Source organism: Erwinia sp. Eh17-17 (assembly GCF_039675725.1).
Lineage (GTDB): Bacteria > Pseudomonadota > Gammaproteobacteria > Enterobacterales > Enterobacteriaceae > Erwinia.
This window is the reverse complement of the sequence record NZ_JBDFQT010000002.1, coordinates 283021-340691: the sequence shown is the minus strand read 5'-3', so window position 1 is coordinate 340691 and position 57671 is coordinate 283021. Positions and strand designations below refer to the sequence as shown.

The following is a 57671-nucleotide window of genomic DNA, read 5'->3' as shown; positions in this document are numbered from 1 at the left end:
CGTAAAAAACATGGAAAATGGTTCCTTTTGTCCGAAAAAACATCACCCAGCCACCTGATGACGACTGAAAGCTTCATTATTTGCCAGTGTATGCCAAAATACCCCGCATCTTTCAAGCCGCAGACCTCCTGGCCCACTTTTTTCACTTCGTTGACCGACGTGAATGAGCGTTGTTATGAAGTTTTACCAGGGCTCGAAACAGCCGGGTGCCCCCCGAAGAATCACGTCCTGAATTCCGGAGCCGTAGTATGCAGGATCGCAACTTTGATGATATCGCAGAAAAATTTTCACAAAACATTTACGGTACCACCAAAGGGCGCATCCGGCAGGCGATCCTCTGGCAGGATCTTGACGCGCTGTTAGCCTCGTTCCCGGAAGGGCCGCTGTCGGTGCTGGATGCGGGCGGGGGAGAAGGGCAAACCGGATGTGGCATTGCCGCACGCGGTCATCAGGTGCTGCTTTGCGATGTTTCTGCAGAGATGCTGTCGCGCGCCCGCCGCCTTGCCGATGAGAAAGGTGTGAGCGGCAACATGCAATTTGAACAAATTAGCGCGCAGCAGGTCGGTCAACATTTGGATAAACCGGTGGATCTGGTATTGTTTCACGCGGTGCTGGAATGGGTCGCGGAACCTGAACAGGTCCTGGCGGCGCTGTATGATGCGTTGAAGCCCGGTGGTGTCCTGTCGCTGATGTTCTACAACCTGAATGGCCTGCTGATGCAGACGATGGTACTGGGTAACTTTGGTTATCTGCAGGCCGGGCTGGCCAAGCGAAAAAAGAAAACATTGTCCCCGGACTATCCGCGCGATCCACAACAGGTCTACAGCTGGCTGCAGGCGTGTGGTTTTACCATTGAAAATAAAACCGGCATTCGGGTTTTTCACGACTATCTGCGTGACAAAGCTAAACAGAGCGACAGATTTGATGAGGTTCTGGCCCTGGAGAAGCAGTACTGCCGCCAGGAGCCGTTTTTAAGTTTAGGGCGTTACATCCACGTCACAGCGCGGAAACCCATTCAGAAGGACGTACTATGAGTGATTTTTCCCAGACTGTACCGGAACTGGTGGCCTGGGCGCGAAAAAATGATTTTTCCGTCTCGTTGCCAACCGAACGTCTGGCTTTTTTACTGGCAGTCGCCACCCTCAACGGTGAGCGCATGGATGGCGAAATGAGTGAAGGCGAACTGATCGACGCCTTCCGCCACGTCAGTGAAGGGTTCGAGCAGACCAGCGAAACCGTAGTGGTGCGTGCCAATAATGCCATTAATGATATGGTGCGTCAGCGCCTGCTTAATCGCTTTACCAGCGAACACGCCGTCGGCAATGCCATCTACCGTCTGACGCCACTCGGCATCGGTATTACTGATTATTATATTCGTCAGCGTGAATTCTCCACGCTGCGTCTCTCTTTACAGCTGTCGATCGTCGCCGGTGAGTTAAAACGTGCAGCGGATGCTGCCGAAGAAGATGGCGATGAGTTTCACTGGCACCGTAACGTGTTTGCTCCGTTAAAATACTCGGTAGCCGAAATTTTCGACAGTATTGATATCACCCAGCGCACCATGGATGAGCAGCAGCAGGCGGTGAAAGATGATATTGCCCAACTGCTGAATAAAGACTGGCGCGCCGCCATTTCCAGCTGCGAACTGTTGCTCAATGAAACCTCCGGCACGCTGCGTGAACTGCAGGATACGCTGGAGGCCGCCGGGGATAAACTCCAGGCCAATCTGCTGCGCATTCAGGATGCCACCATGAACAGCCCGGATCTGGGGTTTGTCGACAAACTGGTGTACGACCTGCAAAACAAACTCGATCGCATTATCAGCTGGGGTCAGCAGACGATAGACCTGTGGATCGGCTACGACCGTCACGTGCATAAATTCATCCGTACCGCGATTGATATGGATAAAAACCGCGTCTTTGCGCAACGTTTACGTCAGTCGGTGCAAAATTACTTCGATCAGCCGTGGGCACTGACCTACGCCAATGCTGACCGTCTGTACGACATGCGTGATGAAGAGCTGACGTTGCGGAGTGAAGAGGTCACCGGTGAGCTGCCATCAGAACTGGAATACGAAGAGTTTAATGCTATCCGCGAACAGCTGGCGGCGATGATTGAAGAGGCGCTTGCCAGCTATAAAACACAACAAAAACCGCTGGATCTCGGCGCAGTCATACGCGATTACCTGACGCAGTACCCCCGTGTACGTCACTTTGACGTCGCGCGTATTGTCGTCGACCAGGCCGTACGCTTAGGCGTGGCCGAAGCAGACTTCTCTGGTCTTGCCGCAAAATGGCAGGCTATTAATGATTACGGAGCCAAGGTGCAGGCACATGTCATCGACAAATATTGAACAAGTGATGCCGGTTAAGCTGGCGATTGCTCTGGCCAACCCGATTTTCCCGGCGCTGGATAGCCAGTTACGAGCAGGGCGCCATATTGGCATTGAAGAGCTGGACCAGCACGCCTTTCTGATGGATTACCAGGAGTTCCTGGAAGAATTTTATGCCCGTTACAACGTTGAACTGATCCGTGCGCCTGAAGGCTTTTTCTACCTTCGTCCGCGCTCCACGACGCTGATTCCGCGTTCAGTGCTGTCCGAGCTGGACATGATGGTAGGGAAAATTCTGTGTTACCTCTATCTCAGCCCGGAACGTCTGGCCAATGAAGGGATCTTCACTCAGCAGGAACTGCACGACGAACTGATGTCGCTGGCCGATGAAAGCAAGCTGCTGAAGCTGGTTAACCAGCGTTCTACCGGTTCTGACCTTGACCGTCAGAAGCTCCAGGAGAAGATGCGCGCGTCATTAAATCGCCTGCGTCGCCTGGGGATGGTGTGGTTCATGGGCAATGACAGCAGTAAATTCCGTATCACGGAATCCGTCTTCCGCTTTGGTGCCGATGTGCGCAGCGGTGATGATGCCCGTGAAGCGCAGCTGCGTATGATCCGTGACGGTGAAGCGATGCAACTCGACGGTGGCCTGGCGCTGCATGACGATAGCGAAGACACTGAGAATGAAGCGGAAAACAATGCGCCGGACAGTGCAGAGGAAGAATAAATGATTGAACGTGGAAAGTTTCGCTCGCTGACGCTGATTAACTGGAACGGCTTTTTTGCCCGCACCTTCGATCTTGACGAGCTGGTCACCACCCTGTCTGGGGGAAACGGTGCCGGTAAATCGACGACGATGGCGGCGTTTGTCACCGCGCTAATTCCCGATTTAACGCTGCTGCATTTCCGTAACACGACCGAAGCCGGGGCGACGTCCGGCTCTCGCGACAAAGGCCTGCACGGTAAATTGCGTCCGGGTGTCTGCTACGCCGTCCTTGATGTGGTGAACTCGCTGCATCAGCGGGTGCTGGTCGGGGTGCGTTTGCAGCAGGTGGCTGGCCGTGACCGTAAAGTGGATATCAAGCCTTTCAGTATTCACGGGCTGCCGACGGCGATTAACCCGACCGAAATTCTTACCGAGACCGTTAACGAGCGCCAGGCGCGCGTGGTGCCGATCAGTGAACTGAAAGAACGCTTTGAAAGTATGGAGAGCGTACAGTTCAAGCAGTACAACTCCATCACCGACTATCATTCGGTGATGTTTGACCTCGGTATTGTCGCGCGACGTTTACGCTCAGCGGCTGACCGCAGCAAGTATTACCGTCTGATTGAAGCCTCACTGTACGGCGGGATCTCCAGCGCGATTACCCGCTCCCTGCGTGACTATCTGTTGCCGGAAAACAGCGGCGTACGCAAGGCGTTCCAGGATATGGAAGCGGCCCTGCGTGAAAACCGCATGACGCTGGAAGCGATACGCGTGACGCAGTCCGACCGTGACCTGTTCAAACACCTGATCTCCGAGGCCACCAGCTACGTGGCGGCGGATTACATGCGTCACGCCAATGAGCGCCGCATTCATCTTGACGGTGCCATGCAGGTCCGTAACGATCTGTTTACCAGCCGTAAGCAGCTTGCCGCCGAGCAGTACCGCCATATCGAGATGGCACGTGAACTGGGTGAGCATAATGCCGCTGAGAGCGATCTGGAAACCGACTATCAGGGTGCCAGCGATCATCTTAATCTGGTACAGACCGCACTGCGTCAGCAGGAAAAAATTGACCGCTACGATGCCGACCTCGAAGAACTGACCTTCCGTCTGGAAGAGCAGAATGAGGTGGTGGCCGAAGCGCGTGAGGTGCAGGAAGAGAACGAAGCCCGCAGCGAAAATGCCGAGCTGGAAGTGGATGAGCTGAAAAACCAGCTGGCCGACTATCAGCAGGCGCTGGACGTGCAGCAAACCCGTGCGATTCAGTATCAGCAGGCACTGACCGCATTGCAGCGCGCTCAGGATATCTGTCAGCTACGCGATCTCAGCATTGAAAATGCCGATGAGTGGCAGGAGACCTTCCAGGCCAAAGAGCAGGAAGCAACCGACAGACTGCTGATGCTGGAACAGAAAATGAGCGTCGCGCAGGCGGCACACAGCCAGTTTGAGCTGGCGTTTGAGCTGGTCAATAAAATTGCCGGACCGGTCAGCCGCAGTGAGGCCTGGCAGGTAGGGCGTGACCTGTTACGCGATGCCGGCAACCAGCGTTACCACGCAGAGCAGCTGCAACCTCTGCGCAGCCGTCTCAACGAACTGGCTCAGCGCCTGCGTGAACAGCAGGATGCCGAACGTCTGCTCAACGAGTTCTGCAAGCGTCACGGCCAGCAGGTAGAAGCCGACGAGCTTGAATCCTTACAGGCTGAGCTGGAAGCGCAGATTGAGCTGCTGAACGAAAGCGTGGCCGATGCCGGTGAACGTCGTATGACGCTGCGCCAGGAGCTGGAACAGCTGCGCGAACGCATTGCACGTCTGACCAAACAGGCACCGCAGTGGCTGGCAGCGCAGGAGATCCTGTCGCAGCTGAGTGAGCAGACCGGACAGGCGCTGGAAAACAGCCAGCAGGTCACCGAGTTCATGCAGCAGCTGCTGGAGCGTGAGCGTGAAACCACGGTTGAACGTGATGAGATCTCCGCGCGCAAGCGTGAGATTGAAAAACAGATTGAGCGACTCAGTCAGCCTGGCGGGGCCGAAGATGCACGTCTGAACCATCTGGCTGAACGCTTTGGCGGTGTGCTGCTGTCTGAAATTTACGACGATGTCACCATCGACGATGCGCCATACTTCTCTGCCCTGTATGGCCCGGCCCGCCACGCGATTGTGGTGCCTGACCTGTCACTGATCCGCGACCAGCTCGACGGGCTGGATGACTGCCCGGAAGATCTCTACCTCATTGAAGGCGACCCGCAGTCGTTTGATGACAGCGTGTTCAACGTTGAAGAGCTGGAAAAAGCCGTAGTGGTGAAAGCCGGGGATCGCCAGTGGCGTTATTCCCGCTTCCCGAAAGTGCCGCTGTTTGGCCGCGCTGCGCGTGAAAACCAGCTTGAAGTGCTGCGCACCGAGCGTGAAGCCCTGGCAGAGCGCTTCGCCACGCTGTCGTTTGACGTCCAGAAAACCCAGCGTCTGCATCAGTCCTTTAGCCGCTTTATCGGCAGCCACCTGGGGGTGGCCTTTGAGTCCGATCCGGAAGCGGAAATGCGCCTGCTGAATACCCGCCGTAACGAGGTGGAGCGTGCGCTGGCCAACCATGAAAGCGAAAATCAGCAGCAGCGCCAGCAGTTTGAGCAGGCGAAAGAGGGCGTTGCCCAGCTTAACCGCTTAATGCCGCGCGTCAGTCTGTTACTGGATGACACGTTGCAGGATCGTCACGACGAGATTCAGGAAAAACTGGATGAAGCTCAGGAGGCGGCGCGCTTTGTGCAGCAGCACGGTGCACAGCTGACAAAACTGGAGCCAATTCTCTCTGCTCTGCAGAGCGACCCGGAGCAGCACGACCAGCTGAAGCTGGACTACCAGCAGGCACAGCAGCAGCAGCGCGATGCACGTCAGCAGGCGTTTGCTCTGACGGAAGTCGTTCAGCGCCGTGCGCACTTTGGCTACGTGGACTCCGCCGGCATGCTCAACGGCACCAGCGATCTTAACGAGAAGCTGCGTCAGCGTCTTGAACAGGCGGAAGGAGAACGTACCCGTGCCCGCGAGCAGCTGCGTCAGCATCAGACCCAGTTAACGCAGTATTCCCAGGTGCTGGCATCGCTGAAAAGCTCGTACGATGCCAAGCGCGATATGCTGAAAGAGCTGCAGCAGGAGATGCTGGACATCGGCGTACAGGCGGATGCGACCGCTGAGGATCGCGCGAAACAGCGGCGTGATGAGCTCTACAGCGCCCTGAGCAATAACCGCATGCGCCGCAATCAGCTGGAAAAACAGCTGACCTTCTGTGAAGCCGAAATGGATGCGCTGCAGAAAAAGCTGCGCCGTCTGGAGCGCGAGTATCAGGTCGGTCGCGAACAGGTGGTCAGTGCCAAAGCGGGCTGGGTGGCCGTTCTGCGCCTGGTGAAAGACAATGGCGTTGAGCGCCGTCTGCATCGCCGCGAGCTGGCCTATCTGGGCGGGGATGAACTGCGTTCCATGTCGGATAAAGCGCTGGGCGCGCTGCGTCTGGCGGTGGCGGATAACGAACACCTGCGCGATGTGCTGCGCCTGTCGGAAGATCCGAAACGCCCGGAACGAAAAATCCAGTTCTTTATCGCGGTTTATCAGCATCTGCGCGAGCGCATCCGCCAGGATATTATTCGCACCGACGACCCGGTTGAAGCCATCGAACAGATGGAAATTGAGCTGAATCGTCTGACGGAAGAGCTGACGGCTCGTGAACAGATGCTGGCTATCAGCTCACGCAGCGTGTCGAATATCATCCGCAAAACCATCCAGCGTGAACAGAACCGTATTCGCCAGCTCAACCAGGGCCTGCAGGCTGTCAGCTTCGGTCAGGTGAAGAGCGTCCGTCTCAACGTGAACGTGCGTGAAGCGCACTCCACGCTGCTGGATGTGCTGTCTGAACAGCATGAACAGCACCAGGACCTGTTCAAAAGTAATCGCCTGACCTTCTCCGAGGCGCTGGCAAAACTCTATCAGCGTCTGAACCCGCAGATCGATATGGGGCAGCGTACGCCACAGACTATCGGAGAAGAGTTGCTCGATTACCGCAACTATCTTGAGATGGAAGTGGAGGTTAACCGCGGATCGGACGGCTGGCTGCGTGCGGAAAGTGGGGCGCTGTCGACCGGGGAAGCCATTGGTACCGGGATGTCAATTCTGGTGATGGTGGTACAGAGCTGGGAAGAGGAGTCCCGTCGTCTGCGTGGAAAAGATATTTCTCCGTGCCGTCTGCTGTTCCTTGATGAGGCCGCACGTCTGGATGCGAAATCTATCGCCACCCTGTTCGAACTCTGCGACCGTCTGGAGATGCAGCTGATTATCGCCGCACCGGAAAATATCAGTCCGGAAAAAGGAACCACCTATAAACTGGTGCGCAAGGTGTTCAATAATACCGAGCATGTGCACGTTGTCGGCCTGCGCGGCTTTGCCGCTGAACCGACCATCACCGCCAGGGATGTGGAAGCAGAGGCGTAGTCAGCGACAGACTGTATAAAATAATGTGACGCAGTGGTAAAATTCCTGCGTCCGGATTATTCTGCATAGCGGCATTTGCAACGTAAGAGGCAAATGCCGTTTTCTGTTTCTATACTTATAACAATGACTAATTGCTGCTGGCCTTCCGTTCAGCAGACTTAACAGGGAGCAAGGATTTTGCTGCAGAAATCGTTTTCCGCTCAGGCTGCCGCGCTGAGTTGTAGTCTGATGTGCTGGCTGGTCTGTGTTTCCCCGTCTGTTGCAGGTATTCCGCCTGTTAATGCACCGGTAACGCACAGCAGCATCAGTGTGGCACAAAGCCTGTCACAGCTCGGGGCACTGTTGCCGGAGGGCAGGGCGCCTTTTTATCTAAAAAATCTGGCTCCCCTGTACGCCAGCCGCAATATGCAGCCAATGTGGCAGGACCCCCAGGCGGTACAACAATTTCAGCAGCAGCTGGCCGAAGTGGCTATCTCCGGCGTCCAGCCGCAGTTTACGCAGTGGGTTAAACAGCTGACTGACCCGGCTATCACCGGCATGGCACGTGATGTGGTGCTTTCCGACGCCATGCTGGGTTACCTGCAGTTTACTTCCAGCGTGCCGAGCAAGGGGGAAACCTGGCTGTACAGCAGCGTGCCTTATAAGCTGGAAGCCCCTTCAGTGGCAGTGATCAACCAGTGGCAAAATGCACTGGCTCAGGGCAGTCTGAATGGTTTTGTTCTCTCCCTTGCGCCGCAGCATCCGCAATATGTCCGCATGCATCAGGCCCTGAAAACCCTGCTGGCGGAAAATCGCCCGTGGCCGCAGTTAACCGATAAACAGACCCTGCGTCCGGGGCAGATCAGCAATGACGTCCCGGCGCTGCGCGATATTCTGCAACGTACGGGGATGATGTCAGCGGCCAGCGAGCCGCCGACGCCTGCGGATGAAGTCGTCGGCGCAGTCGATGCACCGCTGGTGCATGACGACGATAACGCCCAGCCTGATGCCGCTGCGCCAGCCACTCCTGACAACAACGCCGTCATCAGCCCTTCAGCTGCCCAGACGGCGAATCTGACTCCTTCCTCTGTGCCGCAGAATGTCGGTAATGTGCAGGGGGAGAGTGTGCCGGTGAACAGCGATAATGTTTACACACCAGACCTGGTGGCCGCACTGAAACGCTTTCAGCTCTGGCAGGGCCTGGAAGCCGACGGTGCCATTGGTACGCGTACCCGTGAATGGCTGAACGTTTCTCCGCAGCGTCGTGCTTCGCTGCTGGCGCTGAATATTCAGCGCCTGCGACTGCTGCCGGATGATATGCATAACGGCATCATGGTGAACATTCCTAACTACTCACTCGCCTACTATGTTAATGGCAATGAGATCCTTTCTTCACGGGTCATTGTCGGCCGACCAGACCGTAAAACGCCGTTAATGCGCAGCGCGCTGAACAATGTGGTGCTGAATCCGCCGTGGAACGTGCCTACCACCCTGGTCCGCAAGGATATTGTGCCAAAGGTGAAGCAGGACCCGATGTATCTGTACAAGCATGGCTACACGCTACTGTCAGGCTGGAGCAGTGATGCGCAGGTCATTGACCCGTCAATGATCGACTGGAGTATGGTCTCTGCCGCTTCATTCCCGTACCGGATTCGTCAGGCTCCAGGGCCGACCAACTCGCTGGGGCGTTACAAGTTTAATATGCCAAGTTCAGATGCGATCTATCTGCACGACACGCCTAACCATGGTCTGTTCCAGAAGGATATCCGCGCGTTAAGCTCTGGCTGCGTGCGCGTTAACCGCGCGTCGGATCTTGCCAGCCTGTTACTTCAGAATGTTGGCTGGGATAATTCACGTATTTCCGGCACATTGAAACAGGGTGAAACACGCTTCGTCTCTATTCGTCAGCGGGTGCCGGTGAACCTTTACTATCTGACGGCCTGGGTCGCAGATGATGGTCAGCCGCAATTTCGTACAGATATTTACAATTATGACAGCACCGCGCGTTCTGGCGCTCAGGCCCTGACTCAGGCTGGTCAGTTATTGCTCTAATGATTGATTAATCAGCATTTACCCGACGGGGCGTTCAGCGCTATAAAACCGGCACAAAGAGGGCTACATCATACTTTGTGCCGGTTTTGCTTTTGCCGGGTTGACGTAGGTTTTCTCGCCCGGTAAGGTCTGGGTCGGTGTACTCAAATACACAGTTCCGACTTCTTAAGCCAGGTAATACAGATTAATGAATAAATTCGACCCTCATCGCCGTAAATGGCTGACGTTAGGTGGTGCTGCGCTTGGTATGGCAATGCTCCCCGGACAGGCTTTCGCTTCGCTTTCTACCTCCCGTCCACGCGTATTGACCCTTAATAACCTCAATACCGGTGAAAACCTTAAAACGGAATTCTTTAATGGTAAAAGCTATGACAAGGATGAGCTGGCGCGACTGAATCATTTTTTCCGTGATTACCGTGCGAATAAAAGCAAAAGCATTGACCCCCACCTGTTTGATCAACTCTTCCGTCTGCAAACTCTGCTCGACAGTCGTAAACCGGTACAGCTGATCTCCGGTTACCGTTCACTCGGAACCAATAATTCGTTGCGTTCGCACACCAGAGGCGTGGCTAAACACAGCTACCATACCCTGGGGCAGGCGATGGATTTCCATATTGAAGGGATTTCGTTAAGCAATGTTCGCAAAGCCGCGCTTTCACTGCGGGCGGGTGGTGTAGGATACTATCCGAGTAGTAACTTTGTGCATATTGATACCGGGCCGGTTCGGCACTGGTAAAACGAAATCCCGGCTCCTTATGGTGTCCGGTAACGGAGTATTATGGATTATCATCTTATCCCGGTCACTGCGTTCGCCCAGAACTGTTCGGTGATCTGGTGTACTGAAACCCGTGAGGCCGCTCTGGTCGATCCGGGAGGCGATGCAGAAAAAATTAAGCGTGAAGTCACTGCGCTGGGCGTGACGCTCACGCAAATTCTGCTGACGCACGGTCACCTTGACCATGTTGGTGCCGCTGCAGAACTCGCCGCGCACTATGCCATTCCTGTTACAGGCCCACATAAAGCAGATAAATTCTGGCTGGAAGGTTTACCGATGCAAAGCCAGATGTTTGGTTTTGATGAGTGCCCGCCGCTGGAGCCTGACCGCTGGCTGGAAGAGGGGGAAACCGTTCAGGTAGGGCAGACGTCTCTGGAAGTGTTGCTGTGTCCGGGGCATACGCCGGGCCATATCGTATTTTTTGACCGTGCCGGCCGCCTGCTGGTGTCAGGGGACGTGATTTTCAACGGTGGCGTGGGGCGCTCTGACTTTCCTCAGGGCAGCCACAGTGACCTGATCGCTTCAATTCACAATGAGCTGCTGCCGCTGGGCGATGACGTGACCTTTATTCCGGGACATGGCCCGATGTCTACGCTGGGTCGCGAACGTATCAGTAATCCGTTCCTGCAGTAGACACAAAAAAGGGTGACCGGCAAAACGGTCACCCTTTTTGCACTTCCCCTTGTTACAGCACCGCGACGATGGCTTCACACAGCGGGGACATGTTGTCCGGGGTCATCCCTGCCACGTTGACTCGCCCGGAGTTCACCGCATAAACGCCAAACTCATCACGCAGACGCACAACCTGATCTTTCGTCAGACCGCTGAATGAGAACATGCCGTTCTGACTGATGATAAAGCTGAAATCACCTTTCGCCCCTTTCTCCTGTAGCGTGTTCACAAACAGCTGACGCATACGCTGAATACGTTCACGCATGCTGGTCAACTCCTGCTCCCACAGCGCGCGCAGATCCTTGTTGCCGAGAATCGTTGCCACCACCGCTGCACCGTGGGCGGGTGGGTTAGAGTAGTTGGCACGAATGGTCGCTTTGACCTGGCTGAATGCGGTATCTACCACGGTGGCATCAGCGGCGACGAGGGTAAAGGCACCCACGCGCTCGTTATACAGGCCGAAGTTCTTCGAGTAAGAGCTGCAGACAATCAGTTCCTGATGGCTGGCGGCGAAAGCGCGCAGGCCTTCAGCATCTTCTTCCAGACCACGAGCGAAGCCCTGATAGGCAAAGTCAAACAGCGGCAGCCAGCCTTTCGCCAGCGACAGCTCAGCCAGCTGTGACCACTGGGCAGCCGTTGGGTCAATGCCGGTCGGGTTGTGGCAGCAGCCGTGGAACAGCACGATGTCACCCGCCTGCGCGGCGTTCAGGCTGCTCAGCAGCCCGTCAAAGTCCAGCGTGTGCCGGGCGGCATCGTAGTAGTCGTATTCACACACTTCCAGACCGGCAGCGGCAAACACATTCTTGTGGTTTGGCCAGCTTGGATTGCTGACCCAGATGCGTTTTGCACTGGTCTGCGTGGCAATAAAGTCGGCGGCGACGCGCAGTGCGCCGGTTCCACCTGGGGTCTGAGCCGTACGCGCACGCTGGCTGCTGATCAGGGTGCTATCCGCCCCGAACAGCAGTTCCTGGGTACAGCGCCCAAAGTCGGCGATGCCGTCGATGCTCAGGTAATTTTTGGTGGTTTCGTTTTCCAGCAGATACTGCTCAGCCTTTTTTACGCTGGTCAGTACCGGCGTTTTGCCGGTTTCATCTTTATACACGCCAATACCGAGGTTGATCTTATTTTGGCGGTCATCAGCGCGGAACAGGTCGGCTAAACCAAGAATAGGGTCGGCGGGTGCAGCTGCAATACGTTCAAACATAGTCGAAGTCCGTTAGCTTAATTTAAAGCGAAGTGAGGACTCAGGTTAACGCCAGAATCGGTAAATTACCAACCGTTTGCGTCAAAAAAACAGCAGAAAGGGATGTGAGAACGGAGAAAAACAAAAACGGGGCCGAAGCCCCGTTTGATGCACTGTTAATCGCGACCTTAGCCGCGACTAAGTGGCAATTAGAACTGGTATACCAGGCCAACACCTACAACGTCGTCGGTGCCCACACCCAGGTTACGGGTAGCATCGTTTTCGTCGATCAGGTTGATTTTATAGTCAACGTAGGTAGACATGTTTTTGTTGAAGTAGTAGTAAGAGCCTACTGACACGTATTTGTACAGATCTACGTCGCCAATGCCTTCAACATCTTTCGCTTTATCCTGCACGTATGCCAGGGATGGACGCAGACCGAAGTCGAACTGGTACTGAGCTACTGCTTCAAATTTCTGCTCTTTGTTTACTGTACCATCAGCAGCTACACCGTTAACAGTGCCAGAGATGTAGGTCGCGTTACGCGTTTCGCCGTACATCGCTGCCAGGTAAACATTGTTGGCATCGTATTTAACTGCAGTAGACCATGTTTCTGCTGATTTTCCACCGTTGGCGAAAGTTGCAGCTTCCTGGTTATTAGTACGGTCAGATTTGGTGTAAGCAGCAGTCACACCCACGCCGATTGGAGAGGTATAAGTTACAGAAGAACCCCAGCCGTCGCCGTTCGCTTGCTTGATACCACGACCGGTTGCGTTGTCTTCGTTTTTACCCTGGTATTGCAGAGCAAAGTCCAGGCCATCAACCAGACCGAAGAAGTTGGTGTTACGGTAAGTTGCCAGACCGTTAGAACGACCAACCATGAAGTTATCAGAGTTACCAGTATCACCACCGAATACTGGCAGAACGTCGGTCCATGCCAGTGGGTCGTAACCTACACCGTAGTTACGGCCGTAGTCGAATGAGCCGAACTCAGCAAATTTCAGACCTGCAAAGCCAACACGAGTTTTAGAACCTGTAGTACCTTCAGATTCAGCAACGTTCGCCTGGATGTTATATTCCCACTGGCCGTAACCGGTCAGCTGGTCGTTAATCTGGGTTTCGCCTTTAAAGCCGAAACGGACATAAGAAGCATCACCGTCATCGCCAGCGCTGTCAGAGAAGGTGTGACGCGCATCAACTTTACCGTACAGGTCCAGTTTGTTGCCATCTTTGTTATAGATTTCTGCTGCGTTAGCGGCACCAGCGGCCAACAGTGCTGGGATCACTACTGCAAGAATGTTGCGCTTCATCATTTTTTTATTACCCTCATTGGAGTTATTTGGACACCTGCCACTGCCGTCAATAATTCTTTACAGAACTACGATGAGAGTTTGGTGTCTTCCTGTGTCTGCACGCATCTTTCCATTCACAGCCTGGTTAATCTACCTCGAAAATGCTACCAATCTCTTATTCTGGTAACAAGAGGAAAATATGTATTACAAAATGTAAAAATTACGGAACTTTGTGAACTAACTCTAAATTTACAAAAATAAAAAAAGGCCAGCGAGGCTGACCTTAGTATATATATGAATTTCTTATATTTAATGCAGAAATCAGAACGTCGCGTTGCGTGGAGTGCGCGGGAAGGCGATAACATCTCTTACATTTTGTACGCCAGTGACATAGGCGATTAATCGTTCGAAACCTAAACCGAAACCTGAGTGAGGCACTGTGCCGTAGCGACGCAGGTCGCGATACCACCAGTAATCCTCTTTATTCAGGCCCATCTCGGCCAGGCGTGCATCGAGCACATCCAGACGCTCTTCACGCTGGGAACCACCAATGATTTCACCAATACCCGGAGCCAGAACATCCATGGCCGCCACAGTTTTACCATCGTCGTTCAGGCGCATATAAAACGCTTTGATGTCTTTCGGGTAGTTCTTGACCACCACCGGCGCTTTAAAGTGTTTCTCTGCCAGGTAGCGCTCGTGCTCGGAAGACAGGTCGATGCCCCAGGACACCGGGTTTTCGAACGTCTGGCCCGAGGCCAGCAGGATTTCAACGGCTTCGGTGTAATCAACCTGGGCGAAATCGGTCGTCACAAAACGCTCCAGGCGCGAGATGGCTTCTTTATCTACGCGCTCGGCGAAGAAGGCCATATCATCCGCGCGCTCTTCCAGCACCGCTTTAAACACGTACTTCAGCATCGCTTCTGCCAGAGCGGCGTTATCTTCCAGGTCGGCAAACGCCACTTCCGGCTCCAGCATCCAGAACTCTGCCAGATGGCGGCTGGTGTGGGAGTTCTCTGCACGGAAGGTCGGGCCGAAGGTATAAATTTTGGAAATTGCGCTGGCGTAGGTTTCGCCGTTCAGCTGACCGGATACGGTGAGGAACGCTTCTTTACCGAAGAAGTCTTCATCATAATTGACTTTGCCTTCCGGCGTGCGCGGCAGGTTTTCCATATCCAGCGTAGAGACGCGGAACATTTCGCCCGCACCTTCGGTATCAGACGCGGTGATCAGCGGGGTAGACACCCAGAAGAAACCCTGCTCATCGAAGAAGCGATGCAGCGCCTGGGCCAGAGTGTGGCGTACGCGGGCAACGGCACCAATCAGGTTAGTCCGCGGACGCAGATGGGCGACTTCGCGCAGGTATTCAATACTGTGGCGCTTGGCCGCCATTGGGTAAGTATCCGGGTCATCCACCCAGCCGACTACGTCCACATGGGTAGCCTGAATCTCAAAGCTCTGGCCTTCACCCGGAGACTCAACGACTTTACCGGTGATCACCACGGAACAGCCGGTGGTCAGGCGCAATACTTCTTCCTGATAATTATTCAGAGAATTATTCACGACAGCCTGGACGGGATTAAAGCAGGAACCGTCGTAAACGGCGATAAAGGAAATACCGGCTTTTGAATCTCTTCGGGTACGCACCCAGCCACGTACGGTGACTTCGCTGTCAACCGCGACCCGGCCGTGCAGTACGTCCGCTACAGGCACAACGCTCATATAAGTCTCTCACTTTTAATCTGAATCGGAATTTGATTCCCCGAGATTGGGGTCAGGCTATGTTACTTGCCAGACGAGGAGAAACAAGTGAAATTCCGGGAACGGTGACAGATTTCTTCGATGGAGCGGGGCATCAGGGGCGGATATGACATCCGCCCCTGAAGGCGGCTTAACTGGCTTTTTTGACCAGCGGCAGGTCAAACGCCTTACGCAGGGCGCGCACAAAGGCTTTGTCCTGGCAGATGGTTTTACCCGGACTGTCTGACAGTTTAGCCACGGGTTTACCGTTACACTCCACCAGCTTGATCACGATGTTCAGCGGCTTCACCTGGGGAATATCGCAGGTCAGGCGGGTACCAATACCGAAAATAACATTAATACGCTGGCCGAAATGGCGATAGAGCTGCACCGCTTTATCCAGATCGAGGTTGTCGGAAAACACCAGCGTTTTACTCATCGGGTCGATACCCAGCTGCTGATAATGGGCAATGGCTTTCTCACCCCACTCCAGCGGGTCTCCGGAGTCGTGACGCAGCCCCTGGTAGGCACTGGCGAACTCCAGGCCGAAGTCACGCAGGAAGGCATCCATGGTAATACAGTCAGTCAGAGCAATGCCCAGCTGATTCGGATATTCATCCAGCCATGACTGCAGCGCCGCGCGCTGGCTGTTCGCCAGGACAGGGCTGATCTGCTGATGCGCCTGGAACCACTCATGGGCCTGGGTTCCTACCGGCATAATGCCCAGCTGACGTGCAATCTCGTAGTTACTGGAACCCACCAGCCACGGAAACTCCTGTTTCAGGGTGCTGACAATTGCCAGATGCACATCGTGTGAGAAACGGCGGCGGGTGCCGAAATCCATCAGGCGAAAACGCGACATATCCAGCCCGCTGGTTAGCTGATTAAACTGGATCAGCTTCTTCTTCAGCTGCCCGACCGCCATTTCCGGCGTCACCTCGGGTGAGCGATGGCGGTGCACCACTTCACTGATTAGCGCCAGCAGCGGGACTTCCCACATGATCACTTCACGCCACGGTCCACTGATGCGGATATCCAGTTTTCCCTGGTGATTGCGCACACGCACCTGAGTCGGGTCGTAGCGGAAGGTCCGTAACCAGTTAAGATAATCAGCGGTGAAAAAAGGCAGACCAGAGAGATAGGTGAACTCGTCTTCTGTCAGTGCCAGTGCGGCCATCATGTCGATTTGTTGCTGTATTTCCTCGACATAAATGCCCAGCATGTCATCTCCACGGCAGCGAAACTCAGCCGCAACCGTGACATCGTTATAACGATGAAACACCGCCTGCTGCATATGGAGCTTGTAGGCATCGGTATCGAGGATCGTAGTCAAAATCGGGGAAGCGTGTCGTGTCATGGTGCGTTTCAGCATCCTCTGGCGAAGAGCGTTATCCCTGGTTCAAATGAAGAAAAAGTCGCAGGAGTATAACCCGAATACGGTTTTATTGAACCCGATCACAGCACAATTAAGACGAAGGGGTCGAGGACAATCTGTGCGTTTGTTAATGAAATGTACCATTTCTCAACAAACACCCTGATTGACAGTGATTCAACGTGGCAACCTGGTGATAACAGGAATAGACTTGAAAAGGTTAACTAATTATCGACGTGAGAAGGACTTATGACGCAACTGCCACAAGCCAAAAATCGCCATGATTATCGTGCGCCTGATTACACCATTACCGATATCGATCTGACCTTTAACCTTGATGCCAGTACCACGCAGGTTACCGCCATCAGCCAGATTAAGCGGCTGGGGGCCAGTGGTGCTGAACTGCGTCTGGACGGCGAAGATTTGACGCTGATCTCGCTGCATGTGAACGACCAGCCGTGGCCACATTACCGGCAGGAGGAGGGGGCGCTGGTGCTGCAACAGCTGCCTGATGCCTTCACGCTAAAAATTGTCAATGATATCCACCCGGACCAGAACACCGCGCTGGACGGTCTGTACAAATCCGGTGAAGCGCTCTGCACCCAGTGTGAAGCAGAAGGCTTCCGCCATATCACCTGGTATCTTGACCGCCCGGACGTGCTGGCACGGTTTACCACCACCATTATTGCTGAACAGACGCTGTACCCTTATCTGCTCTCTAATGGCAACCGCGTTGATGGCGGGCAGATGGAAGATGGGCGCCACTGGATGAAGTGGCACGATCCCTTCCCGAAACCGTGTTATCTGTTTGCCGTCGTCGCCGGTGATTTCGACGTGCTGCGTGACAGCTTTAAAACCCGCTCAGGCCGTGACGTCGCTCTGGAAATCTTTGTTGACCGTGGCAATCTCGACCGCGCTGACTGGGCGATGACATCGCTGAAAAACAGCATGAAGTGGGATGAAGATCGCTTCGGGCTGGAGTATGACCTCGACATCTTTATGATTGTCGCCGTCGACTTCTTCAATATGGGGGCGATGGAGAATAAAGGGCTGAACGTCTTTAACTCCAAATATGTGCTGGCCAAGGCGGAAACCGCGACCGATAAAGATTACCTCGGCATTGAAGCTGTGATCGGTCACGAATATTTCCATAACTGGACCGGTAACCGTGTCACCTGCCGCGACTGGTTCCAGCTCAGCCTTAAAGAGGGGCTGACGGTGTTCCGCGATCAGGAATTCAGCTCCGATCTCGGTTCGCGTGCGGTTAACCGCATCGACAACGTGCGCGTGATGCGCGGTTCGCAGTTCGCCGAAGACGCCAGCCCGATGGCGCACCCGATTCGCCCGGAGCAGGTGATCGAGATGAACAACTTCTACACCCTGACGGTGTACGAGAAGGGTTCAGAGGTGATCCGTATGCTTCACACCCTGCTGGGAGAGGAAAACTTCCAGAAGGGCATACAGCTTTACTTCGAACGTCACGATGGCAGCGCCGCGACCTGTGATGACTTCGTTCAGGCCATGGAGGATGCGTCTAACGTTGATCTGTCGCAGTTCCGTCGCTGGTACAGCCAGTCCGGCACGCCGGTCGTATCAATCCGCGACGACTACAACCCGGAACTGCAGCAGTACACCCTGCATGTTACCCAGATGACGCCGCCAACGGCCGACCAGAAAGAGAAGCTGCCGCTGCATATTCCGTTGGATATTGAACTGTACGACAGCGAAGGCAACGTTATCCCGCTACAGCACGATGGTCACCCGGTGCATCATGTGCTGAACGTCACCGAAGCATTCCAGACCTTTGTGTTTGATAACGTGCATTCCCAGCCGGTGCCTTCTCTGCTGCGTGAATTCTCCGCGCCGGTCAAACTGGACTATAACTGGAGCGATGCGCAGTTAACCTTCCTGATGCGCTACGCGCGCAATGATTTTGCCCGCTGGGATGCGGCGCAAAGTCTGATGGCGAACTACATCAAGATCAACGTGGCCCGCCAGCAGCAGGGGCAGCCGCTGTCACTGCCGTTACACGTTGCGGATGCCTTCCGTGCGGTACTGCTGTCGGAGTCCATCGATCCGGCGCTGATGGCCCTGATCCTGTCGCTGCCGGGTGAGAATGAGATCGCCGAGCTGTTCGATATCATTGATCCGCAGGCCAATGCAACGGTGCGTGAAGCGCTGGTGCGTACGCTGGCGAAGGAACTGGAAGATGAGCTGCTGGCGGTCTACTACGCCAGCCAGACGCCGGAGTACCGCATTGAACACGCGGATATTGGCAAGCGTTCGCTGAAAAATGTCTGCCTGAGCTATCTGGCCTTTACTGACGAAGCCCAGGCCGACAAGCTGGTCAGTGCGCAGTATCATCATGCCAACAACATGACCGATACTGTGGCCGCGCTGTCCGCTGCGATTGCTGCACAGTTGCCGTGTCGTGCAGCGCTGTTTGCCGATTTTGACGTGCGCTGGCACAAAGATGGTCTGGTGATGGATAAGTGGTTTACCCTGCAGGCGACCAGCCCGGCCGCAGACGTGCTGGCTCAGGTCCGTGCGCTGCTCAGTCACCGTTCCTTTACCCTGAGCAACCCGAACCGCATCCGATCGCTGATTGGCGCTTTTGCTGCGGCAAATCCAGCGGCATTCCACGCGCCTGACGGCAGTGGCTACCAGTTCCTGGTGGAAATCCTCAGCGATCTGAACACCCGCAATCCGCAGGTAGCGGCGCGGATGATTGAGCCGCTGATCCGCCTGAAACGCTATGACGCCGGCCGTCAGGCGCTGATGCGTAACGCGCTGGAACAGTTAAAAGGGCTGGATAAACTGTCCAGCGATCTGTTCGAGAAGATTAGCAAAGCGCTGAACGCCTGATAACGGCCGTCAGTGATGACAATAAAAAATGGGCGATTTTTCGCCCATTTTTTTATCCGTGAGCATACTGTTGTCTGTGCTGCACGGGGGAACGCTTCATCACCCGGTCCAGCACTTCCGCTTCCAGCTCTGCCAGCTTCACCGAGCCTTTACGGCGCGGGCGCGGCAGGTCGACCAGCAGGTCCAGCCCGATATTCCCTTCTTCGATCAGCAGTACGCGGTCGGCCATGGCCACGGCTTCGCTGACGTCATGCGTCACCAGCAGCACGGTAAAGTGATGCTGCTGCCACAGCGACGCAATAAGGTCCTGCATCTCGATACGGGTTAAGGCATCCAGCGCACCGAGCGGTTCATCCAGCAGAAGTAGTCCGGGACGGTGAATGAGCGCCCGCGCCAGCGCCACGCGCTGCTTCTGGCCGCCGGACAGGGCGGCCGGCCATTCATGCGCGCGGTCCGCCAGGCCAACCGCGTCGAGGGCAGCCAGTGCCCGATCTTTCCAGGCTTTGCCTTTCAGTCCGAGGCCAACGTTATCGATGACGCTCTTCCACGGCAGCAGGCGGGCATCCTGAAACATCAGACGAATATCCTCCCTGACCTCACTGAGCGGCGCGCTTCCGGCCAGCAGTTCACCGCTGCTGCTTTTCTCCAGCCCGGCCAGCAGGCGCAGCAGGGTACTTTTACCACAGCCGCTGCGCCCGACCACCGCGACAAACTGACCGGAAGGAATATGCAGTTCGATATTATTCAGCACCGTGCGCTGGTGGTACTGCTTGCTGACGCCGTTGATCGACAGCGGCGTACCGGCATTAAGACGCGCCGGAGATGTGCTTAACTCGCTCATGCGTTTTCCCCTTTTAATTGATACGCCGGGTGCCAGCGCAGCCATACGCGTTCGAGCAGCAGTGCGCTGACGTCAGCCAGTTTGCCGAGCAGGGCGTAGAGAATAATTGCCACCACCACCACATCGGTTTGCAGGAACTCCCTGGCGTTCATCGCCAGATAGCCGATGCCTGAATTGGCCGAAATGGTTTCGGCTACGATCAGCGTCAGCCACATCAGGCCCAGCGCAAAGCGCACGCCGACCATAATGGAGGGCAGGGCGCCGGGCAGCACCACCTGTATAAACAGGCTCCAGCCGGAGAGGCCGTAGCTGCGCGCCATCTCCACCAGACCACGGTCAATATTGCGGATACCGTGATAGGTATTCAGGTAGACCGGAAACAGCGTTCCCAACGCCACCAGGAAAATCTTGGCCGATTCATCAATCCCGAACCACAGGATCACCAGTGGGATCAGCGCCAGGTGCGGCACGTTACGTAACATCTGCACTGAGGTATCCAGCAGGCGCTCACCCAGTTTCGACATGCCGGTGATCAGACCCAGTAGCAGGCCAATCGAGCCGCCGATGCTGAAACCTATCGCCGCACGCCAGCTGCTGATCGCCAGGTGTTGCCAGAGCTCACCGCTGGCCGACAGCTTCCAGAAGGTGACAACAACCGATTCGGGCGAGGGCAGAATGCGCGTTGACAGCCAGCCCGCCTGTGAGGCGAGCTGCCACAGGGCGACCAGCAGAACCGGGAGTGCCCACGGCAGCAGTCTGTTACCGATAAGATTCAGCGTTTTACTCATTTCTCACCTCTAACTCTGAGAGACTTTTTGCGGGGCAAAATCATGGGCTACGGCTTCACCATGCGCCTTGATCACCCTTGGCTGCGGTACTTCCGGCACGTTGAGGTCAAGGTGCGGGAACAGCAGCTCGCCCACGCGATACGCCTCTTCCAGGTGCGGATAACCGGAAAGGATAAAGGTTTCGATACCCAGATCGGCATACTCCTGCATGCGGGCGGCCACCGTCGGGCCATCGCCCACTAACGCCGTCCCCGCACCGCCGCGCACCAGACCGACACCGGCCCACAGATTCGGGCTGATCTCTAACTGGTCGCGTTTACCGCCGTGCAGTGCCGCCATGCGCTGCTGGCCTACAGAGTCTGTCTTCGCCAGCGCGGCCTGCGCTTTGGCAATGGTGGCATCATCCAGGTGTGAGATCAGACGGTCGGCGGCCTGCCAGGCCTCTTCGTTGGTTTCGCGCACAATCACATGCAGGCGAATGCCGAAACGAACCTGACGCCCCAGTGCGGCGGCTTTCGCCCTTACCTGCGCAATCTTCTCTTTCACCTGTTCAGGCGGTTCACCCCACGTCAGATAGACATCCACCTGCTCGGCAGCCAGGTCCTGCGCCACCTCCGAAGAGCCGCCAAACCACAGCGGCGGGCGCGGCTGCTGCACCGGCTTAAACATCAGTCGTGCGCCGCGTACGTGAATATGTTTGCCTTCATAATCAACCGTCTCGCCTTCCAGTACGCGCCGCCAGACGCGGGTGAACTCGGCAGATTCGGCATAGCGCTCGCGATGGTCGAGGAATACGCCATCTCCGGCCAGCTCTTCCGCGTCACCGCCGGTGACCAGATTAAACAGGGCGCGGCCGTTAGACAGGCGATCGAGCGTGGCGGCCTGGCGTGCGGCCTGCGTCGGAGAAATAACGCCGGGACGCAGCGCGACCAGGAAGCGCAGACGCTGGGTCACCGGGATCAGCGATGCGGCGACCAGCCAGGCGTCTTCACAGGAACGACCGGTCGGGATCAGCACACCGCCAAATCCCAGACGGTCGGCAGCCTGAGCGATCTGTTGCAGATAGGCGTGATCCACCGGGCGTGCGCCCTCGTCGGTGCCTAAATATTTTCCATCACCGTGAGTGGGAAGAAACCAGAATACGGAAAGGCTCATTGTATAACTCCTCAATCAATGGGGGGTCGGGCCGTGCCAGATGCGGCTGGAAATATCGACTTTCACCGGCATCAGGTGGCTGTTGTAAAACAGGTCAGCCGTTTGCTGCTGCGCATGCGCCGTTTTCTCACTCACCAGGCTGATGGACGTTGGCGGACGGTGATCGAAATAGGTGGCGATCACCTGTTTTGGCAGCCCCATCGCCTGAGCGAGCAGGTCCACGCTCTCTTCACGATGGCTGCGCGTCAGGGCATCGGCCTGGCTGAAGGTATCCAGTACCTGTTGCAGAAACGCGCCGTTTTTCTCAGTGAACGGTCGGGTGGCGAGATAGAACGAACCGGTCAGATTGAGCGTGTCGCCATTCTTCAGTACGCGCACGCCACCCTGCTGCAGCGCGGCAGAGTAATACGGGTCCCAGATTGCCCAGGCATCGACATCACCCTGCTGAAAAGCTGCGCGGGCATCGGCTGGGGTCAGAAATGCAGGCTGGATGTCTTTAAAGCTGAGACCGGCTTCCTGTAATGCACGTAACAGCAGGTTGTGGGAGCTGGAGCCCTTCTGGAAGGCCACCTTATGGCCTCTGAGGTCGGCCACGGTTTTCAGCGGGCTGTCTTCACGCACCAGAATGACTTCCGCCTCAGGTTTTGGCGGCTCCGAACCGACATACAGCAGATCGGCTCCGGCAGCCTGAGCAAAAATCGGCGGGATATCGCCGGTGCTGCCAAGGTCAATGCTGTTGACGTTTAACGCCTCCAGCATCTGTGGGCCGGCAGGAAACTCAACCCATTTAATGGTGGTGTGAGGAAAGCGTTTCTCCAGCAGCTGGTGGGATTTCGCCAGAACCATACTGACCGAACCTTTCTGATAGCCAATGCGCACCTGCGCCGGGGCATCCTGAGACTCTGCTGCTGTCGCCTGACCGGCCAGCAGGCCAGTGACGAACAGCGTGGTGATTAAGCGGGAAAACAATTGCATCATTGATTACCTGTTCAGACGGCGGTTGCCAGAGGTTGGTGGCGGCGGGCCAGTGCGTGCCAGAAGGTGTCGATCGACTCCGCCAGGCGCTCAGCCAGAATCGGAGACAGTTCGGGGGTACGGTCATAGTGGCTGATCTGCGTATCGTCAGCGAAGACACCGTGCAGCACTTCCTGCGCTTTCAGCGCGTTCAGCACCGGCTTCAGGGCATAATCTACCGCCAGCAGATGCGCGACGGTGCCGCCAGTGGCCAGCGGTAGCACCACCTTATGTTCCAGCGCGCGCTCAGGCAGCAGGTCCAGCAGGGTTTTCAACGCCCCGGCAAAAGAGGCCTTATAGACCGGGGTAGCGACAATCAGCCCGTCGGCGGAGGCGAGGTCTTCTTTTAATGCCAGAAGGGCAGGGGAATCGAAGCGGGCATAGAGCAGATCTTCAGGATTGAAATTATGCAGATTCCACGGAATAACCTCGACGCCCCGTTTTTCCAGAGCGTGCTGGCAGATTGTCAGCAGCGCGGTGGAGCGGGAGGGGAAACGGGGGCTTCCCGCCAGAGTAATAACGCGCATATTCTCTCCTTATAACTAAAAGTTATTGATAGGCTGAATTCAAGAACCGATGTGTCATCCTGACAGAGCGCGTTTGGACGCTTAAATGATTTATCCGGCATATTTTTGCCGTTTTGGACATATGGAGCGTCACCGGTGTCCTGCTGAGGTAAAAAAACTGCCCGTTCAGGCCCGCTTTTGCGCCAGGTCATTTCCCTTTAAGCTCTGAAACCCGGATAATACGACCCCGATTTTCCATCGGGACCTCAGGAGTGACCATGTATTACCCTTTCGTTCGTAAGGCGCTGTTTCAGCTCGATCCTGAGCGCGCGCATGACCTGACTTTGCAGCAGTTAAAGCGCCTTTCCGGCACCCCACTGATCGGCCTGATCCGCCAGTCACTTCCGTTTAAGCCAGTCACCTGTATGGGGCTGACCTTCAAGAACCCGCTGGGTCTGGCTGCCGGGCTGGACAAAAATGGTGAATGCATCGATGCGTTCGGGGCGATGGGGTTTGGATCGATTGAAATTGGCACGGTGACGCCGCGTCCACAGCCCGGTAATGATAAGCCGCGTATGTTCCGCATAGTGGCTGCGGAGGGGATCATCAACCGCATGGGCTTCAACAATCTGGGGGTGGATAACCTGGTGGAGAATGTGAAGAAAGCCCACTTCGACGGAATTCTCGGCATTAATATCGGCAAGAATAAAGACACGCCCGTTGAGCTGGGGAAAGAAGATTATTTAACCTGCATGGATAAAATTTATGCCTATGCCGGTTACATCGCCATCAATATCTCTTCGCCGAACACGCCAGGTTTACGATCTTTACAATACGGTGAGGCGCTGGATGATTTGCTGGCAGCGATTAAAATTCGTCAGAACGATCTTCAACAGATCCACCACAAATATGTCCCTGTGGCGGTGAAGATCGCGCCAGATCTTTCTGAAGAAGAATTGATCCAGGTGGCCGACAGTTTAGTGCGTCACAATATCGATGGCGTGATTGCTACCAATACCACGCTCGATCGCGATCTGGTCAAAGGATTAAAACATGCGGAAGAAGCGGGTGGATTAAGTGGCCGTCCGGTGCAGCTGCGCAGTACTGAAATTGTTCGCCGCCTGTCTCAGGAATTACAGGGACGCATCCCGATTATTGGTGTGGGCGGTATTGATTCACTGGTTTCGGCGCGTGAAAAAATCGCGGCAGGAGCCTCGCTGGTGCAAATATATTCCGGTTTTATTTACAAAGGCCCGCCTTTGATAAAAGAAATTGTGAGTCACATCTAGGTTAAATCTTAGTTAAATATGCCAGGGGCTTTATTTTCGCCTCTGGCTCGTTTATATTTTGTTCTGGTCAGACAATATTCAAATTTTACAGAGGGTGCTGAAAGCATAACGTTAGCCTCTGATTTCCGGAAAAAGTTAATTAAATTTCCGGCTACTTGTAACTAAGTATTAATACAGGAACCATCATGAGGATAAAACCAGACGATAACTGGCGTTGGTTTTTCGACGCAGAACATGACCGGATGATGCTCGACCTGGCTGATGGTATGTTGTTCCGTTCGCGTTTTCCGCGCAAAATGTTAACGCCTGACGCCTTTGATGTTTCCGGTTTCTGTGTTGATGATGCCGCGCTGTTCTTCACCTTTGATGAGCGCTGCCGTGATGCACAGCTCAATGTCGATCAGCGTGCAGAACTGGTGCTGAATGCGCTGGTGGCAACCCGTTTTCTGAAGCCGCTGATGCCGAAAAGCTGGCACTTCAACAGTCATCACCAGGCTGACTGGCGTCCGTCTGATGGTGAGCTGGTTAACGTTACCGTGTCAGAAAGCGGGGAAACGGCCGTGTTGCTGGTGGTGGAGTCCGGTGAGAGTGCCGCACTGTGCCTGCTGGCGCAGCCGCAGCTGAATGTGGCAGGGCGCGGTATGGTGCTGGGTGATGCGATAAAAATTATGCATGACCGTCTGAAGCCACAGGCCAGCGCCGAAATTCATGGTTTTGCCCGCGCGGTGTAAGCCACCGCGCTTCAGTCAGCGCAGAACCAGATCGCCCGCCGGAATACAGCTACAGCTCAGTAGCGTACCGTCTTCACGTACCGCCCCTTTTTTCATTTCCGTGACCTCTCCGCTGACCCGCGTCACTTTGCAGCTGCCGCAAATCCCCGAACGGCAGGAATAGGGCACTTTAATTCCCTGAAGCTCCAGCTGTTCCAGTAAAACCTGCTGATTATTGCCGGTAAAATGCTGCCCCTGCCAGTTAATCGCCACTTCACGTTCTGCCACAGTCGCAACATCCAGCGTTTCCGTGACCCGCCCTGCACCGTACTCGCGTGGCGCATGAGTGGTTAACACTCTGAGTTCATCACCTGCCCGCAGTACGCCGCTGTTACGTGCCACCAGGTTAAGACCAAAGTCGACATCACCGGAAGAGTCCTGAGCGCTGCGGAAACCCTGCAACGTGTTGAGCGGTTCTCCGGCCGGGTGTTTGCGCCCGCGTTGGGGGCTGACCGTCGTCAATACGCAGCGGCTACAGGGTTTTGGCACATCGAAAATAATCTCACCAATACTGAAGGACGACCAGCTATCTTCCTCCCATGCGCTGGCACCGCTGACGACCAGATTGGGACGGAACTGCTCCACCCTTACGCCTGCCGGACAGCGCTGCTGCAGGTCACGCAGTGAAGCGTCGTTAATTAGCAGGAACGGATAGCCATCGGCAAAGCCGAGCGGCACCTGATCAAAGTGTTTGACCCGGCGAGTCATCGCTTCGCCTACCCAGCGCAGCTCTACCCTGCGGGGAAAGAACCCGCTCAGCCACTGATTAATGCTCTCCGGTGCGATGAGCGCCGTAAACTGACTGCCCCAGACTTCGGTGGGGGCCGGGGTCTGCTGGAAATCGGCAAAACGCACGGTGGCGCTGCTGCCGTCGGGGGCACTGAGATGCAGTCCGTCGACGATAAGCGCCGGGGTAAACAGCACCATTTCGGGATACTGCCGTGCGGTAATAAACGTGCCATCGGGTTCGGTCAGCATAAAAATACGGTCGAATGCCAGTCCGCTGCTCAGCGCCTGCGCATGGGAAACCTGCATGCCACGCATTGATTTAACGGGATGAACATATAAACGGGACAGACTGATCATGGCATTCTCCTTAGCGCCGTAGTGCTCACCCCGGTTCTTTACAGGGTTTTTGCAGTTATCAGCGCTAACTTTATGACATGCCGCCATGATTAGCTATAATGCGCAGCAATTTCTGATGACGATAAGTGACGCTATGAATTCTCTGTTTGCCAGTACGGCGCGTGGGCTCGAAGAGCTGTTAAAAAGTGAGCTGGAGGCGCTGGGGGCCCAGGGCTGTCAGGTAGTCCAGGGTGGCGTGCATTTCCAGGGCGATGATCGTCTGATGTATCAGAGTCTGATGTGGAGCCGCCTGGCTTCACGTATTTTGCTGCCGTTAACCGAATGTGGCGTTTACAGCGACCTCGACCTCTATCTTGGCGTTCAGGCTATCGACTGGCCGGCCATGTTTGGCAGTGACAAAACGTTTGTGGTGCATTTCAGCGGCCTGAATGAGGTTATCCGCAACAGCCAGTACGGCGCGCTGAAAGTGAAAGACGCTATCGTCGATAGTTTTACCCGTAAAAATCTGCCGCGTCCGAATGTTGACCGTGAAGAGGCCGATATTCGCGTGAACGTCTGGCTGAATAAAGACACGGCGAGCATTGCGCTGGATCTGAGCGGTGACGGCCTGCACCAGCGTGGCTATCGCCAGCAGACCGGGCAGGCGCCGCTTAAAGAGACGCTGGCTGCCGCTATCGTGCTGCGTTCCGGCTGGAAGGTCGGTTCTCCACTGGTCGATCCAATGTGTGGTTCCGGAACCCTGCTGATTGAAGCGGCGATGATCGCCTGCGATCGCGCGCCGGGTTTACAGCGTAAACACTGGGGTTTTACCGGCTGGAGTCAGTTTAATCAGTCGATCTGGAGTGATGTCACGCGTGACGCGCACGAACGCGCGGCGAAGGGCGTGTCCGGGACCACCTCACGTTTCTACGGTTACGATAATGATTCGCGAGTGATTGAGCGCGCACGCGCTAACGCCCGTAATGCCGGGCTGGCTGATCTCATCGCCTTCACGACTCAGGATGTGCTGAAGCTGACTAATCCGCTGGAACAGGGGGTGACCGGAACGGTGCTGAGTAATCCTCCCTACGGTGAACGTCTGGATAGTGAACCTGCGCTGATTGCGCTGCACGGCCAGTTGGGCCGTATCATGAAAACGCACTTTGGCGGCTGGAACCTCTCTCTGTTCAGCGCGTCGCCGGAGCTGTTAAGCTGCCTGCAGCTGCGAGCGGATCGCCAGTTTAAAGCGAAAAACGGCCCGCTGGACTGCGTGCAGAAAAACTACCAGCTGGCCGAAAACCCGACAGGTGCGGCAGCGGGGCAGCTGGCAGAGGACTACGCTAACCGCCTGCGTAAAAATACTAAAAAGCTGGATAAATGGGCGCGTCAGGAAGGGATTGAGTGTTACCGCGTTTACGATGCTGACCTGCCTGACTACAACGTGGCGGTTGACCGCTACGGTGACTGGGTCGTGGTGCAGGAGTATGCGGCACCGAAAACCATTGAGCCCGCCAAAGCGCGTCAGCGTCTGTTTGATGTGATCGCGGCCACCCTGAGCGTGCTGGAACTGCCTGCAAATCGCCTGGTGCTGAAGACACGTGAAAAGCAGAAAGGAAAAAACCAGTATCAGAAACTGGGTGAAAAGGGCGATTTCTTTGAGGTCGGTGAGTTTAACGCCAGATTATGGGTTAATCTGACGGACTATCTGGATACCGGTCTGTTCCTCGATCACCGTGTTGCCCGTAAAATGCTGGGGCAGATGAGTAAAGGGAAAGATTTCCTGAACCTGTTTGCCTACACCGGCAGCGCCAGCGTACATGCCGGACTCGGCGGTGCACGCAGCACCACCACCATTGATATGTCCCGCACCTACCTGGAGTGGGCCGAGCGTAATATGCGTCTCAATGGTCTGTCCGGCCGTCAGCATCGCCTGATGCAGGCCGACTGCCTGAGCTGGCTGCGCGATGCCGATGAACAGTTTGATCTGATCTTTATCGATCCGCCAACGTTCTCCAACTCCAAGCGCATGGAAGAGAGTTTTGATGTGCAGCGCGATCATCTCGATCTGATGAAAGACCTCAAGCGTATTCTGCGCAAAGGCGGCACCGTGATGTTCTCTAACAACAAACGCGGCTTCAAAATGGATCTCGCCGGGCTGGAAGCACTGGGGCTGGCCGCTCAGGAAATCACCGCGAAAACCCAGTCACAGGATTTCGCCCGTAACCGTCAAATTCACAACTGCTGGCTGATTACTCACGCCGGTAAGGAATAAGTTTTTATGTCACTAATCAGTATTCATGGCGCTTACCTCTCATTCAGCGACGCGCCGCTGTTGGATAACACGGAACTGCACATCGAAGAAAACGAGCGCGTCTGTCTGGTAGGCCGTAACGGGGCGGGTAAATCCACCCTGATGAAGATCATTAACCGCGAGCAGCCGCTGGACGACGGGCGCATTATTTATGAGCAGGATCTGGTGGTGGCACGCCTCCAGCAGGATCCTCCGCGTAACGTGCAGGGGTCGGTGTATGACTTCGTCGCAGAAGGCGTGGAAGAGCAGGCTGAGCATCTTAAGGCTTATCACGCTATCTCTCATAAAGTGATGGAAGATCCGAGTGATAAAAACCTGAACGAGATGGCACGTTTACAGGGCATTCTTGACCACCAGAATCTGTGGCAGCTGGAAAGCCGTATTCATGATGTACTGCAACAAATCGGTCTGGATGGCGAAGCGGATCTCTCCTCGCTATCCGGTGGCTGGCTGCGTAAAGCCGCGCTCGGACGTGCGCTGGTCAGCAACCCGAAAGTGCTGATGCTGGATGAGCCAACGAACCACCTGGATATTGAAACCATCGACTGGCTGGAAACGTTCCTGAAAACGTTCCAGGGCAGCATTATCTTCATTTCGCATGACCGTTCGTTTATTCGCAATATGGCAACGCGCATTGTAGATCTTGACCGCGGTAAGCTGGTTTCCTGGCCGGGTGACTACGATCTGTATCTGACCAGTAAAGAAGAAGCGCTGCGCGTGGAAGAGATGCAGAACGCCGAATTTGACCGTAAACTGGCGCAGGAAGAAGTGTGGATCCGTCAGGGCATCAAGGCCCGTCGTACGCGTAACGAAGGGCGCGTGCGTGCGCTGAAAGCGCTGCGTCGCGAGCGTTCTGACCGCCGTGAAGTGATGGGCAAAGCCAACATGCAGGTGGAAGAGGCTTCGCGCTCCGGCAAGATTGTCTTTGAGCTGGAAAACGTCAACTATTCAGTAGGCGGCAGACAGCTGGTGCGAGATTTCTCGCGCCAGGTGCAGCGCGGTGACAAAATCGCCCTGATCGGCTCGAACGGCTGTGGCAAAACGACCATGCTGAAGCTGATGCTTGACCAGCTTAAGGCGGACAGCGGCCGCGTGCATATCGGGACCAAACTGGAAGTGGCGTACTTTGACCAGCACCGCGCCGATCTGGATCCGGACCGCACGGTCATGGACAACCTGGCTGAAGGTAAGCAGGAAGTCATGGTCAACGGTAAGCCGCGCCACGTGCTGGGCTACCTGCAGGAATTCCTGTTCCACCCCAAACGTGCCATGACCCCGGTACGCGCGCTGTCCGGTGGGGAGCGAAACCGCCTGCTGCTGGCACGCCTGTTCCTTAAACCGAGCAATCTGTTAATCCTCGATGAACCGACCAACGACCTCGACGTGGAAACGCTGGAGCTGTTAGAAGAGCTGGTGGATGGCTATCAGGGAACGGTACTGCTGGTGAGCCACGATCGTCAGTTCGTCGATAATACGGTGACCGAGTGCTGGATCTTTGAAGGTAACGGCGATATCGGTGCCTTTGTTGGCGGCTACCACGATGCGCAGCTGCAGCGCAGCGCATTTAAGCAGAATCGTGCGAATGCAAAAGCCAGCAGTTCGCAACCGCGTCAGGAAAGCGCTAAAAGTGAAGTTGTGAAAAAATCAGCCGCTAAGCTGAGCTACAATTTGCAACGAGAGTTGGAACAGCTGCCGAAAAAAATGGAGGAGCTGGAAGCCCGTCTGGGAGCCTACCAGGCTCAGGTTGCCGATGCGAATTTCTTCAATCAGCCTCATGAGGTGACCCAGCCAGTGCTGGACGCTCTCGCCGGGGCTGAGCAGGAGCTGGAAGTCGCTTTCGAACGTTGGGAATATCTGGAATCGTTAAGCAACGGCGCCTGATACGACTGTTCTGATATTACTGAGGGTAAGGTATGTGTTCGTCGCACCATGCGCATCAATGGATGCTTTGTCCGCAGTGTGATCTGATGACACAGTTGCCAGATATCCGTCCGGGCAGCAAGGCAAGCTGCCCGCGATGTCATACAACACTACAGTCTAACTGGGTTGAGCCGCAGAAGCGGCCAACTGCCTACGCCATTGCCGCGCTGTTTATGCTGCTACTGGCGAATTTATTTCCTTTCATCAATATGCACGTTGCCGGGCTGAGTAGTGAAATTACCCTGACGAAGATCCCTCAGGTGATGATTTCTGATGACTACAGCAGCCTGGCAACCTTTTTCCTGCTGTTCGTTCAGGGCGTTCCTGCATTCTGTATGCTGGTGATCCTGCTATTGATGAACGATGTTCCTTTGCCCACAGGGCTGAAACGCATTATGGCTCGGGTGCTGTTTCAGCTCAAAGCCTGGGGCATGGCAGAAATCTTTCTGGCGGGCGTTCTGGTCAGTTTTGTGAAGCTGATGGCTTACGGTGATATTGGCATCGGCACCAGTTTTATCCCCTGGTGCCTGTTCTGCATGCTGCAGCTCAGGGCTTTCCAGTGCATCGACCGTCGTGCGCTGTGGCTGCGGATCGCACCCTTGCCGGCCCTGCCTAAGGCACCCCAGCCTGCGGTCAGTGGCCTGCGTCAGGGGCTGCGTTCCTGCGCCTGCTGCACTGCCGTTCTGCCCGGTGATACTCTCGAATGCCCCCGCTGTGGCACGCACGGGCATGCCCGGCGTAAACACAGCCTGCAATGGACGATGGCCTTACTGATTACCTCAATACTGCTCTATATTCCTGCCAACCTGATGCCGATTATGATTACCGAGGCGCTGGGTAACAAAATCACCTCAACGATCATGGCGGGCGTGATTTTGCTCTGGAGCGATGGTTCCTTCCCGGTGGCGCTGGTGATATTTATTGCCAGCATCATGGTGCCAACGCTAAAAATGATGGCCATTGGCTGGCTGTGCTGGCATGCCAAAGCACATGACAGCCAGAGGCAGGACAGTGAAAGGATGCACAAAATTTATGAAGTCGTAGAGTTCGTTGGGCGCTGGTCAATGATTGATGTCTTTGTTATTGCCGTGCTGTCAGCGCTGGTTCGTATGGGCCAACTGATGAATATTTATCCTGCCAACGGGGCACTACTGTTTGCCCTGGTGGTGATCCTGACAATGTTTGCCGCAATGACATTTGATCCCCGTCTCACCTGGGACCGGATAAAAGAAAAGAGCACTGAGGAGCCTGCAAGTGACGGACAATAACCACGGCACAGCCACGGTAGATAAGATCAAACGCTGGTCACCGGTGTGGATTATTCCCATCGTGACCATTTTGATCGGAGCATGGATTTTGTTTTACCACTTCAGCCACCAGGGGCCGGTCGTCACGCTGATCACGACCAACGCGGAGGGAATCGAAGGGGGAAAAACCACCATTAAAAGCCGCAGCGTTGACGTGGGGGTAGTGGAAAGCGCTGTCCTGACGGATGACCTGCATCACGTGGAAATCAAAGCACGGCTTAACTCCGGTATGGAAAAATTGCTGCGCCAGGACAGCGCGTTCTGGGTGGTGAAACCGGCCATTGGCCGTGAAGGGATCACCGGGCTGGGGACGTTACTTTCTGGTGCCTATATCGAGCTGCAGCCGGGCTCTAAAGGTGAAACAGCGGCACAGTATCAGCTGCTGGATGCGCCACCGCTGGCTCCGCTGGATGCGAAAGGCATCCGTATCACACTGGACAGTGAAAAGGCCGGGCAGCTCAATGCTGGCGACCCGGTGCTGTTTCGTGGCTATCGCGTGGGTTCCGTTGAGACCAGCGCCTTTGACGCCGATAAACGCATGATGACTTACCAGCTGTTTATCACCGCACCTTACGATCGGCTGGTCACCAATAATGTTCGCTTCTGGAAGGACAGCGGTATTGCTGTTGATATGTCAGCCTCCGGGATGCGTGTGGAAATGGGATCGCTGACTACGCTGTTTAGCGGTGGGGTCAGCTTTGACGTTCCGGAAGGATGGGAGCGCGGCCAGCAGGCTGAAAACAAAGCTGAATACCGCCTGTTCAACGATCAGCGCAGTATCCAGGATTCGCTCTACAGCGAACACAAAGACTTCCTGCTGTTCTTTAATGATTCTATTCGTGGTCTGCAAAAAGGAGCACCGGTTGAGTTCCGCGGGATTCGTCTCGGAACGGTGGCTGAAGTGCCGTTCATGATGCCGGGCATTGCCCAGAGTCTGAACAATGATTACCGCATTCCGGTGTTAATCCGTATTGAGCCAGATCGTTTCCAGAAACAGCTTGGGAAGGATTTTGATTTCGAGCAGCATCTGAAAGATGGCATCAGTCACGGGCTTCGGGCTTCACTGAAGTCGGCTAACCTGCTGACCGGCTCCCTGTATGTTGACCTCGATTTCTACAACAATGTCAAACCGGCGACCGGGCCGGTGACCTTCGCCAGCTATGAACTGATCCCAACCGTGAGCGGTGGCCTGGCGCAGATCCAGCAGAAACTGATGGACTCACTGGATAAGATTAATAGTCTGCCGCTGAATCCCCTGCTGAACGAAGCAACGGGAACCCTGAAAGAGAGCCAGCGGACACTGCGCGAAATGCAGAAAACGCTCGACAGTCTGAATCAGATTACCTCAAGCCAGTCGATGCAGGAGCTGCCTGCTGATATGCAGAGTACGCTGCGTGAACTCAATCGCAGCATGAAAGGCTTCCAGCCGGGTTCACCTGCTTACAACAAGATGGTGGGCGATATGCAGCGTCTCGACCAGGTGCTGCGCGAGCTGCAGCCGGTGCTGAAAACGCTGAACACCAAAAGTAATGCGCTGGTATTTGAAGCAAAACCCGGCCAGGACCCACAGCCGAAGAGGGCGAAATAATGATGAAATGGATCCCCGTAGCGCTGGCATTAGCGCTCACCGCCTGTAGCGGCAGCTCGCAACCGGCTTATTACCAGTTACCGACGGCAGGAGGCTCGTCGGTTGTCACCAGCCGCACGGTGACGACACCGGTTTGGGTAGAGCGCGTCTCTGTACCGGATTATCTGGCCGGAAACGGCGTGGTGTATCAGAGCAGTGATGTGCAGTTTGTGATTGCTGCACAAAATCAGTGGGCCAGCCCGTTAGATCAGCAGCTACAGCAGACGCTGGTCTCAAATCTCAGTGCGACGCTGCCAGCGGCTCTCATCTCGTCAACCCCTCTTGGGCAGCAGCATGACACGCTGAATGTCACTGTCACCGGTTTCCATGGTCGTTATGACGGCCATGCTGTCATCAGCGGTGAGTGGGTGCTGGAGCATAATGGCAAGCTGCAAAAGCAGGCATTTTTGCTGACACTTCCGCAGGATGAAGACGGTTATGATGGGCTGGTCAGAACGCTGGCTAAAGGATGGCAGCAGATTGCGGGGCAGGTCGCTAATGCGATAATCCGTGAACAATAAGACAATTTAAACTAACGCGCTAAGCCTTTGATTGTTGCAGATGTATATTTCTGCACCTTCAAAGGCTTTTTTTTTAGTAATCAGCCGGATAGTCATCCTTTTTTAGCCATTTTGGTGAGTGACAACTGATTAACCCGGCGCAAAATTATGACAATGGTGTGAAATTTTTGCGTTGATCTTTATTCCCGGTCGCGGTAGAACTTATGAGTGGTTGCACGAAACGTAACCACTGTTTTCTTTCCACCAGATTCCACCAGACTAAATGAGGGAAACGCGGCATGAAGAGACAGAAACGAGATCGCCTTGATCGGGCACAATCACGAGGGTATCACGCAGGCATTACAGGACGCTCAAAAGAGATGTGTCCGTATCAGATGCTGGATGCCCGATCTCACTGGTTGGGAGGTTGGCGACAAGCCATGGAGGACAGGTCGGTTACCGCGTAACGCCTGTTATTGAAAGGGAAAGACCTCCGCCTGATTAAGCGGAGGTCTTCGTTTCTAACGTCTGATCACCGAAAACTCAGAAAGCAGTCGTATCTTTAAACAGACCTACTTTCAGGTCGGTCGCGGTATAAATCACGTGACCATCGACCAGCACTTCGCCATCTGCCACGCCCATCACCAGTTTACGGTTGATAACACGTTTGAAGTGAATACGGTATGACACTTTTTTCGCGCTTGGCAGAACCTGCCCGGTGAATTTCACTTCGCCTACGCCCAGTGCACGGCCTTTACCTTCTGCGCCTAACCAGCCGAGGTAGAAACCAACCAGCTGCCACATTGCATCCAGGCCAAGACAGCCAGGCATAACCGGGTCATTGATAAAGTGACAGCCGAAGAACCACAGGTCTGGATTGATATCCAGTTCAGCTTCAACGAAGCCTTTGCCGTAGTTACCGCCGTCTTCGGTCATCTTAACCACGCGGTCCATCATCAACATATTGCCTGCTGGCAATGGCGGGCCTTCTGCGCCAAATAATTCACCGCGACCGGAGGCAATCAGGTCTTCTTTTGTATAGGATTCGCGTTTATCTACCATATTCTCAATAAGCCTTATTTTAATGAAGAACGGAGTTTAGCTTACACGTGTACGCCGGACAAGTCCGATCAGCCTGGACTGAACCAGTTTAACCAGCGCAGCGGCCAGGGACGATGGCGCGGATCCGGATGCATCATCTGCGCAATACGTTCCTGAATGGAGCGCATCAGACAGGAGCCTGTTTCTTTGTCCCATTCCATGCCGGTTAACAGCGGTAACGCTTCCTCGACGCTGGAGACGGCCCAGAGGTGGAATTTTCCATCCCGGACGGCGTCTACCACGTCCTGCTGCAATGAAAGGTGACGTACATTAGCGGCAGGGATAATCACACCCTGGCTCCCGCTTAGCGTGCGCTGATTGCAGATATTGAAGAAGCCTTCGATTTTTTCATTTAAGCCGCCCACCGGCTGTACACGGCCAAACTGATCGACAGAACCGGTTACGGCTATCTGCTGATTGATCGGCTGCGAAGCCAGCGCACTAATCAAAGCACAAAGTTCTGCCAGCGAGGCGCTGTCGCCGTCCACTTCGGAATAGGACTGTTCAAACACCAGCGAGGCGGAAAAAGGCAGCTGCTGTTCAAGCTCTAACTCAGCGATCAGCCAGGCCTGCATAATCATCATGCCTTTTGCATGAATATTTCCGCCCAGCTCCGCTTTACGCTCAACATCGGTAAATTCGCCGTCACCCACGTGAACCACACAGCTGATACGGGAAGGTTCGCCGAATGCACGAGGATGGCCGGGGAACTCCATTACGGAAAGCGCATTGATCTGGCCAATCATTTCGCCTTCGGTTTCAATCAGGATCTGATCAAGCAGGATCTCATCACGAATACGTTCAGGCAGGAAACCTTCGCGCCACTCGCGGGTGCTCAGCGCGTCCTGCAGATTTTGAGCGGATAGCCGATCGTCTTCACTATAAAGTGCGGCGTCCTGAAGCTGACGGCCAAGCCACTGTGGGTCCAGCGGCAGGGTATCCTGATCGCCGGTGTAGCGGGCAGCTTCACGGATCAGTACCGGCCAGAAATCGGGGGATGGCAAAGGGTAGCCCAGGCTGGTAGAGACATTCTGTACCCACTGCAGCCAGTGCGTGAACTCTTCCTCATCCACCAGTTGGATATTGTCTTCAAACTCGCTGTACAGTGACAGGGCGGCCAGTTCGGGCTCCATATCCTGGAAATCCGCCAGCACATCACGTTCACCAATCAATACCAGGCGAAACGCCATCGGCATAGAAGGGATCGCCAGTGGAAGAGGGCGGGTTTCATCCTGGGAGTACCAGTCAAAACGCTGATTAACCATAATCTGTTTAAGACGCAGCCACAGTAAAGGCTGTGCCATCAGCGCACGAAGGGAAAGAATTAACACGCCACCGTTGGCGCGGTGTACCAGGCCCGGTGACAGAGTGATTCTGGACTGATGGATGCGCACACAGCCAAAAAGCTGCTCTGCCTCAATCCACTCGGCCTGATGTATGCCACCTTCACTGGCGAAATTATCTGCAGCACTGTGTGCCGGACGCCAGTTAACCGCATGTTCGCTGATGTCATACTGACCACCGTAAAGCGTCGGCGATTCTTCATTCTCGTCAGCGATGGTCGCGAGAATATTTTGCAACAAAGCGAGATATTCAGCGCTCTCAGGACTTTTAACCAGCATGAGCGGCACTTTGGCCGGAGTTTGCAGTAACAGGCTCAGGCCATTGAACAGACGAGCCTGCACGGAGGCAAAGCATTCTGTTTCAGCAGCAAGTTCCTGCGAGAGAAGGTGCTGGAAGCGTTCGGTATCGGGCTGTAGGGCGCGCCACTCTAATCGGTTGTTGGTCAAAGTTATCGTATTTTTTCTGAGAGGAATAAAAGCGGCATTATACAATATTTCAGCCTGTTAAGCACAGCAGACATGCACATCCCTACGGCTTGCGTTAACATTGCGACACTTGTCCCTGTTTTGTTTGCAGCCTGAAGAAAAAAAGCTGTTATTCTTAACCTGTTATGTAGTCAGCATGAGATTCCGATGAAATATCAGCAGCTGGAAAATCTTGAAAGCGGATGGAAATGGAAATACCTGGTCAAAAAACACCGGGAAGGTGAACCGATCACGCGTTATATCGAGTTGAGCGCAGCGCAGGCCGCCGTCGATGAACTCTTAGTGATGGAAAACCGGCCAGTTGAGGTATTGAAATGGATTAGTCTGCATATCAATCCGGCGCTGGAAAACCGTATGAAGCAGACCATTCGCGCGCGTCGTAAACGGCACTTTAACGCCGAACATCAGCACACGCGTAAGAAGTCAATCGACCTCGAATATCTGGTATGGCAGCGTCTTGCCGGTCTGGCACTGCGTCGTAACAGTACGCTTTCCGAGACCATCGTGCAGTTAATCGAAGATGCAGAGCGAAAAGAGCAGTACGCCAGCCAGATGTCTTCCCTGAAGCAGGATCTGAAAGCCATACTGGGCAAACCAGAATAAATTGACGCGAAGTGGCCGCCGGTCTGCTCTCTCAGGAAAATATTCAGCCAATAAAAAACCCCGCCGAAGCGGGGTTTTTTTTAACGAGATAACTTAAGCCTGTGGCTGAGTTACAACGTCTTTGATGCCTTTAACTTCGATTTCTACGCGACGGTCTGGCGCCAGGCAGTCGATCAGGGCATTACGGCCTTTCACGCTGTCACAGGTGCTGCCGGTAACTGGGTTAGATTCACCCTGGCCACGTGCAGAAACTTTGTTAGAAGGGATGCCTTTAGAAACGAGGTAGTCTACAACAGACTGAGCACGTTTCTCAGACAGTTTCTGGTTGTACTGGTCTGAACCGATACGGTCAGAGAAGCCCAGAACTACAACAGAACCATCTTTAGGATCCAGATTGCTCAGCTGGGTGTACAGCTGATCCAGAGCCTGCTGACCTTCTGGTTTCAGAGTCGCTTTGTTGAAGTTGAACAGCACGTCTGACTTCAGAGTGAAACGCTTGGTTTCAACAACTGGAGCTGGAGCTGGTGCTGGAGCAACAACTGGCGCTACTGCATCATCCTGACCGAAGCGGTAAGAAACACCGACGCTCAGCATGGAGTTATCAGGACGCGCACCAACGGTGTTTGCGTCGCCGATGTTGTTAACCCACTGGTAGTCCAGACGGGTTGCCCAGTTTTTGGTCACTGCATATTCAACACCAACAGCAGCCAGTGGAGAAACACCGGTGTCGTGGTCGCTGATGCGGTTGCCGTTAGCATTCTGGGTGGAGTCTGCACGCCATACCATGCCGCCCAGACGGGTGTAAACGTCCAGATCGTCCATTACTGGGTAGCTTAATTTAGCTGCCAGCTGAACGCCCTGTGCTTTGAAAGCACCGTTTACGTTGTTGCCTTTGTTAGGCATACGGCCTAACCAGTCGTAACCCAGCTCGAAGCCCAGGTACTGGTTAGCCTGGTAACCACCGAACGCACCAGCACCAAGCTGGCTTTCGTGCGATGGACCATCGTTATCTTGGTAACCGTTACCGTAGTAACCTTTGTCGTGGTACTGAGACCAGCCCAGTTTAGCACCGGTATACCAGGTGTCATCTTTAGGAGCGGCCTGCGCTACGGTAGCGAAGCCAGCCAGTGCCACTGCAATTGCGATAGCTGTCTTTTTCATTTTTGCGCCTCGTTATCATCCAAATAGGCAATGAGCTTTAAGTTAGCTCTTTGGTTTAATCCTTCGCCGGGTAAGAAGCTCGATTATGACTCTTCCAAAAAATGGAGGTTATTGAGCACCCTGGCGAGCTAAAGTCTACAACGTACCAGCAAACTTACAAGTATGATGTGACGATGGTCAGCAAAAAAACAGGGTTTCATACACATTTTTTAACATTTAAGGGTGAATTCTTTGCTCGAAAAGGGGTCTGAGAATGCTGCTAACCCATTGTCCCGCCGCGTCATAACATAATCAGACGGTTAAGTTGCCTCGTGCAGAGAAAAAGCCTGAGATAATTCTTATTTTTACTTAATGATACAAAGAAGGATGAATTCTCAGACGATTAAGTGGTCGTGTTGAGGAATAAACTGAGCTTTCTGAGCGCATAATCAGCCCCAAAGCCTGGCCTGAAGATGCCGCTTCCTGCAAACGCAGACGATCATTTTCTGATACATCTTCTGAAATCCACCCCAGAACCACACTATAATTTCCTGTCTGAAGCGCTTTGATCATTGCCTCAACGGTGGTGATGGCACTCGACCAGGGAGACTGCATAATCTTATCCAGAGGAAGTCCGGATCGTTGCAGCCAGTCGCGGCTGAGTTTTTGTTGCGGAGCGAGCCATAGCTGCCAGCGGGACTGCGTCCCCAGTTGCTGCAGCAAAGGCAACAGCAGCAACTGAGTCATGCCGGGTTGATTCTCACTGTAAACCAGTTCGCTGATCAGGCCATTAGCACAAGCAGGCACCGAAGATGCTGGCTTAGTGACGAGCAGATTACGATGAACAGATTGAGATTTCAGGGAATGTGTACGCATAGTGTCTTCGCTCACAGTTGACTGTATGGATATACAGTATATCTGTGGTGAACAAAGATCAACCTTAATCTTATCGGTTAAAAAGCGTCTGCAGAGACTGCACCAACACCCCGTCTTCCCGCTGGAACTCATTTAACTGGCTGAAGTGGTCATCATCGCCAATCTCCTGATAAAGCACATCAGTATCGACGTGATGCATGCGTGCATACAGATCTTTTGAATGCCTGATTAACTCACTGAGTTCCCCGCCCCCGACGTGGATGTGAGCGGGAACGCCTGCGCGGTGGATGTGGTTCGCCGGACTGAACTGCTCTATCTCCTGCGGACTTAACGATAGCTTGTCATTCAGCCAGCAGAGACTGATGGGTAATAAATCAACCAGAGCACTGATCGGCATTGCGTGAGAAACGACAGGATGCTGGAGATGCATGGCCGTTAAATGCCCCCCGGCGGAATGCCCCCCAAGACAGATTTTGCCTGGGACCAGGTTAAATTCCGCAGCATGCAGCTGCAGAAAATCGAGCAGTAAACCGATTTCCTGCACGATACGGGTCATCGAGGCTTCGGGCGCCAAGGTATATTCCGCAAGGATCACATTTATCCCGGCATCCAGAATGCCGCTGGCAATAAAAGCAAAATCCTCCTTCTTACAGTTTTGCCAGTACCCGCCGTGGATAAAAATAAAAGTTGGGCTGTTTTCACTGCCTGAAGGGAAATAGTCAAATTTAGTCGCTGGCATCGTATGATAAGCAAGATCCTGCAACACTTTGCGTTTCGCATAAACAGCTTTGCTTTTTGTCTGAAAATCCTGCATTACGGCAGGAAAGTCAGCCACAGCCTGGGTGTTATTGTATGCCGCGTCTAACTGGACACGGTTCATTCCGCGGTAAATGACGTTCATGTTTATCCTTATTTTTTTAATCTCAGTCAGGATAGGGTGTTGTCTTAACGCGCCTTAGGCAAATGATGGTATCAGTATCGTCTGTGGCGCAAAACACATCGGAATGTAGCTGTCTGAGAAGTGTCAGTCGGTGACATGATGCTTTTTATGAAAAGGATCATCTCTCCGCTCATCTGGCATTTCCGCCGTATCTGCAATTGTGCCATGAGGATTAAGATTACGATGATGTAATGTAGAGGCTAACGGATTGGCAGGTTGACTTCCTTGTGCTAATGCCACCGCCGAAATTAACAGAAAGAAAACGGCCACCAGGGTTTCACTTATTTTCATTTTTACACTCTATGCAGTCAGGGTTTCAGGTAAGGCTACTCTGGTCTTTTTATTGTCATGAACTGTCATGCAAATATAAATGTTTTTAGTGACTTGTGTGAAATCACATCGGGCTTCATGTGGCAAAACTTTATCGCAGCAGAGCGTTAAATTGTGGAATGAAATATCACAATATTTTTATTAATATTTAGCATTTCATCAAAAAAAATAAAAATAGCAGAGAGCAACAAAGTTTATGACTAGTGGAACTAATAACATGAATCAATGATGAAGACTCAGTTATTAAAAATGTAAAACTCCGGTTGTCCCGGCTGGACTTAACATGTCTTAGCCGGCTACCCCTGAGAAAGGCCAGCCGGTTCCGTTGGTGTTGTATTTTTGATTTTTTAATATAAATCAATTTTTGTTGTTCCCGACAGCAGTCGATTTATCGTAACGTCTCGCAAAAAAATAATGTAAAGCTGTTTTACGTGATTTATTCATTGTGCTTGTAATACGAATTGCCTATTTTATTTTTCTTTAGTCAGCATGGCTAAGTTGCACACGTCGCGTAAAACAGGGAGTCGTTATATGAATAAATCAAAGAGAATGATTGAAGAAGCCAAACAGCGTTTAATTCCACTGGGTGAGGTAAAGTCGCGTACACAGTTCGGTGGCTATTGCCTGGCAGTGGAAAAAACGGTATTCGCCGTCGTGGCGGAAGGTGAGTTGTACCTTCGGGCCTGCGAGCAGGTACAGCCCTATATTGCTGAACGTAAAATGAAGCCGCTGAGTATGAAAAAACGTGGCATACCGGTCGAGCTTAACTATTTCCAGGTGGATGGGGCTCTGTGGTCAGACGGTGAGCAACTGCTGGCTCTGTCACAACTTTGCCTGCAGGGAGCAAGGCGACAGCAGCAGGAGCGAAAGAAAAACCGACGCCTGAAAGATCTGCCAAATTTAGGGATACGAATGGAAACGCTACTGCGGCAGGTCGGGATTAACACTGTCGAGATGCTGATTCAGAAAGGGGCCAAACGCAGCTGGCTGCTGTTGCATGACTGTAATGAGAATCTGGGGTTAAGCGTATTGTTTGCCTTGCAGGGGGCGATTGACGGGCGGCATTACGCCGCTCTGCCGTCAGAGGTGAAAGAAGACCTGCGGATCTGGTTCCAGTACAACGCGCTGCGCGATCGAAAAAAGCGCAGCGATCGCGACTAGCCGCGTAAGGAAATTTGTTTTTTCAGAAGAGTAATTTCCGGCAAAAGAGCCACCAATAAACCCACCTGTTGCAGTACCAGTGGCTCTTTTGTGTCTGCATCTGCATCATAATTTTGAATACGCACGGCAAGGCTGTCCATCATGCGCTGCGCTTTGGCTTCATCAACAATTTCAATATGCAGCACGTCGTCAACATAGCAGACGGCATCATCGAGGAGTTGCAGCATCGCATCATTGTCTAATTTCTCCCGATGCGCGCCCAGAGCTGAAACATAGCTGAGGAACGAATGATTAAGACATAAAAGCCTGAAGGCCGCGTCGCGCAGTGCCTGGTCCGACTTATTTTCTACGGAAAGACTGGATACCACCGAGGCCAGTTCAGCATCACCGTTGTGAGCATCACGACGGGCAATACGATAATCGAGGCGGTTATCTTTTCCCTGGTGATACTGCACCAGAATGGCGTCCAGATAGCGACAGTTGGCATTGAGCGTCCGCTCTGCCACGGCAGAAAGCCGACGAAAACGCCAGTCAGGCCAGATAAACACGACGGCCAGCCAGGCAATACCACAGCCAATCAGCGTATCAATAATCCGCGGTAGCGCGACTTCGAACCCTTCGCCCAGCAGGTTAAAGCAGAGCAGCACCAGCAGCGTGATAAACATCGTGGCATGAGCATACTGGACGTTACGAAAGGCAAAGAACAGAACGCCGGTGACGACCATCAGTATTAACTGCCCTTCGATGGAAGGAACCAGCCACAGCAGCGGTAGCCCGAGAATAATACCGGCCAGCGTACCAATAATGCGCAGTGCAAGCCGCCGACGCGTAGCGCTGTAGTTCGGCTGACAGACAAACAGGCTGGTCAGTAAGATCCAGTAGCCGTGTTGCAGGCCGGTAACCTGAATAAAGGCATAGCCCGTACACAGCAACAGCGACATCCTGACCGCATGACGAAACAGCGGGGACTCCGGGCTGAGGTGGCGACTGAGACGCAGGCGAATATCGCTCCACCCCGTTAACCCTTCACTGGATAGCGTCTGGTCGTGCTGGGATTCTCTCTCAGCCAGCACCTGCTCAGACTCGATAGTCGCCAGCTGCGCATCAATAGCTTTCAGATTGTTCAGCAGATAAGTCATCGCCTTTATTTCAGCGCTGTCAGGCTGCTCGGTTTCAATGCGGTGCAGGGCGGCGTGCAGATTAGCAAAGGCACGTTCAAAACGGGCGTCGTGTTGATAGGACTCGCGCAGCAATATGGCGCGCGACAGCCGCTGGCAGGCCTGTGCCTGGAGCGACAGCAGGCGCTGAAAGCGGAACAAAATATCGCTTGAACCCCAGGCTTTACGCAGCGCGTGATACTGAACGTGTGACGAACTGGCCCGTTCATGGATATCCTGGGCAACAAAATAGTAGTGCAGGGTGCGTTGTGTTCCGCGCTGGCCACGGTCGCCGCGCAGGCGCGTCTGTATCGAGGCTTTAGCCTGGTTGAGCAACGTTACCAGTTGGCTGTTGGCCATCGCCACATCGATTAGCGTTTGATGGTCATCGCCTTCGATATCGGGGTCGAACAGATTAGCCTTAGCGTCCAGGTAGCGTGCCAGCTGCGCGAAGCAGCGGGAGAGGCTCTCCTGCAGCGGGCGTATAGGGAATAGCAGGTGACCTGCCAGCGTCAGCAGGTTGTACCAGACGGCACCCAGCAACAGCAGCGCTGGCTGCAGATACCACTGCGGAAATAAATTAATTCCCAGCATGGTATAGATAGCGATCAGCAGTGCCCCGAAAGCGATAGTGGCATAGCGAGGCCCCAGCGCGCCCAGCAGGATAAAACCCCAGCTGGAGATTGCCAGCCCGGCAACAAACAGCCAGGGGTGAGGGAACAGTAGCTCAACGGAGACCGAGGCAATACAGAAACAGACCAGCGTGATGAGCAGGTTACGAAGACGTCCGGCCAGTCGGTCATCCAGGTCAGCCAGCGCGGCTGCCACCACACCCAGCGTCAGCGGTATCGTCCAGGTGATCTGGTGCAGCCACCAGGGGACGGCAGCCGTGCCAGCCAACGCCAGGGTAATGCGAATATTGTACAGCCAGGCACTGTTGAAGGCGTAACGACGCAGACTGCCGATCATTCTTTTACTCATAATGGTGAATCAGCGAAAGCGTGCGCGCGCGTTGGCTTCGCGAGCCGCCTGCGCCACTTCAACGGAAACCACACGGCGGCCTACCGGCCAGAGCGCAATCGCAGCAATTTTAAAGTTAGCAATCCCGACGGGGATGCCAATCACGGTAATGCACTGCGTAATGCCAGCCATGATATGCATCACGCACAGCCACCAGCCAAACAGCACCAGCCAGAAAATATTGAGCAATGTACCGCCAGAATTAAGCAGCACACTTTTACCTGCGGGATTCAGCTCATCAACGTGAATGGCCTCGTTACCGTAGGGGAACAGCGACAGTCTGGTGATCTCCCAGCAGGATCGGGTCAGCGGCAGCGTGAAGATAAAGACAATACTCAGCACAGTCGCGACCAGCCATGAAAACGTGGTCAGGAATCCACCCAGCACAAAATTAAGAATATTTAATACGGTGCGCATAAACGCGTTTTCCTTCGGCAGATAACGGTGATTAACCGACAATTCCTTGATTGTAACGTGTTTTAGCGCTGGAGCGGTACACGACAGCCAGTTAAACTGTCTGATGATGAAAATAACCGCAGCCAGGGTCACCGTAAATGGAACTGAAAGCCACATCGCTGGGTAAACATCTGGCACAACATCCTTACAACCGGGTACGGTTACTCACTGCGGGTGTCGAGGTCAGCGGTGAAAAGCACGAGTATCTGATCCCCTTCAATCAGCTGCTGGCGATCAGGTGTAAGCGCGGCCTGGTGTGGGGAGAGCTGGAGTTTTCACTGCCCGACGAAAAAGTCGTGCGTCTGCACGGGACAGAGTGGGGCGAAACGCAGCGCTTCTTCCATTACCTCAGCCAGGAGTGGGAGCGCTGGAGTACGGAAATGAGTGAGGTCGCTTCCAGCGTGCTGGTGGCTCAGCAGCAGCAGATCCGAGACGCCGAACAGCAGGATAAATGGTTAAAGCGCAGTGATATCGCCGTCTGGCAGCAGGCAATCCGCAAAGCCTTTGCTGCCATACCGCTTCCGGTGGCACGGCTGGCTGAGTTCGACAACTGCCGTGACCCTTACCTGTTTTGTCTGCAGTGGTTGAACAACAGTGACGATCGCCGCGTAAAACGCAACAACGAATGGACATCGCGCATGCTTGAACAGCATGCGGCGTTCTTCAACCAGGTGGAAACTTCGCCGCTGAATACCTCACAGGCACGATCGGTGGTGAATGGTGAAGATGCAGTGCTGGTCCTGGCCGGAGCGGGCAGTGGTAAAACCTCGGTGCTGGTGGCGCGAGCAGGATGGCTGATGATGCGCAGGCAGGCCAGCGCCAGTCAGATCCTGCTGCTGGCCTTTGGCCGCAAGGCTGCCGAAGAGATGAACGATCGCATCCGGCAACGTCTGCATACCGACGAGATTCAGGCGCGTACTTTCCACTCGCTTGCTCTGCACATTATTCAGCAGGGGAGCAATAAAGCCCCGACTATCAGTAAACTGGAAACCGACAGCGACGCCCGTCAGGCCCTGTTGATTGCAGTCTGGCGGCAGCAGTGTAATGAGAAAAAAGCGCAGGCGAACGGCTGGCGGCAATGGCTGACAGATGAGCTTGCGTGGGAACTTGATGAGGGCAGCTTCTGGCAGGACGATCGCCTGGCGCGACGGCTGGCCAGCCGCCTTGAGCGCTGGCTGGGGCTGATGCGTATGCATGGTGGCGCGCAGGCAGCGATGATCGAAAGCGCCCCTGATGAGGTCCGCGACCTGTTTGGCAAACGGGTAAAACTGATGGCGCCGTTGATGAAAGCCTGGAAGAGCGCGCTGAAGGAAGAGGGCGCTGTCGATTTTGCCGGGCTGATTCACCAGGCGGTTAATATCCTTGATAAAGGACGTTTTATCAGCCCGTGGAAGCATATCCTGGTGGATGAATTCCAGGATATCTCACCGCAGCGCGCGGCGTTGTTATCCGCGCTTCGCCGTCAGAATACGCAAACCACACTGTTCGCAGTCGGGGATGACTGGCAGGCGATCTACCGGTTTAGCGGTGCAGAAATGTCCTTAACCACTGCTTTCCATCACCATTTTGGTGAGGGCGATCGCTGCGTGCTGGATACCACCTATCGTTTCAATCAGCGCATTGGCGAAATTGCTAATACCTTTGTGCAGAGTAACCCCCATCAGCTTAAAAAACCGCTGAACAGCCTGATTAAAGGAAATAAAAAAGCGATATCGCTCCTGCCGGAAGAGCAGTTAGAGCCGCTGATGAATAAGCTGAGCGGCTATGCAGGCAGCGGTGAGCGCATTCTGGTGCTGGCACGTTATCACCATCTGCGCCCGGAGCTGCTGGATAAAGCCGCGACGCGCTGGCCCAACCTCAGTATCGATTTTATGACCATCCACGCCAGCAAAGGTCAGCAGGCGGATTATGTCATTTTACTGGGGCTGGCAGAGGGTAAAGAGGGCTTCCCGGCAGCGGCCAGAGAGTCGGTGATGGAGGAGGCGCTGCTACCGGCTCCTGAAGACTTCCCCGATGCCGAAGAGCGCAGGCTGGCCTATGTTGCGATCACGCGCGCGAAGCAGCAGGTATGGCTGCTGTACGATCGCGAAAATCCTTCCGTGTTTGTTGACGAGTTCCGCCGTCAGGGCGTGCCGGTATTACGCAAACCCTGACAGCGGTGGCCTGAAATTATTTCAGACGCTGTTGCAGGTAACGCTCATAATCGGGGATCTGGATCTCGACCTGTTGGGCAAACAGCGGTGACTGGATAATAAAATCTGCGGTTGCGCGGTTAGTGGCCACCGGAATATTCCACACGGTCGCCAGCCGCAGCAGCGCTTTAACATCAGGATCGTGCGGCACCGCGTTCAGCGGGTCCCAGAAGAAGATCAGCACATCAATCCTGCCTTCCGATATCAGCGCACCTACCTGCTGATCTCCGCCCATCGGTCCGCTCAGCATAGCCGTAACCGGCAGGCCGGTCGCGCGCTGCACCAGATTACCGGTGGTGCCGGTGGCGTAGAGCGTGTGGTGCTGTAACTGTTCTTTGTGGATGTCCACCCACTGCATCAGTGCATTTTTGCAGTGGTCGTGCGCCACCAGCGCAATATGTTTCTGCGGTTGTATCGTACGGGTTGTCTGATCCATTCAGTATCCTGGTCGGGTAGGGTGGGCAAAATGAACAAGCAAACAGAGGGTTGAGTGTAGCGCCGGGTATCCGCTGATATCAACTGGTATGCAGGGCATTCATTAACATCACAAAGCGCTGGCGGGTAGCAGAGTCAACCTGCAGATACCACAGGCGCAGCATACGTTCTGCCGGGTGCTGGGTGGCCGTGACATCCGCCGCAGGGGTTGCAGCCTGTGTCGTCCGACGCAGAGGTTGCGCAAAGCGCGCCACCGAGGCGACTTTATTATCACGGTTATAGCGCACCATCGCCTGTTCAAGATCTTCCTGCGGCTGAGGATGCAGGGTGTCACGTCGGCTGACGACTTCAACGCCGTGCTCGTCCAGCAGCGAAAACTGCGGGTTCTTATCGAAGTGTTTGCCGTCGCGCAATGTCTGTAAGGCCGGTAGCTGAATGACGACCGACTGAGTGCGGCTGGTGAACGTGACAATCAGCGGTTCTGAGACCCAGTTGACAGACGTTTGCGTATTGCGGCTGACGGTGCGTTCTACGCGAAACAGCAGCTGATGCTCGCCGCGTTCCAGCTCAAGGCCATCGGCACCTTTCAGCAGAGACCCTGAAATTTTATGCCCATCCAGTACCAGCAGGTCAATGTCGGGAGAAAGCTTGAGCGTCGTTGCCTGCAAAGTCGTGGCAATGAGCATCGCTATCAATCCGGTGATGACCATACGCAGCTTCATTATTTCTCCAGCAAGGTAAAGGATAGAAAGGGTATGAATGTATCAAAGTCTTTCAGTATGGCAGCATATTAACATTTAAAAATACTTAATCGTGCTATATATCGATAATCGCACAGGCAGCAATTTTCTTCTGCTGTACAGACACTGCTTAACGGCAACAGAGCCAGTAAGGCCAAGGAGGTAACAATGAGTGATCAAACCATCGCGAATGTACTGACTACCACAAAAAGCATTGCCCTGGTCGGGGCCAGCGATAACCCGGCGCGCCCCAGCTATGGCGTGATGGCCTATTTGCTGTCACAGGGCTATCAGGTGACGCCTGTCAGTCCGAAACTGGCAGGGAAAACGCTACAGGGACAAACGGTTTATGCCCGGCTGGGTGACATCCCGCACAGTATCGATATGGTGGATGTTTTTCGCAACGCGGAGGCTGCATGGGAGGTGGCGCAGGAAGCGATCGCCATCGGTGCGAAATCGCTGTGGCTACAGATTGGCGTTATCAACGAGCAGGCTGCCGTGCTGGCCGCAGAAGCCGGACTGCAGGTAGTGATGGACCGCTGCCCGAAAATCGAAATCCCGCGTCTGGGTCTGGAAACCTGAAAAAAAACCCCGCGAGAGCGGGGTTTTCTTAATGTCTCAGGCGCGGTGCCTGAAGCTGCCGCTGAATCGACGCGGCCAGTTCATCCAGCGAAGGCTGTTCAGGATGCTCGCCGGGTAATTCCCATGCGATCTGAGCCTCAGCCAGATAGGTCTGTACAGTATGGCCGTCTTCATCTTCCATCACCACGTGATACCACGGCGCAGCGCGCAGCGATTCAGCACCATCAATTTCATCGATAGCCGGTTCGGTTAAAGAGTATTCCGGGTCCACATCCACGATAACGCCAAGAAAACCGAGTAGCTGGTGGCGTACCTGTTGTCCAATACCATATTTGCTGGCAATCATCGTAACCTCCTGAGAAACTTTGCACTTCCCTCTATATGGAGGCAGGTGCGGCGTTTTCAAGTCACAGTACGCGGCAGGCAAACCCTTTCAGATACATTCCTTCCGGGTAGGTGGCGATCACCGGGTGATCGGCCGCCTGACGGAACTGCTCAATAAACTGCACGTCACGCTGCGCATCCAGTGCGGCATCGGCAATAATTTTCTGGAACAGGTCGGTTGCCATCAGGCCAGAGCAGGAGAAGGTCATCAGCATCCCACCCGGATTCAGCAACTGCATCGCCAGCATATTAATGTCTTTATAGCCACGGCAGGCACCCATCAGCTGATTTTTATTCTCAACAAATTTCGGCGGATCCATGACGATCAGATCGAACTTCTCGCCTTCTTCGCGATAGCGACGCAGCAGTTTGAACACGTCGTCGCGCAGGAATGTTGCCTTACTGACATCCAGACCGTTAAGTTCGACGTTCTGACGGGCGACATCCAGCGCGGCCTGTGAGGTATCCACGCTGATCACTTCAGTACAGTTACCCATTAACGCAGAGACGGCAAAGCCCCCGGTATAGGAGAAGCAGTTCAGCACGCGACGGCCTTCCGCATAGCGACGGGTCGCCAGACGGCTGTCACGCTGGTCAAGGTAGTAACCGGTTTTATGTCCGGTCTGAATGTCAACCAGCAGCTTCATACCGTGTTCGGTAATCGGCAGCAGCTCAGGCGGAGTATCACCCAGCACCACGCCCTGGGTCAGTTCCAGACCCTCTTTCTTGCGAACGCTGACATCCGAACGATCGTAGATCGCACAGTCAGGGTAGCAGGCCTGCAACGCGGTAATCAGCGGTGCGCGCTGATACTCAGCACCGGCAGATAACAGCTGCAATACCAGGAAGTTACCGAAGCGGTCAATGGTGATACCCGGCAGTCCGTCAGACTCACCGGCAATCAGCCGATAGCTGTCGAGGTTGTCACGCTGTGCCAGCCAGTCACGCAGCTGTTGTGCGGCATGCAGGCGACGGATGAAGAAGTCGATATCAATCGACTCATCCTGCTGCCAGCTCCAGACGCGGGCGCGGATCTGCGACTCGGGCGACCAGGCGGCGCGCGCCAGCCATTTACCGTGGCTGTCACAGACATCAATCGTTTCGCCGGGCTGGGCTTTACCTTCCATGCGGGCAACAGCCCCGGAAAACACCCACGGATGGCGACGAAGTAAGGACTTTTCACGTCCTTTGGCAAGAATCAATCGAACTGTCATGTTTTGCTATGCTTACATTTAGAGAATCAGGCGATATTGTCCGGTGCGGACTGCGAAAATGCAAACGGTGTTAGTCTCAGGAGGAATAATGGCAATCATCTGTATCCGCGTATGGGTTCACGGTATGGTGCAGGGCGTCGGGTTTCGTTACAACACCCAGCGAGAGGCAAGAGAGTTGGGCGTCAGGGGCTATGCAAAAAATCTGGATGATGGCAGCGTGGAAGTGCTGGCCTGCGGGGAGGCCCGGCACGTTGAGACGCTGCTGGCGTGGTTAAAAGCGGGAGGGCCGCGCAGCGCCAGGGTCGATAAAGTGCTGGCAGAGCCGCACCATCCCACCCATATGCCGCACGGATTTACCACGGTATAACCCTTACAGGCACCTGGCCGGTTTCGGCAGCCCGGCAATTTTCGTCGCCTGTTTGGCCGGGCCTTTCGGAAACAGCCGGAAAAGATACCGGCTGTTTCCTTTCTCTTCACCGTATTTTTGCGCCATTGCTTTCACCAGCATCCGCACGGCGGGTGAGGTGTTGAACTCCAGGTAGAAATCGCGCACAAAATGCACGACTTCCCAGTGAGCCTCACTCAGCTCAATGCCTTCTTCTTCCGCCAGCAGCGGGGCCAGACCTTCGCTCCACGCCGCGGTGGATTTCAGATAGCCCTGCGCGTCGCGCTCAATTTCTATGCCGTCAAACTGCACGCTGTTGCCTCGTTCTGTAAACCGGCGCTCAGTTTAGCAAACTTTTCCATCAGCCAAAAATAAAGCCCCGCAGTGCGGGGCTTTATTCACGTCATCAGTATGCCTTAGTTACTGCGGGACATTCCCAGCAGGCTCAACAGGCTGACGAAGATATTGTAGATAGAGACATACAGGCTGACGGTCGCACGGATGTAGTTGGTTTCACCGCCGTGAATAATGTTACTGGTTTCCCACAGGATCGCTCCGGTAGAGAACAGCACAAACAGCACGCTGATTGCCATGTGCAGGGCAGGGATGTTGAGGAAGATATTCGCCACAACGGCAATCAGCAGCACCACGAAACCGGCCATCATCATGCCGGACAGGAATGACATATCCTTACGCGTGGTCAGCACATAGGCCGAGCAGCAGAAGAACACCAGTGCCGTTCCGCCCAACGCCAGACCAATCACATCACCCATCCCAGCAGACAGGAAGCTGTTCAGGATCGGACCCAGGCAGTAACCCAGGAAACCGGTAAAGGCGAACGCAGCCAGGATACCCGTCGGGCTGTTAGCCAGGCGGTAGGTCAGAAACATCAGACCGTAAAAACCCACCAGCATCAGAATTAACCCAGGTGCCGGCAGGGCAAAAACCGTGCTCAGTGTCGCGGTCAGCGCAGAAAACGCTAAGGTCAGGCCAAGCAGGAAATAGGTATTACGCAGAACTCTGTGTGTACTGAGTAACGAGCTTTCGCGCGTGGAGGAAACAATGCGATCCATAAATCACCTCTTAGGGTCACTAAAATAATAAGCAGTCTGTCAGGCAGAATAGGCAGCGCGGCATTGGGGGGGAAGGCGTTTTACCCTTCTTTACTCGCTAACAGGGTGAATCGCTGAACAGTCTGGCGATATTATCAGCAATCGAATGTTTTCAGGCTCTTTTTTGCGTGTCTGGTGCAAAACCCACTTTACAAGCCGAACAGGGATGTTTATAGTGCGCCCCACTGTGGAAGCGTGGCCGAGTGGCTGAAGGCACCGGTCTTGAAAACCGGCGACGGGAAACCGTTCTAGAGTTCGAATCTCTACGCTTCCACCATCAAATCCAACGGGTCAGCTTATAGCTGGCCCGTTTTGCTATGGGCGTGATAAAACAAATTTCTCTCCTGGTTGCTGCTGTAACTTACCCGTTTCAACGTCTGCTGCTGGTTTTTACAGCAAACAATCACAAATGCTCACAAAATCAACAAAGTAGCCAAAATTAGTGTTGGCAAACTGCAAAACATCTCCTATACTGCGCTCCATCAGTTAGCGAGAGACTTCTCATTAGCTGGTGCGTGTGGAAGCGTGGCCGAGTGGCTGAAGGCACCGGTCTTGAAAACCGGCGACGGGAAACCGTTCTAGAGTTCGAATCTCTACGCTTCCACCATCCATTCTGACCCCGTGCTTGAAAAAGCGCGGGGTTTTTTGTTTTCCGCTGTGGATTCCCGGCTTCCGGGCAACAGTAAACATGTCGGGAATACGCTAACATCCTTCAGTTTTCCCTGGCTTCCTGCTATTTTCGTTGCATGCACGCGATTAGATCATTCTTAAAAACATCTTGTTTCTTTTCAAACTCCTGAAGCCACTAAACCGTCTGGGGCAGAGTCTGCTATATTCTCATTATGACAAGTCTGCATGCCACGGCTCTTTTTACTCTGGAGAGCGGTTGTGGTAAGTGAGTGTTGATGCACTGTTTTCTGCGCTGCATGGGATGCCGGCCAGCACGTTCACCCTTTGAATCAATGGAATACACACATGATCAAAAAGTTTAGCCTCTGTGCGTTAGCCGTTTGCTCCGCACTTTCCACCGTGCCTGTCTGGGCTGCTGACAGCGATTATCAGCTTGAGCAAGTCCTGATGATGAGCCGCCACAACCTTCGTGCGCCGTTAGCCGATAACGGCAGCGTACTGGCGCAGGCCACTAAAAAAGCCTGGCCTAAGTGGGATGTACCGGGCGGGCAGTTGACCACCAAAGGGGGCGTGCTGGAAGTGTACATGGGGCGCTACACCCGTGAATGGCTGGCACAGCAGGGGCTGGTGAAAGACGGTGAGTGCCCAACGCCAGATGACGTTTACGCCTACGCCAACAGCCTGCAACGGACCGTTGCGACGGCGCAGTTCTTTATCACCGGTGCGTTCCCTGGCTGTGATATTGCCGTGTCTCACCAGGATGAAATGGGATCGATGGATCCAGTATTTAACCCAGTGATCACCAACGATAGCGAAGATTTCAATAAGCAGGCGCTGACCGCCATCAACAGCGAAGGCGAAAAGCTGGCGTTGAAACCGGCATTCCAGCGTCTGGAAAAAATTATCGACTACAAAAATTCACCGGCCTGTAGCGGTAAAAAACAGTGCGACCTTTCCAGTACCAATCAGAACAAATTCAGTGCTGACAATGGTAAAGAACCGAATGTCTCCGGCCCGCTGAAAGTCGGAAACTCGCTGGTTGATGCCTTCACCCTGCAATACTATGAAGGTTTCCCAATGGAGCAGGTTGCCTGGGGGCAGATTAAAACGCCTGAGCAGTGGAAAGAGCTGGCCGCCATTAAAAATGGCTATCAGGACACGCTGTTCACTTCACCGGTCGTCGCCCGCGAGGTTGCAGCCCCGCTGGTGGATTATATCCGCAGTATGCTGGTCGACCAGGATAAAGCCACTGCGCCAAAAGTGACGCTGATGGTCGGGCACGACTCGAATATTGCCTCGCTGCTGACGGCACTGGACTTTAAACCTTATGACCTGCCGGGACAAAATGAACAAACGCCTATTGGCGGCATGGTTCAGTTCCAGCGCTGGCATGACAAGAAAAACGATCGTGAGCTGGTTAAGGTCGAGTACGTTTACCAGTCGGTCAGCCAGCTGCGCGATGCGGAGCCACTGTCTCTGGATAATCCACCGAAGCGCGTTACGCTGCAAATGGCGGGCTGCCCGACCGATGCGAATGGGTTCTGTTCATGGGATCAGTTCACCCAGGTACTGAATAAATCACTGCAGGGTACACCGCTCCAGGTCGCTGAACCAACACCCGCGCCAGCGGCAGCAGCAGCTCCGGTAGCTAAACCGGCGGACGAAAAAGCCGTCGTCAATAAGACACTGGCCGACAAAGCGGCAGCCGATCAGGCTGCCGCAGACAAAGCCGCTGAGGCAAAAGCCTCTGCGGAAAAAGCGGCCGCTGATAAGGCTGCTGCCGACAAGGCGGTGAAAGACAAAGCGGCTGCTGATAAAGCGGCGGCGGAACAGGCGGCAAAAGATAAAGCCGCCGCAGAGAAAGCCACGGCCGATAAAGCGGCAGCGGATAAAGCAGCCGCTGAAAAAGCGAAAGCGGATAAGGCTGAAGCGGCAAAACCTGCGGCTAACTGATCGAATGGGGCAGAATTGCCCCGTAAGATATAAAGAAGAGGGGCGACCGGTTAACCGGTCGCCCCTTTTTATTGCCAGTATTCACGGCAGCGGCTGAGCCTTGTTCAGGATCTTCCGCCTTAGTCTTTGCTGACCACCACCAGCTTCTGGTTCACAAACTCTTTGATGCCAAGATCGGAAAGTTCGCGGCCATAGCCTGAGCGTTTGACGCCACCAAACGGCAGTTCTGCCGCCGTATTTGTCGCCGAGTTAATGTAGACCATCCCGGTTTCAATACGTGATGCCAGCGCTTTACCTCGGGCGATGTCGTTGGTAAATACCGAACCCCCCAGGCCGTAGTGCGAATCGTTGGCCAGTTTTACCACTTCATCGTCACTTTTCACAACGTAGACCTGCGCCACCGGGCCGAAAAACTCCTCGAACCAGGCCGGGTTATCGCGCGTGATGCCCGTCAGGATAGTTGGCTGATAGAAACAGCCTTCCCCCGGCACCGGTGCGCCACCCAGCAGCACTTTCGCCCCTTTAGCTTTTGCCTGCTCAACCTGCTTGTGCAGGCTGTCGCGCGCGGTGGCAGAAGAGAGCGGGCCGAGAGTGGTGCTGGCATCCAGCGGATCGCCAATTTTGACTGCGCTGAAGGCTTCCTTCATTTTTTCAATAAAACGATCGGCCACTTTCTCATGCACCAGGAAACGTTTCGCTGCGGTACAAACCTGGCCGCAGTTGCTGAGACGGGCACCGACACCGGCCTTCACGGCTTTGTCGAGGTCGCAGTCATCCAGCACCACAAAGACATCGTTACCGCCCAGTTCGAGGGTGGTCTTTTTCAGATATTTCCCCGCCTGCTGCGCTACCGCACTACCGGCACGTTCCGAACCGGTCAGGGCTGCGCCCTGAACGCGGTCGTCGGCAATCAGCGTGGCGACCTGCTCATTGCTGGCAAAGATATTGGTCCAGGCACCTGCTGGCGCACCGGCTTCCGTCACCAGAGACTCAAACAGTGAGGCACAGTGCGGAACGTTCTGCGCATGTTTTGCCAGCACCGGGTTACCGGCGGCAAGATTAGGGGCCAGCACGCGCATTAACTGGTAGAACGGGAAGTTCCAGGGCTCAACGGCCACCAGTACGCCTATCGGGTGGTTCTCAACCCAGGCGTCACCCAGTTCAGTGGGATAGGGGGTCGGAGCAAGAAAACGCTCAGCGTTTTCAGCATAGTAGCGGGCGATCTGTGCGCACAGCTGCACTTCGCCGCGACTTTGCTCAATCAGTTTACCCATTTCAACGCTGGCGGCTTCTGCCAGCTCATCAACGCGGCCATCAATCAGATCGGCCATTTTCTTCAGCACCTGCACGCGCGGCTGAATCGGGCCTTTTGACCAGTCAGAGTGATACAGTGCGTCCGCCGTGGCCAGCGCCTGTTCAATCTGGCTGTCGCTGTGGTCGGGCCAGGATTTGATCAGCTTATTACTTGCGGGATTAATCGTCTGGTACGGCATTTAGCCTCCTTTGGATAGTGTCAGTAATCAGCCGGGTTCTGGCTGTGTTAATTCAACCCGATGTAAAGCATAGTCGACAGTACGGCAGAGGGGAGAGTTCTCGGACGAGTCTCATTAAGGGGGAACGATGGGAAGAGCAGGGCGGGCAACTTGACCCGCCGTCGCGTTAAACGTTTTTACGTTCAACCACCTTGTTATCCCAGGTCAGGACGTCGGCATCGGTTTTATCAAAGGCACGTATCAGCACTTCATCGCTGCCCTGTTGTGCCCAGATCCCTTCCGCCAGTCGCTCATCATAGTCAGCGACCTCAAAGATGGCTTCCGCGATTTCGGGTGACGTTCCGCGCAGGCTGGCCCACTCGCCAACGTGATGTGCTTTGGATTGTTGTGTTGCCATGATGCTCTCCTGTCGTTTTCATTGTCGGATTAATCAGTATAGAAGACAGGTCGTTAGCTGCCCGTTATCAGATCAATGTTTGTTTAAAAACTCAGCCGGCCCACATTTATTGTCCTGATGAATTAAAAAAAATTAATGGGATAAATCAGCCTGTTTCCCCACGAGGACGGCTGGTAAAGCGGTTGCTGAGGCACATTCCTGCCTGAATACACTATGCTTACTAACGCAGCAGACAACGGCGTCTGTCGCCATTGCTGGCGGTCAGCTCAGGCTGAACTGGCACAATGCAGTATGATGTCTTAACTATTCGGAGGTAAGAAATGGCAGAACATCGTGGTGGGTCTGGAAATTTCGCTGAAGACCGTCAAAGAGCATCAGAAGCAGGACGTAAAGGTGGCCAGGTGAGTGGGGGAAATTTTAAAAATGACCCGAAGCGCGCCTCTCTGGCAGGAGAAAAAGGCGGCCGCAATAGTCGCGGCAGTAAAAATAAAACGGACGACGCTGACTGAGCAGGAATGCCGCCCGCCGTCGGGTTCTCCGGCGGCGAAGAATCAACCCCATTCTCAGCGCTTGACCCCTCGCAGCGAACCCAGCACACTGACGCCAAATTTTTTGCAGAGTACGCTGATGTCCGGTTTTTTATCCCGTTATAAATTTGCAGTGAATCCCCAGGAGGGGGTGCTGATCCTCATTACTATGGTCTGGGGAGGTACTTTCCTGGCAGTGCATCATGCGATGACGGTCAGTGGTCCCTTCTGGTTTATCGGCGTACGCTTTGCCACGGCGGCGCTGCTGCTGGGGGCGGTCTCCTGGCGCGTGCTGCGCGGGGTCACCTGGTATGAAGTGAAAGCAGGCGCGTTGATAGGCCTGGCGATTGGTCTGGGCTATGGGCTGCAAACCTACGGTATGCAGACGATTTCCAGCAGCAAATCGGCATTTATCACCGCGCTTTATGTGCCGCTCGTCCCTCTGTTGCAGTGGCTGTTTCTCGGCCGTTTACCGGGTCTGAT

Annotated in this window: 51 protein-coding genes and 2 tRNA genes (2 of these 53 only partly in view); 26 read left to right on the top strand and 27 right to left on the bottom strand. The window is 54.4% G+C overall.

From position 1 onward, the window contains the following. On the bottom strand, nt 1-12 hold the 5' portion of the coding sequence (gene elyC, locus ABEH87_RS06980) for an envelope biogenesis factor ElyC (RefSeq protein WP_346575166.1). It extends 777 nt beyond the left edge of the window; only the first 12 of its 789 coding nucleotides appear in the window; it begins with the start codon at nt 10-12; the stop codon falls past the left edge of the window. Nucleotides 13-248: 236 nt separating this feature from the next. On the opposite strand from elyC, the gene cmoM reads away from it, so the two are divergent. The 7 genes from cmoM to ABEH87_RS06945 all read left to right on the top strand — a co-directional run bounded on the left by cmoM (nt 249) and on the right by ABEH87_RS06945 (nt 10947). Then, the gene (gene cmoM / locus ABEH87_RS06975) at nt 249-1034 is read left to right on the top strand and encodes a tRNA uridine 5-oxyacetic acid(34) methyltransferase CmoM (protein ID WP_346575164.1); all 786 of its coding nucleotides are present in this window, start codon (nt 249-251) and stop codon (nt 1032-1034) included. Then, nucleotides 1031-2353: a chromosome partition protein MukF gene (gene mukF / locus ABEH87_RS06970; RefSeq protein WP_346575162.1), complete on the top strand. Its 1323-nt coding sequence runs from the start codon at nt 1031-1033 to the stop codon at nt 2351-2353. The genes cmoM and mukF overlap by 4 nt, the downstream gene beginning before the upstream one ends. Continuing rightward, entirely contained in the window at nt 2334-3059 is a 726-nt protein-coding gene (gene mukE / locus ABEH87_RS06965; RefSeq protein WP_346575160.1) for a chromosome partition protein MukE, read from the top strand. The genes mukF and mukE overlap by 20 nt, the downstream gene beginning before the upstream one ends. Next, nucleotides 3060-7508, top strand: coding sequence for a chromosome partition protein MukB (mukB, locus tag ABEH87_RS06960; RefSeq protein WP_346575158.1), 4449 nt, complete (start codon nt 3060-3062; stop codon nt 7506-7508). Between the two features lie 174 nt (nt 7509-7682). Further along, nucleotides 7683-9539: a L,D-transpeptidase gene (ldtD, locus tag ABEH87_RS06955; RefSeq protein WP_346576175.1), complete on the top strand. Its 1857-nt coding sequence runs from the start codon at nt 7683-7685 to the stop codon at nt 9537-9539. Between the two features lie 187 nt (nt 9540-9726). After that, complete coding sequence (locus tag ABEH87_RS06950) at nt 9727-10275, top strand: YcbK family protein (RefSeq protein WP_346575156.1); 549 nt, start codon at nt 9727-9729, stop codon at nt 10273-10275. Nucleotides 10276-10317: 42 nt separating this feature from the next. Beyond that, entirely contained in the window at nt 10318-10947 is a 630-nt protein-coding gene (locus tag ABEH87_RS06945) for an MBL fold metallo-hydrolase (RefSeq protein WP_346575154.1), read from the top strand. A gap of 52 nt (nt 10948-10999) precedes the next feature. Here the strand turns inward: ABEH87_RS06945 and ABEH87_RS06940 are convergent, their stop codons facing one another. The 4 genes from ABEH87_RS06940 to pncB all read right to left on the bottom strand — a co-directional run bounded on the left by ABEH87_RS06940 (nt 11000) and on the right by pncB (nt 16558). Further along, on the bottom strand, nt 11000-12190 hold the full coding sequence (locus ABEH87_RS06940; RefSeq protein ID WP_346575152.1) for an amino acid aminotransferase: 1191 nt from the start codon (nt 12188-12190) through the stop codon (nt 11000-11002). 188 nt (nt 12191-12378) lie between these two features. Next, nucleotides 12379-13482 (bottom strand): porin OmpC, encoded by a 1104-nt coding sequence (gene ompC, locus ABEH87_RS06935; protein ID WP_346575150.1) that lies wholly within the window; start codon nt 13480-13482, stop codon nt 12379-12381. A gap of 300 nt (nt 13483-13782) precedes the next feature. After that, nucleotides 13783-15183, bottom strand: coding sequence for an asparagine--tRNA ligase (gene asnS / locus ABEH87_RS06930; RefSeq protein ID WP_346575148.1), 1401 nt, complete (start codon nt 15181-15183; stop codon nt 13783-13785). A 169-nt stretch (nt 15184-15352) separates the two neighbouring features. Next, complete coding sequence (gene pncB / locus ABEH87_RS06925; protein ID WP_346575146.1) at nt 15353-16558, bottom strand: nicotinate phosphoribosyltransferase; 1206 nt, start codon at nt 16556-16558, stop codon at nt 15353-15355. Nucleotides 16559-16822: 264 nt separating this feature from the next. Between pncB and pepN the strand changes: the two genes are divergently transcribed. After that, complete coding sequence (gene pepN / locus ABEH87_RS06920; RefSeq protein WP_346575144.1) at nt 16823-19438, top strand: aminopeptidase N; 2616 nt, start codon at nt 16823-16825, stop codon at nt 19436-19438. A gap of 52 nt (nt 19439-19490) precedes the next feature. Here pepN and ssuB read toward each other — a convergent pair whose 3' ends face one another. The 5 genes from ssuB to ssuE are packed head-to-tail and all read right to left on the bottom strand — an operon-like array spanning nt 19491 to nt 23763. Beyond that, on the bottom strand, nt 19491-20279 hold the full coding sequence (gene ssuB, locus ABEH87_RS06915; RefSeq protein ID WP_346575142.1) for an aliphatic sulfonates ABC transporter ATP-binding protein: 789 nt from the start codon (nt 20277-20279) through the stop codon (nt 19491-19493). Continuing rightward, entirely contained in the window at nt 20276-21067 is a 792-nt protein-coding gene (gene ssuC, locus ABEH87_RS06910; RefSeq protein ID WP_346575140.1) for an aliphatic sulfonate ABC transporter permease SsuC, read from the bottom strand. Before ssuC ends, ssuB begins: the two co-directional genes overlap by 4 nt. Before the next feature lie 9 nt (nt 21068-21076). After that, nucleotides 21077-22222, bottom strand: a complete 1146-nt coding sequence (gene ssuD, locus ABEH87_RS06905; protein WP_346575138.1) for an FMNH2-dependent alkanesulfonate monooxygenase — start codon at nt 22220-22222, stop codon at nt 21077-21079. Nucleotides 22223-22237: 15 nt separating this feature from the next. Then, nucleotides 22238-23197: a sulfonate ABC transporter substrate-binding protein gene (locus ABEH87_RS06900; RefSeq protein WP_346576173.1), complete on the bottom strand. Its 960-nt coding sequence runs from the start codon at nt 23195-23197 to the stop codon at nt 22238-22240. Between the two features lie 14 nt (nt 23198-23211). After that, the gene (gene ssuE, locus ABEH87_RS06895) at nt 23212-23763 is read right to left on the bottom strand and encodes an NADPH-dependent FMN reductase (RefSeq protein WP_346575137.1); all 552 of its coding nucleotides are present in this window, start codon (nt 23761-23763) and stop codon (nt 23212-23214) included. 257 nt (nt 23764-24020) lie between these two features. On the opposite strand from ssuE, the gene pyrD reads away from it, so the two are divergent. Both pyrD and ABEH87_RS06885 read left to right on the top strand, forming a co-directional pair. Beyond that, on the top strand, nt 24021-25031 hold the full coding sequence (gene pyrD, locus ABEH87_RS06890) for a quinone-dependent dihydroorotate dehydrogenase (RefSeq protein WP_346575136.1): 1011 nt from the start codon (nt 24021-24023) through the stop codon (nt 25029-25031). Between the two features lie 185 nt (nt 25032-25216). After that, nucleotides 25217-25762 carry a cell division protein ZapC gene (locus ABEH87_RS06885; RefSeq protein ID WP_346575135.1) on the top strand — a complete coding sequence of 182 codons (546 nt, stop codon included), beginning with the start codon at nt 25217-25219 and terminating at the stop codon, nt 25760-25762. Nucleotides 25763-25777: 15 nt separating this feature from the next. Here ABEH87_RS06885 and ABEH87_RS06880 read toward each other — a convergent pair whose 3' ends face one another. Next, a complete protein-coding gene (locus ABEH87_RS06880) occupies nt 25778-26887 on the bottom strand; it encodes a YcbX family protein (protein ID WP_346575133.1) in 1110 nt (369 codons plus the stop codon). 133 nt (nt 26888-27020) lie between these two features. Between ABEH87_RS06880 and rlmKL the strand changes: the two genes are divergently transcribed. The 6 genes from rlmKL to rmf all read left to right on the top strand — a co-directional run bounded on the left by rlmKL (nt 27021) and on the right by rmf (nt 34998). Continuing rightward, nucleotides 27021-29138 carry a bifunctional 23S rRNA (guanine(2069)-N(7))-methyltransferase RlmK/23S rRNA (guanine(2445)-N(2))-methyltransferase RlmL gene (gene rlmKL / locus ABEH87_RS06875; RefSeq protein ID WP_346576172.1) on the top strand — a complete coding sequence of 706 codons (2118 nt, stop codon included), beginning with the start codon at nt 27021-27023 and terminating at the stop codon, nt 29136-29138. Between the two features lie 6 nt (nt 29139-29144). After that, complete coding sequence (locus tag ABEH87_RS06870) at nt 29145-31058, top strand: ABC transporter ATP-binding protein (RefSeq protein ID WP_346575131.1); 1914 nt, start codon at nt 29145-29147, stop codon at nt 31056-31058. Nucleotides 31059-31090: 32 nt separating this feature from the next. Continuing rightward, on the top strand, nt 31091-32365 hold the full coding sequence (gene pqiA, locus ABEH87_RS06865; RefSeq protein WP_346575129.1) for a membrane integrity-associated transporter subunit PqiA: 1275 nt from the start codon (nt 31091-31093) through the stop codon (nt 32363-32365). Continuing rightward, on the top strand, nt 32352-33992 hold the full coding sequence (gene pqiB / locus ABEH87_RS06860) for an intermembrane transport protein PqiB (protein WP_346575127.1): 1641 nt from the start codon (nt 32352-32354) through the stop codon (nt 33990-33992). Before pqiA ends, pqiB begins: the two co-directional genes overlap by 14 nt. Further along, on the top strand, nt 33992-34552 hold the full coding sequence (gene pqiC, locus ABEH87_RS06855; protein WP_346575125.1) for a membrane integrity-associated transporter subunit PqiC: 561 nt from the start codon (nt 33992-33994) through the stop codon (nt 34550-34552). Before pqiB ends, pqiC begins: the two co-directional genes overlap by 1 nt. A 278-nt stretch (nt 34553-34830) precedes the next feature. Then, entirely contained in the window at nt 34831-34998 is a 168-nt protein-coding gene (rmf, locus tag ABEH87_RS06850; protein WP_072277417.1) for a ribosome modulation factor, read from the top strand. Nucleotides 34999-35074: 76 nt separating this feature from the next. On the opposite strand, the gene fabA is transcribed toward rmf, so the two are convergent. After that, on the bottom strand, nt 35075-35593 hold the full coding sequence (gene fabA / locus ABEH87_RS06845; protein ID WP_346575122.1) for a bifunctional 3-hydroxydecanoyl-ACP dehydratase/trans-2-decenoyl-ACP isomerase: 519 nt from the start codon (nt 35591-35593) through the stop codon (nt 35075-35077). A 68-nt stretch (nt 35594-35661) separates the two neighbouring features. Then, a complete protein-coding gene (locus ABEH87_RS06840) occupies nt 35662-37422 on the bottom strand; it encodes a Lon protease family protein (RefSeq protein ID WP_346575120.1) in 1761 nt (586 codons plus the stop codon). Between the two features lie 186 nt (nt 37423-37608). Between ABEH87_RS06840 and matP the strand changes: the two genes are divergently transcribed. Further along, on the top strand, nt 37609-38064 hold the full coding sequence (matP, locus tag ABEH87_RS06835; protein ID WP_346575118.1) for a macrodomain Ter protein MatP: 456 nt from the start codon (nt 37609-37611) through the stop codon (nt 38062-38064). A gap of 93 nt (nt 38065-38157) precedes the next feature. Here matP and ompA read toward each other — a convergent pair whose 3' ends face one another. From ompA to ABEH87_RS06815, 4 genes are all read right to left on the bottom strand, one after another. After that, on the bottom strand, nt 38158-39225 hold the full coding sequence (gene ompA, locus ABEH87_RS06830) for a porin OmpA (protein WP_346575116.1): 1068 nt from the start codon (nt 39223-39225) through the stop codon (nt 38158-38160). Between the two features lie 348 nt (nt 39226-39573). Next, nucleotides 39574-40080, bottom strand: coding sequence for an SOS-induced cell division inhibitor SulA (gene sulA, locus ABEH87_RS06825; RefSeq protein ID WP_346575114.1), 507 nt, complete (start codon nt 40078-40080; stop codon nt 39574-39576). Nucleotides 40081-40150: 70 nt separating this feature from the next. Next, complete coding sequence (locus ABEH87_RS06820) at nt 40151-40981, bottom strand: alpha/beta hydrolase (protein ID WP_346575112.1); 831 nt, start codon at nt 40979-40981, stop codon at nt 40151-40153. Nucleotides 40982-41104: 123 nt separating this feature from the next. Then, a complete protein-coding gene (locus ABEH87_RS06815) occupies nt 41105-41311 on the bottom strand; it encodes a hypothetical protein (protein WP_346575110.1) in 207 nt (68 codons plus the stop codon). Nucleotides 41312-41881: 570 nt separating this feature from the next. On the opposite strand from ABEH87_RS06815, the gene ABEH87_RS06810 reads away from it, so the two are divergent. Then, the gene (locus ABEH87_RS06810) at nt 41882-42511 is read left to right on the top strand and encodes a TfoX/Sxy family DNA transformation protein (protein ID WP_346575108.1); all 630 of its coding nucleotides are present in this window, start codon (nt 41882-41884) and stop codon (nt 42509-42511) included. On the opposite strand, the gene yccS is transcribed toward ABEH87_RS06810, so the two are convergent. Both yccS and ABEH87_RS06800 read right to left on the bottom strand, forming a co-directional pair. Next, a complete protein-coding gene (yccS, locus tag ABEH87_RS06805; RefSeq protein WP_346575106.1) occupies nt 42508-44649 on the bottom strand; it encodes a YccS family putative transporter in 2142 nt (713 codons plus the stop codon). The two genes, ABEH87_RS06810 and yccS, sit on opposite strands and share 4 nt — an antisense overlap. 9 nt (nt 44650-44658) lie before the next feature. Further along, nucleotides 44659-45105: a YccF domain-containing protein gene (locus ABEH87_RS06800; protein WP_346575104.1), complete on the bottom strand. Its 447-nt coding sequence runs from the start codon at nt 45103-45105 to the stop codon at nt 44659-44661. A 137-nt stretch (nt 45106-45242) separates the two neighbouring features. Here ABEH87_RS06800 and helD point away from each other — a divergent pair, with 137 nt between their 5' ends. Further along, entirely contained in the window at nt 45243-47297 is a 2055-nt protein-coding gene (helD, locus tag ABEH87_RS06795; RefSeq protein WP_346575103.1) for a DNA helicase IV, read from the top strand. Between the two features lie 16 nt (nt 47298-47313). On the opposite strand, the gene ABEH87_RS06790 is transcribed toward helD, so the two are convergent. Both ABEH87_RS06790 and ABEH87_RS06785 read right to left on the bottom strand, forming a co-directional pair. Further along, complete coding sequence (locus tag ABEH87_RS06790) at nt 47314-47772, bottom strand: methylglyoxal synthase (protein WP_346575101.1); 459 nt, start codon at nt 47770-47772, stop codon at nt 47314-47316. Between the two features lie 79 nt (nt 47773-47851). Next, nucleotides 47852-48493, bottom strand: a complete 642-nt coding sequence (locus ABEH87_RS06785) for a DUF2057 family protein (protein WP_346575099.1) — start codon at nt 48491-48493, stop codon at nt 47852-47854. A gap of 186 nt (nt 48494-48679) precedes the next feature. Between ABEH87_RS06785 and ABEH87_RS06780 the strand changes: the two genes are divergently transcribed. Beyond that, entirely contained in the window at nt 48680-49093 is a 414-nt protein-coding gene (locus tag ABEH87_RS06780; protein ID WP_346575097.1) for a CoA-binding protein, read from the top strand. A 28-nt stretch (nt 49094-49121) separates the two neighbouring features. On the opposite strand, the gene hspQ is transcribed toward ABEH87_RS06780, so the two are convergent. Both hspQ and rlmI read right to left on the bottom strand, forming a co-directional pair. Next, nucleotides 49122-49439, bottom strand: coding sequence for a heat shock protein HspQ (gene hspQ / locus ABEH87_RS06775; protein ID WP_346575095.1), 318 nt, complete (start codon nt 49437-49439; stop codon nt 49122-49124). 61 nt (nt 49440-49500) lie between these two features. Then, a complete protein-coding gene (rlmI, locus tag ABEH87_RS06770) occupies nt 49501-50691 on the bottom strand; it encodes a 23S rRNA (cytosine(1962)-C(5))-methyltransferase RlmI (RefSeq protein ID WP_346575093.1) in 1191 nt (396 codons plus the stop codon). Between the two features lie 88 nt (nt 50692-50779). Between rlmI and yccX the strand changes: the two genes are divergently transcribed. Next, nucleotides 50780-51058, top strand: a complete 279-nt coding sequence (gene yccX, locus ABEH87_RS06765; RefSeq protein ID WP_346575091.1) for an acylphosphatase — start codon at nt 50780-50782, stop codon at nt 51056-51058. Nucleotides 51059-51061: 3 nt separating this feature from the next. Here the strand turns inward: yccX and tusE are convergent, their stop codons facing one another. Further along, nucleotides 51062-51388, bottom strand: a complete 327-nt coding sequence (gene tusE / locus ABEH87_RS06760) for a sulfurtransferase TusE (RefSeq protein WP_346575089.1) — start codon at nt 51386-51388, stop codon at nt 51062-51064. A 104-nt stretch (nt 51389-51492) separates the two neighbouring features. Next, complete coding sequence (yccA, locus tag ABEH87_RS06755) at nt 51493-52149, bottom strand: FtsH protease modulator YccA (protein WP_346575087.1); 657 nt, start codon at nt 52147-52149, stop codon at nt 51493-51495. A gap of 228 nt (nt 52150-52377) precedes the next feature. Here yccA and ABEH87_RS06750 point away from each other — a divergent pair. From ABEH87_RS06750 to agp, 3 genes are all read left to right on the top strand, one after another. Further along, a tRNA-Ser gene (locus ABEH87_RS06750) sits at nt 52378-52465 on the top strand. Nucleotides 52466-52707: 242 nt separating this feature from the next. Further along, nucleotides 52708-52795, top strand: a tRNA-Ser gene (locus ABEH87_RS06745). Between the two features lie 368 nt (nt 52796-53163). Then, nucleotides 53164-54771: a bifunctional glucose-1-phosphatase/inositol phosphatase gene (gene agp, locus ABEH87_RS06740; protein WP_346575085.1), complete on the top strand. Its 1608-nt coding sequence runs from the start codon at nt 53164-53166 to the stop codon at nt 54769-54771. A gap of 119 nt (nt 54772-54890) precedes the next feature. On the opposite strand, the gene ABEH87_RS06735 is transcribed toward agp, so the two are convergent. Both ABEH87_RS06735 and ABEH87_RS06730 read right to left on the bottom strand, forming a co-directional pair. Then, a complete protein-coding gene (locus tag ABEH87_RS06735) occupies nt 54891-56264 on the bottom strand; it encodes an NAD-dependent succinate-semialdehyde dehydrogenase (protein ID WP_346575083.1) in 1374 nt (457 codons plus the stop codon). Nucleotides 56265-56430: 166 nt separating this feature from the next. Then, nucleotides 56431-56661 (bottom strand): YccJ family protein, encoded by a 231-nt coding sequence (locus ABEH87_RS06730; RefSeq protein ID WP_346575081.1) that lies wholly within the window; start codon nt 56659-56661, stop codon nt 56431-56433. 320 nt (nt 56662-56981) lie between these two features. Here ABEH87_RS06730 and ABEH87_RS06725 point away from each other — a divergent pair, with 320 nt between their 5' ends. Continuing rightward, nucleotides 56982-57170 (top strand): general stress protein, encoded by a 189-nt coding sequence (locus ABEH87_RS06725; RefSeq protein WP_346575079.1) that lies wholly within the window; start codon nt 56982-56984, stop codon nt 57168-57170. 118 nt (nt 57171-57288) lie between these two features. After that, nucleotides 57289-57671: the beginning of a DMT family transporter gene (locus tag ABEH87_RS06720; protein WP_346575077.1), read on the top strand. The gene runs 523 nt beyond the window's last position; the window shows 383 of its 906 coding nt (coding positions 1-383); its start codon is at nt 57289-57291; its stop codon lies off the right edge, out of view.

Bases quoted from the DNA above. Each gene is read 5' to 3' on its own strand.
- cmoM (WP_346575164.1), top strand. From the start codon at position 249: ATGCAGGATCGCAACTTTGATGATATCGCAGAAAAATTTTCACAAAAC.
- mukF (WP_346575162.1), top strand. From the start codon at position 1,031: ATGAGTGATTTTTCCCAGACTGTACCGGAACTGGTGGCCTGGGCGCGA.
- mukE (WP_346575160.1), top strand. From the start codon at position 2,334: ATGTCATCGACAAATATTGAACAAGTGATGCCGGTTAAGCTGGCGATT.
- mukB (WP_346575158.1), top strand. From the start codon at position 3,060: ATGATTGAACGTGGAAAGTTTCGCTCGCTGACGCTGATTAACTGGAAC.
- ABEH87_RS06950 (WP_346575156.1), top strand. From the start codon at position 9,727: ATGAATAAATTCGACCCTCATCGCCGTAAATGGCTGACGTTAGGTGGT.
- ABEH87_RS06945 (WP_346575154.1), top strand. From the start codon at position 10,318: ATGGATTATCATCTTATCCCGGTCACTGCGTTCGCCCAGAACTGTTCG.
- ABEH87_RS06940 (WP_346575152.1), bottom strand. From the start codon at position 12,190: ATGTTTGAACGTATTGCAGCTGCACCCGCCGACCCTATTCTTGGTTTA.
- ompC (WP_346575150.1), bottom strand. From the start codon at position 13,482: ATGATGAAGCGCAACATTCTTGCAGTAGTGATCCCAGCACTGTTGGCC.
- asnS (WP_346575148.1), bottom strand. From the start codon at position 15,183: ATGAGCGTTGTGCCTGTAGCGGACGTACTGCACGGCCGGGTCGCGGTT.
- pncB (WP_346575146.1), bottom strand. From the start codon at position 16,558: ATGACACGACACGCTTCCCCGATTTTGACTACGATCCTCGATACCGAT.
- pepN (WP_346575144.1), top strand. From the start codon at position 16,823: ATGACGCAACTGCCACAAGCCAAAAATCGCCATGATTATCGTGCGCCT.
- ssuB (WP_346575142.1), bottom strand. From the start codon at position 20,279: ATGAGCGAGTTAAGCACATCTCCGGCGCGTCTTAATGCCGGTACGCCG.
- ssuC (WP_346575140.1), bottom strand. From the start codon at position 21,067: ATGAGTAAAACGCTGAATCTTATCGGTAACAGACTGCTGCCGTGGGCA.
- ssuD (WP_346575138.1), bottom strand. From the start codon at position 22,222: ATGAGCCTTTCCGTATTCTGGTTTCTTCCCACTCACGGTGATGGAAAA.
- ABEH87_RS06900 (WP_346576173.1), bottom strand. From the start codon at position 23,197: ATGCAATTGTTTTCCCGCTTAATCACCACGCTGTTCGTCACTGGCCTG.
- ssuE (WP_346575137.1), bottom strand. From the start codon at position 23,763: ATGCGCGTTATTACTCTGGCGGGAAGCCCCCGTTTCCCCTCCCGCTCC.
- pyrD (WP_346575136.1), top strand. From the start codon at position 24,021: ATGTATTACCCTTTCGTTCGTAAGGCGCTGTTTCAGCTCGATCCTGAG.
- ABEH87_RS06885 (WP_346575135.1), top strand. From the start codon at position 25,217: ATGAGGATAAAACCAGACGATAACTGGCGTTGGTTTTTCGACGCAGAA.
- ABEH87_RS06880 (WP_346575133.1), bottom strand. From the start codon at position 26,887: ATGATCAGTCTGTCCCGTTTATATGTTCATCCCGTTAAATCAATGCGT.
- rlmKL (WP_346576172.1), top strand. From the start codon at position 27,021: ATGAATTCTCTGTTTGCCAGTACGGCGCGTGGGCTCGAAGAGCTGTTA.
- ABEH87_RS06870 (WP_346575131.1), top strand. From the start codon at position 29,145: ATGTCACTAATCAGTATTCATGGCGCTTACCTCTCATTCAGCGACGCG.
- pqiA (WP_346575129.1), top strand. From the start codon at position 31,091: ATGTGTTCGTCGCACCATGCGCATCAATGGATGCTTTGTCCGCAGTGT.
- pqiC (WP_346575125.1), top strand. From the start codon at position 33,992: ATGATGAAATGGATCCCCGTAGCGCTGGCATTAGCGCTCACCGCCTGT.
- rmf (WP_072277417.1), top strand. From the start codon at position 34,831: ATGAAGAGACAGAAACGAGATCGCCTTGATCGGGCACAATCACGAGGG.
- fabA (WP_346575122.1), bottom strand. From the start codon at position 35,593: ATGGTAGATAAACGCGAATCCTATACAAAAGAAGACCTGATTGCCTCC.
- matP (WP_346575118.1), top strand. From the start codon at position 37,609: ATGAAATATCAGCAGCTGGAAAATCTTGAAAGCGGATGGAAATGGAAA.
- ompA (WP_346575116.1), bottom strand. From the start codon at position 39,225: ATGAAAAAGACAGCTATCGCAATTGCAGTGGCACTGGCTGGCTTCGCT.
- sulA (WP_346575114.1), bottom strand. From the start codon at position 40,080: ATGCGTACACATTCCCTGAAATCTCAATCTGTTCATCGTAATCTGCTC.
- ABEH87_RS06820 (WP_346575112.1), bottom strand. From the start codon at position 40,981: ATGAACGTCATTTACCGCGGAATGAACCGTGTCCAGTTAGACGCGGCA.
- ABEH87_RS06815 (WP_346575110.1), bottom strand. From the start codon at position 41,311: ATGAAAATAAGTGAAACCCTGGTGGCCGTTTTCTTTCTGTTAATTTCG.
- ABEH87_RS06810 (WP_346575108.1), top strand. From the start codon at position 41,882: ATGAATAAATCAAAGAGAATGATTGAAGAAGCCAAACAGCGTTTAATT.
- yccS (WP_346575106.1), bottom strand. From the start codon at position 44,649: ATGAGTAAAAGAATGATCGGCAGTCTGCGTCGTTACGCCTTCAACAGT.
- ABEH87_RS06800 (WP_346575104.1), bottom strand. From the start codon at position 45,105: ATGCGCACCGTATTAAATATTCTTAATTTTGTGCTGGGTGGATTCCTG.
- helD (WP_346575103.1), top strand. From the start codon at position 45,243: ATGGAACTGAAAGCCACATCGCTGGGTAAACATCTGGCACAACATCCT.
- ABEH87_RS06790 (WP_346575101.1), bottom strand. From the start codon at position 47,772: ATGGATCAGACAACCCGTACGATACAACCGCAGAAACATATTGCGCTG.
- ABEH87_RS06785 (WP_346575099.1), bottom strand. From the start codon at position 48,493: ATGAAGCTGCGTATGGTCATCACCGGATTGATAGCGATGCTCATTGCC.
- ABEH87_RS06780 (WP_346575097.1), top strand. From the start codon at position 48,680: ATGAGTGATCAAACCATCGCGAATGTACTGACTACCACAAAAAGCATT.
- hspQ (WP_346575095.1), bottom strand. From the start codon at position 49,439: ATGATTGCCAGCAAATATGGTATTGGACAACAGGTACGCCACCAGCTA.
- rlmI (WP_346575093.1), bottom strand. From the start codon at position 50,691: ATGACAGTTCGATTGATTCTTGCCAAAGGACGTGAAAAGTCCTTACTT.
- yccX (WP_346575091.1), top strand. From the start codon at position 50,780: ATGGCAATCATCTGTATCCGCGTATGGGTTCACGGTATGGTGCAGGGC.
- yccA (WP_346575087.1), bottom strand. From the start codon at position 52,149: ATGGATCGCATTGTTTCCTCCACGCGCGAAAGCTCGTTACTCAGTACA.
- agp (WP_346575085.1), top strand. From the start codon at position 53,164: ATGATCAAAAAGTTTAGCCTCTGTGCGTTAGCCGTTTGCTCCGCACTT.
- ABEH87_RS06735 (WP_346575083.1), bottom strand. From the start codon at position 56,264: ATGCCGTACCAGACGATTAATCCCGCAAGTAATAAGCTGATCAAATCC.
- ABEH87_RS06730 (WP_346575081.1), bottom strand. From the start codon at position 56,661: ATGGCAACACAACAATCCAAAGCACATCACGTTGGCGAGTGGGCCAGC.
- ABEH87_RS06725 (WP_346575079.1), top strand. From the start codon at position 56,982: ATGGCAGAACATCGTGGTGGGTCTGGAAATTTCGCTGAAGACCGTCAA.